Annotated in this window: 63 protein-coding genes (1 of these 63 cut by a window edge); 21 read left to right on the top strand and 42 right to left on the bottom strand. The window is 71.4% G+C overall.

Annotated features, from left to right (window positions below; translation table 11 throughout):
- The 6 genes from B0I31_RS15050 to B0I31_RS15075 all read right to left on the bottom strand — a co-directional run.
- On the bottom strand, positions 1-488 hold the 5' portion of the coding sequence (locus B0I31_RS15050) for a hypothetical protein (protein WP_106616028.1). 298 nt of this gene lie to the left of the window's left edge; only the first 488 of its 786 coding nucleotides appear in the window; the start codon lies at positions 486-488; its stop codon lies beyond the left edge, outside the window.
- The gene (locus B0I31_RS15055; protein WP_106616029.1) at positions 485-1,015 is read right to left on the bottom strand and encodes an RNA polymerase sigma factor; all 531 of its coding nucleotides are present in this window, start codon (positions 1,013-1,015) and stop codon (positions 485-487) included. The genes B0I31_RS15050 and B0I31_RS15055 overlap by 4 nt, the downstream gene beginning before the upstream one ends.
- Before the next feature lie 48 nt (positions 1,016-1,063).
- On the bottom strand, positions 1,064-1,648 hold the full coding sequence (locus B0I31_RS15060) for a TetR/AcrR family transcriptional regulator (protein ID WP_106616030.1): 585 nt from the start codon (positions 1,646-1,648) through the stop codon (positions 1,064-1,066).
- Positions 1,649-1,661: 13 nt separating this feature from the next.
- Positions 1,662-1,985 (bottom strand): DMT family transporter, encoded by a 324-nt coding sequence (locus B0I31_RS15065; protein WP_106616031.1) that lies wholly within the window; start codon positions 1,983-1,985, stop codon positions 1,662-1,664.
- Positions 1,986-2,071: 86 nt separating this feature from the next.
- Complete coding sequence (locus B0I31_RS15070) at positions 2,072-2,827, bottom strand: SH3 domain-containing protein (protein ID WP_106616032.1); 756 nt, start codon at positions 2,825-2,827, stop codon at positions 2,072-2,074.
- Between the two features lie 17 nt (positions 2,828-2,844).
- On the bottom strand, positions 2,845-3,363 hold the full coding sequence (locus tag B0I31_RS15075) for a SigE family RNA polymerase sigma factor (protein ID WP_073886176.1): 519 nt from the start codon (positions 3,361-3,363) through the stop codon (positions 2,845-2,847).
- Positions 3,364-3,515: 152 nt separating this feature from the next.
- Between B0I31_RS15075 and B0I31_RS15080 the strand changes: the two genes are divergently transcribed.
- Both B0I31_RS15080 and B0I31_RS15085 read left to right on the top strand, forming a co-directional pair.
- Positions 3,516-4,535, top strand: coding sequence for a threonine aldolase family protein (locus B0I31_RS15080; protein WP_106616033.1), 1,020 nt, complete (start codon positions 3,516-3,518; stop codon positions 4,533-4,535).
- Between the two features lies 1 nt (position 4,536).
- Complete coding sequence (locus tag B0I31_RS15085) at positions 4,537-5,118, top strand: HAD family hydrolase (RefSeq protein WP_106616034.1); 582 nt, start codon at positions 4,537-4,539, stop codon at positions 5,116-5,118.
- On the opposite strand, the gene B0I31_RS15090 is transcribed toward B0I31_RS15085, so the two are convergent.
- From B0I31_RS15090 to B0I31_RS15140, 12 genes are all read right to left on the bottom strand, one after another.
- Complete coding sequence (locus B0I31_RS15090; RefSeq protein WP_106616035.1) at positions 5,115-5,867, bottom strand: potassium channel family protein; 753 nt, start codon at positions 5,865-5,867, stop codon at positions 5,115-5,117. The genes B0I31_RS15085 and B0I31_RS15090 overlap by 4 nt on opposite strands.
- A gap of 60 nt (positions 5,868-5,927) precedes the next feature.
- Complete coding sequence (locus tag B0I31_RS40620; RefSeq protein ID WP_181320179.1) at positions 5,928-6,101, bottom strand: hypothetical protein; 174 nt, start codon at positions 6,099-6,101, stop codon at positions 5,928-5,930.
- A gap of 67 nt (positions 6,102-6,168) precedes the next feature.
- Positions 6,169-7,326, bottom strand: a complete 1,158-nt coding sequence (locus tag B0I31_RS15095; RefSeq protein ID WP_106616036.1) for a pyridoxal phosphate-dependent aminotransferase — start codon at positions 7,324-7,326, stop codon at positions 6,169-6,171.
- Between the two features lie 200 nt (positions 7,327-7,526).
- Positions 7,527-8,066, bottom strand: coding sequence for an ESX secretion-associated protein EspG (locus tag B0I31_RS15100; protein ID WP_106616037.1), 540 nt, complete (start codon positions 8,064-8,066; stop codon positions 7,527-7,529).
- 105 nt (positions 8,067-8,171) lie between these two features.
- Positions 8,172-8,939, bottom strand: coding sequence for an ESX secretion-associated protein EspG (locus B0I31_RS15105; protein WP_106616038.1), 768 nt, complete (start codon positions 8,937-8,939; stop codon positions 8,172-8,174).
- 1 nt (position 8,940) lies between these two features.
- On the bottom strand, positions 8,941-10,230 hold the full coding sequence (locus B0I31_RS15110) for a PPE domain-containing protein (protein WP_106616039.1): 1,290 nt from the start codon (positions 10,228-10,230) through the stop codon (positions 8,941-8,943).
- Positions 10,231-10,239: 9 nt separating this feature from the next.
- Positions 10,240-10,851, bottom strand: a complete 612-nt coding sequence (locus tag B0I31_RS15115) for a DUF3558 domain-containing protein (protein WP_181320180.1) — start codon at positions 10,849-10,851, stop codon at positions 10,240-10,242.
- Positions 10,835-11,290, bottom strand: a complete 456-nt coding sequence (locus B0I31_RS15120) for a hypothetical protein (protein WP_106616041.1) — start codon at positions 11,288-11,290, stop codon at positions 10,835-10,837. Before B0I31_RS15120 ends, B0I31_RS15115 begins: the two co-directional genes overlap by 17 nt.
- 151 nt (positions 11,291-11,441) lie before the next feature.
- The gene (purD, locus tag B0I31_RS15125; RefSeq protein WP_106616042.1) at positions 11,442-12,698 is read right to left on the bottom strand and encodes a phosphoribosylamine--glycine ligase; all 1,257 of its coding nucleotides are present in this window, start codon (positions 12,696-12,698) and stop codon (positions 11,442-11,444) included.
- 28 nt (positions 12,699-12,726) lie between these two features.
- Positions 12,727-13,719: a TAXI family TRAP transporter solute-binding subunit gene (locus tag B0I31_RS15130; RefSeq protein WP_106616043.1), complete on the bottom strand. Its 993-nt coding sequence runs from the start codon at positions 13,717-13,719 to the stop codon at positions 12,727-12,729.
- Positions 13,700-15,682 carry a TRAP transporter permease gene (locus tag B0I31_RS15135; protein ID WP_106616537.1) on the bottom strand — a complete coding sequence of 661 codons (1,983 nt, stop codon included), beginning with the start codon at positions 15,680-15,682 and terminating at the stop codon, positions 13,700-13,702. Before B0I31_RS15135 ends, B0I31_RS15130 begins: the two co-directional genes overlap by 20 nt.
- 120 nt (positions 15,683-15,802) lie before the next feature.
- Complete coding sequence (locus B0I31_RS15140; RefSeq protein WP_181320181.1) at positions 15,803-16,063, bottom strand: UBP-type zinc finger domain-containing protein; 261 nt, start codon at positions 16,061-16,063, stop codon at positions 15,803-15,805.
- Between the two features lie 28 nt (positions 16,064-16,091).
- Here B0I31_RS15140 and B0I31_RS15145 point away from each other — a divergent pair, with 28 nt between their 5' ends.
- Positions 16,092-17,645: a Na+/H+ antiporter gene (locus B0I31_RS15145; RefSeq protein WP_106616045.1), complete on the top strand. Its 1,554-nt coding sequence runs from the start codon at positions 16,092-16,094 to the stop codon at positions 17,643-17,645.
- Between the two features lie 125 nt (positions 17,646-17,770).
- Positions 17,771-18,874: a glycerophosphodiester phosphodiesterase gene (locus B0I31_RS15150; RefSeq protein ID WP_106616046.1), complete on the top strand. Its 1,104-nt coding sequence runs from the start codon at positions 17,771-17,773 to the stop codon at positions 18,872-18,874.
- Between the two features lie 52 nt (positions 18,875-18,926).
- Here B0I31_RS15150 and B0I31_RS15155 read toward each other — a convergent pair whose 3' ends face one another.
- The 5 genes from B0I31_RS15155 to B0I31_RS15175 all read right to left on the bottom strand — a co-directional run bounded on the left by B0I31_RS15155 (position 18,927) and on the right by B0I31_RS15175 (position 24,025).
- Entirely contained in the window at positions 18,927-20,129 is a 1,203-nt protein-coding gene (locus B0I31_RS15155) for an LLM class flavin-dependent oxidoreductase (protein WP_106616047.1), read from the bottom strand.
- Positions 20,126-21,076, bottom strand: a complete 951-nt coding sequence (locus tag B0I31_RS15160; RefSeq protein WP_106616048.1) for an ABC transporter substrate-binding protein — start codon at positions 21,074-21,076, stop codon at positions 20,126-20,128. Before B0I31_RS15160 ends, B0I31_RS15155 begins: the two co-directional genes overlap by 4 nt.
- A complete protein-coding gene (locus tag B0I31_RS15165) occupies positions 21,060-21,776 on the bottom strand; it encodes an ABC transporter ATP-binding protein (protein ID WP_106616049.1) in 717 nt (238 codons plus the stop codon). Before B0I31_RS15165 ends, B0I31_RS15160 begins: the two co-directional genes overlap by 17 nt.
- Positions 21,761-22,585 carry an ABC transporter permease gene (locus tag B0I31_RS15170; RefSeq protein ID WP_106616050.1) on the bottom strand — a complete coding sequence of 275 codons (825 nt, stop codon included), beginning with the start codon at positions 22,583-22,585 and terminating at the stop codon, positions 21,761-21,763. Before B0I31_RS15170 ends, B0I31_RS15165 begins: the two co-directional genes overlap by 16 nt.
- Positions 22,586-22,738: 153 nt before the next feature.
- Positions 22,739-24,025, bottom strand: coding sequence for an adenylosuccinate synthase (locus B0I31_RS15175; RefSeq protein WP_106616051.1), 1,287 nt, complete (start codon positions 24,023-24,025; stop codon positions 22,739-22,741).
- A gap of 88 nt (positions 24,026-24,113) precedes the next feature.
- Here B0I31_RS15175 and B0I31_RS15180 point away from each other — a divergent pair, with 88 nt between their 5' ends.
- The 3 genes from B0I31_RS15180 (at position 24,114) to B0I31_RS15190 (ending at position 25,817) form a co-directional block, all read left to right on the top strand.
- Positions 24,114-24,788: a diacylglycerol kinase family protein gene (locus B0I31_RS15180; protein WP_425444364.1), complete on the top strand. Its 675-nt coding sequence runs from the start codon at positions 24,114-24,116 to the stop codon at positions 24,786-24,788.
- A gap of 111 nt (positions 24,789-24,899) precedes the next feature.
- A complete protein-coding gene (locus tag B0I31_RS15185) occupies positions 24,900-25,559 on the top strand; it encodes an HNH endonuclease family protein (protein ID WP_106616052.1) in 660 nt (219 codons plus the stop codon).
- Between the two features lie 6 nt (positions 25,560-25,565).
- The gene (locus tag B0I31_RS15190; protein ID WP_106616053.1) at positions 25,566-25,817 is read left to right on the top strand and encodes a hypothetical protein; all 252 of its coding nucleotides are present in this window, start codon (positions 25,566-25,568) and stop codon (positions 25,815-25,817) included.
- 41 nt (positions 25,818-25,858) lie between these two features.
- On the opposite strand, the gene B0I31_RS15195 is transcribed toward B0I31_RS15190, so the two are convergent.
- Complete coding sequence (locus B0I31_RS15195; RefSeq protein WP_106616054.1) at positions 25,859-26,935, bottom strand: FUSC family protein; 1,077 nt, start codon at positions 26,933-26,935, stop codon at positions 25,859-25,861.
- A gap of 4 nt (positions 26,936-26,939) precedes the next feature.
- Positions 26,940-27,347, bottom strand: coding sequence for a DUF3151 domain-containing protein (locus tag B0I31_RS15200; protein WP_106616055.1), 408 nt, complete (start codon positions 27,345-27,347; stop codon positions 26,940-26,942).
- 292 nt (positions 27,348-27,639) lie between these two features.
- Between B0I31_RS15200 and B0I31_RS15205 the strand changes: the two genes are divergently transcribed.
- Positions 27,640-28,755: a hypothetical protein gene (locus tag B0I31_RS15205; RefSeq protein ID WP_245950023.1), complete on the top strand. Its 1,116-nt coding sequence runs from the start codon at positions 27,640-27,642 to the stop codon at positions 28,753-28,755.
- 64 nt (positions 28,756-28,819) lie between these two features.
- Positions 28,820-29,986 carry a serine hydrolase domain-containing protein gene (locus B0I31_RS15210; RefSeq protein WP_106616057.1) on the top strand — a complete coding sequence of 389 codons (1,167 nt, stop codon included), beginning with the start codon at positions 28,820-28,822 and terminating at the stop codon, positions 29,984-29,986.
- A gap of 81 nt (positions 29,987-30,067) precedes the next feature.
- On the opposite strand, the gene fbaA is transcribed toward B0I31_RS15210, so the two are convergent.
- Positions 30,068-31,102 (bottom strand): class II fructose-bisphosphate aldolase, encoded by a 1,035-nt coding sequence (gene fbaA / locus B0I31_RS15215; protein ID WP_106616058.1) that lies wholly within the window; start codon positions 31,100-31,102, stop codon positions 30,068-30,070.
- A gap of 94 nt (positions 31,103-31,196) precedes the next feature.
- On the opposite strand from fbaA, the gene B0I31_RS15220 reads away from it, so the two are divergent.
- Positions 31,197-31,484, top strand: coding sequence for a DUF427 domain-containing protein (locus B0I31_RS15220; RefSeq protein WP_106616059.1), 288 nt, complete (start codon positions 31,197-31,199; stop codon positions 31,482-31,484).
- On the opposite strand, the gene B0I31_RS15225 is transcribed toward B0I31_RS15220, so the two are convergent.
- The gene (locus tag B0I31_RS15225; protein ID WP_106616060.1) at positions 31,471-32,328 is read right to left on the bottom strand and encodes a TIGR03620 family F420-dependent LLM class oxidoreductase; all 858 of its coding nucleotides are present in this window, start codon (positions 32,326-32,328) and stop codon (positions 31,471-31,473) included. The genes B0I31_RS15220 and B0I31_RS15225 overlap by 14 nt on opposite strands.
- Before the next feature lie 109 nt (positions 32,329-32,437).
- Between B0I31_RS15225 and B0I31_RS15230 the strand changes: the two genes are divergently transcribed.
- Positions 32,438-33,370, top strand: a complete 933-nt coding sequence (locus B0I31_RS15230; RefSeq protein WP_106616061.1) for an aldo/keto reductase — start codon at positions 32,438-32,440, stop codon at positions 33,368-33,370.
- Positions 33,371-33,442: 72 nt separating this feature from the next.
- The gene (locus B0I31_RS15235; protein WP_245949940.1) at positions 33,443-34,297 is read left to right on the top strand and encodes an SDR family oxidoreductase; all 855 of its coding nucleotides are present in this window, start codon (positions 33,443-33,445) and stop codon (positions 34,295-34,297) included.
- Positions 34,298-34,301: 4 nt separating this feature from the next.
- Here the strand turns inward: B0I31_RS15235 and B0I31_RS15240 are convergent, their stop codons facing one another.
- The gene (locus B0I31_RS15240) at positions 34,302-34,580 is read right to left on the bottom strand and encodes a YciI family protein (RefSeq protein WP_106616063.1); all 279 of its coding nucleotides are present in this window, start codon (positions 34,578-34,580) and stop codon (positions 34,302-34,304) included.
- A 66-nt stretch (positions 34,581-34,646) separates the two neighbouring features.
- Between B0I31_RS15240 and B0I31_RS15245 the strand changes: the two genes are divergently transcribed.
- The 5 genes from B0I31_RS15245 (at position 34,647) to B0I31_RS15265 (ending at position 38,561) form a co-directional block, all read left to right on the top strand.
- Positions 34,647-35,225, top strand: a complete 579-nt coding sequence (locus B0I31_RS15245) for a SigE family RNA polymerase sigma factor (RefSeq protein WP_073886200.1) — start codon at positions 34,647-34,649, stop codon at positions 35,223-35,225.
- A 323-nt stretch (positions 35,226-35,548) separates the two neighbouring features.
- Entirely contained in the window at positions 35,549-36,454 is a 906-nt protein-coding gene (locus tag B0I31_RS15250) for an ROK family protein (RefSeq protein WP_281262297.1), read from the top strand.
- Entirely contained in the window at positions 36,451-37,608 is a 1,158-nt protein-coding gene (nagA, locus tag B0I31_RS15255; RefSeq protein ID WP_106616065.1) for an N-acetylglucosamine-6-phosphate deacetylase, read from the top strand. Before B0I31_RS15250 ends, nagA begins: the two co-directional genes overlap by 4 nt.
- A gap of 4 nt (positions 37,609-37,612) precedes the next feature.
- A complete protein-coding gene (locus B0I31_RS15260) occupies positions 37,613-37,798 on the top strand; it encodes a hypothetical protein (RefSeq protein ID WP_106616066.1) in 186 nt (61 codons plus the stop codon).
- Between the two features lie 10 nt (positions 37,799-37,808).
- Positions 37,809-38,561, top strand: coding sequence for a DedA family protein (locus tag B0I31_RS15265; RefSeq protein ID WP_106616067.1), 753 nt, complete (start codon positions 37,809-37,811; stop codon positions 38,559-38,561).
- A gap of 113 nt (positions 38,562-38,674) precedes the next feature.
- Here the strand turns inward: B0I31_RS15265 and B0I31_RS15270 are convergent, their stop codons facing one another.
- Entirely contained in the window at positions 38,675-40,048 is a 1,374-nt protein-coding gene (locus B0I31_RS15270) for an FAD-binding oxidoreductase (protein ID WP_106616068.1), read from the bottom strand.
- A gap of 139 nt (positions 40,049-40,187) precedes the next feature.
- Between B0I31_RS15270 and B0I31_RS15275 the strand changes: the two genes are divergently transcribed.
- Positions 40,188-40,856: a DedA family protein gene (locus B0I31_RS15275; protein WP_106616069.1), complete on the top strand. Its 669-nt coding sequence runs from the start codon at positions 40,188-40,190 to the stop codon at positions 40,854-40,856.
- Positions 40,857-40,860: 4 nt separating this feature from the next.
- Here B0I31_RS15275 and B0I31_RS15280 read toward each other — a convergent pair whose 3' ends face one another.
- Together B0I31_RS15280 and B0I31_RS15285 are read right to left on the bottom strand one after the other, a co-directional pair.
- A complete protein-coding gene (locus B0I31_RS15280; protein WP_245949942.1) occupies positions 40,861-41,496 on the bottom strand; it encodes a nucleoside/nucleotide kinase family protein in 636 nt (211 codons plus the stop codon).
- Positions 41,478-42,302 carry a PfkB family carbohydrate kinase gene (locus B0I31_RS15285; RefSeq protein WP_181320224.1) on the bottom strand — a complete coding sequence of 275 codons (825 nt, stop codon included), beginning with the start codon at positions 42,300-42,302 and terminating at the stop codon, positions 41,478-41,480. Before B0I31_RS15285 ends, B0I31_RS15280 begins: the two co-directional genes overlap by 19 nt.
- A gap of 78 nt (positions 42,303-42,380) precedes the next feature.
- Here B0I31_RS15285 and B0I31_RS15290 point away from each other — a divergent pair, with 78 nt between their 5' ends.
- Positions 42,381-43,337 carry a LacI family DNA-binding transcriptional regulator gene (locus tag B0I31_RS15290; RefSeq protein ID WP_106616071.1) on the top strand — a complete coding sequence of 319 codons (957 nt, stop codon included), beginning with the start codon at positions 42,381-42,383 and terminating at the stop codon, positions 43,335-43,337.
- Position 43,338: 1 nt separating this feature from the next.
- Here B0I31_RS15290 and B0I31_RS15295 read toward each other — a convergent pair whose 3' ends face one another.
- The 5 genes from B0I31_RS15295 to pyrE form a co-directional block, all read right to left on the bottom strand.
- A complete protein-coding gene (locus tag B0I31_RS15295) occupies positions 43,339-44,409 on the bottom strand; it encodes a glycoside hydrolase family 76 protein (RefSeq protein WP_106616072.1) in 1,071 nt (356 codons plus the stop codon).
- Between the two features lie 25 nt (positions 44,410-44,434).
- On the bottom strand, positions 44,435-45,121 hold the full coding sequence (locus tag B0I31_RS42580) for a TrmH family RNA methyltransferase (RefSeq protein WP_106616073.1): 687 nt from the start codon (positions 45,119-45,121) through the stop codon (positions 44,435-44,437).
- Between the two features lie 150 nt (positions 45,122-45,271).
- Entirely contained in the window at positions 45,272-45,658 is a 387-nt protein-coding gene (locus B0I31_RS15305; protein ID WP_106616074.1) for a DUF2784 domain-containing protein, read from the bottom strand.
- 65 nt (positions 45,659-45,723) lie between these two features.
- Positions 45,724-46,416 carry a hypothetical protein gene (locus B0I31_RS15310; protein WP_106616075.1) on the bottom strand — a complete coding sequence of 231 codons (693 nt, stop codon included), beginning with the start codon at positions 46,414-46,416 and terminating at the stop codon, positions 45,724-45,726.
- Position 46,417: 1 nt separating this feature from the next.
- Positions 46,418-46,972: an orotate phosphoribosyltransferase gene (pyrE, locus tag B0I31_RS15315; protein ID WP_106616076.1), complete on the bottom strand. Its 555-nt coding sequence runs from the start codon at positions 46,970-46,972 to the stop codon at positions 46,418-46,420.
- Positions 46,973-47,025: 53 nt separating this feature from the next.
- Here pyrE and B0I31_RS15320 point away from each other — a divergent pair, with 53 nt between their 5' ends.
- Positions 47,026-47,595 (top strand): hypothetical protein, encoded by a 570-nt coding sequence (locus B0I31_RS15320; RefSeq protein WP_106616077.1) that lies wholly within the window; start codon positions 47,026-47,028, stop codon positions 47,593-47,595.
- A 329-nt stretch (positions 47,596-47,924) separates the two neighbouring features.
- Here B0I31_RS15320 and B0I31_RS15325 read toward each other — a convergent pair whose 3' ends face one another.
- From B0I31_RS15325 to clpB, 6 genes are all read right to left on the bottom strand, one after another.
- Positions 47,925-48,359, bottom strand: a complete 435-nt coding sequence (locus B0I31_RS15325) for a hypothetical protein (protein ID WP_106616078.1) — start codon at positions 48,357-48,359, stop codon at positions 47,925-47,927.
- Positions 48,356-49,273, bottom strand: coding sequence for a WXG100 family type VII secretion target (locus tag B0I31_RS15330; RefSeq protein WP_106616079.1), 918 nt, complete (start codon positions 49,271-49,273; stop codon positions 48,356-48,358). The genes B0I31_RS15325 and B0I31_RS15330 overlap by 4 nt, the downstream gene beginning before the upstream one ends.
- Complete coding sequence (locus B0I31_RS15335; protein WP_106616080.1) at positions 49,270-49,623, bottom strand: hypothetical protein; 354 nt, start codon at positions 49,621-49,623, stop codon at positions 49,270-49,272. The genes B0I31_RS15330 and B0I31_RS15335 overlap by 4 nt, the downstream gene beginning before the upstream one ends.
- A 78-nt stretch (positions 49,624-49,701) precedes the next feature.
- The gene (locus B0I31_RS15340) at positions 49,702-50,481 is read right to left on the bottom strand and encodes an SDR family NAD(P)-dependent oxidoreductase (RefSeq protein ID WP_106616081.1); all 780 of its coding nucleotides are present in this window, start codon (positions 50,479-50,481) and stop codon (positions 49,702-49,704) included.
- The gene (locus B0I31_RS15345; RefSeq protein WP_106616082.1) at positions 50,478-51,173 is read right to left on the bottom strand and encodes a type III secretion system chaperone family protein; all 696 of its coding nucleotides are present in this window, start codon (positions 51,171-51,173) and stop codon (positions 50,478-50,480) included. Before B0I31_RS15345 ends, B0I31_RS15340 begins: the two co-directional genes overlap by 4 nt.
- 645 nt (positions 51,174-51,818) lie before the next feature.
- The gene (gene clpB / locus B0I31_RS15350; RefSeq protein WP_106616083.1) at positions 51,819-54,401 is read right to left on the bottom strand and encodes an ATP-dependent chaperone ClpB; all 2,583 of its coding nucleotides are present in this window, start codon (positions 54,399-54,401) and stop codon (positions 51,819-51,821) included.
- 209 nt (positions 54,402-54,610) lie between these two features.
- Here clpB and B0I31_RS40625 point away from each other — a divergent pair, with 209 nt between their 5' ends.
- The gene (locus B0I31_RS40625) at positions 54,611-54,991 is read left to right on the top strand and encodes a VOC family protein (RefSeq protein WP_181320183.1); all 381 of its coding nucleotides are present in this window, start codon (positions 54,611-54,613) and stop codon (positions 54,989-54,991) included.
- Positions 54,992-55,350 lie beyond the last annotated feature (359 nt).

Genomic DNA, 55,350 nt, shown 5'->3' on the forward strand with positions numbered 1-55,350 from the left:
ACCGCCCCGCTCGGACCGGTGCCGTCGATGAACCGCACGACCGCGCTGAAGTGCCGCGGATCGGCGTCACGCACCTCGTTGACCTGGACCTCGGTCACCTTCGCCCCCGGCACCACCTCGGGGAACCGCCCGGTCAGGTAACCCGAGAGGAACGACCTGACGCCGGTCGTGGGTTCCGCCGTGGTGGGCGGCGGCGGCACGGTCGTCGCCGACAGCGGTTCGGGCCGGGAGGACAGCACCGCCGGGGACGGCGCGGTGGTCAGCACCGACCCGCTCGCCGCGTCGACCGCCATCCTCCGGTCCAGCACGCCGGGCAGGGCCAGCACCGTGCCGGTGAGCGCGAGCGTCACCACCGCCACGGCCACCAGCGCGCGCCGCCGCCTGCGCGCGTCCTGCGCCCGCCGGATCAGCTCGTCGGGGTCGAAGTTCAACGGCGGCTCGTCACCGACCGCGGCCTGAAGGCCTTCCCGCAGGTCTGCCTCGCTCACGACGCCACCACCGCCCCTCGCTCCAGTTCCTCGACCGCCACCCGCAACGCCACGAGCCCGCGCGCGGTCTGGCTCTTCACCGTGCCCTCGGTGCACCCCATCGCCACCGCGACCTCGCTCACCGAGAGGTCCTCGAAGTACCGCAGCACCAGCACGGCCCGCTGGCGCGGCGGCACCCGCAGCAGCGCCGCGTGCACCAGGTCGCGCGCCCACAGCCGCTCGCCGGTCAGGTCCGGGTCGGCGGCCGTGTCGGCGACGTCCGGCACCTCGCCGTCCCGCTGCTCGGCCCGCCGCCACGGTCTGCGCTTCTCGTCCAGCCACGTGCGCAGCAGCACCTTGCGGGCGTACCCGGACGGGGTGTCGCGCCACTCGATCCGGTGCCACGCCTGGTACAGCTTGAGCAGGCTGGCCTGCATCAGGTCCTCGGCCGTGTGCCAGTCGCCGCAGAACAGGTAAGCGGTGCGCCGCAACGACGCGGCGTGGCTCACCGCGAACTCGCGGAAGCCCTGCTCCTCGGCCTTGCGCATGCGTTCCGATCCCCTTCCGCGCCCCCACCCCTCTTCACGCGGCGGGCGTCAGCGGGGTTGCATCGCCTTGCGCAGCATCCGGCGGGCCGCCGCCCTGGGGTCCGGGCTGATCTCGATGAGCGCGTTCACCACGGCGCCGTCGACCAGCGCGATCAGCTCTTCCACGCGTTCCCGGCTGACCGGTTGACCGGCCCGGGTGAAGATGTCGAACAGCAGGGCGTGCAGCTCGCCGGACATCCTGCGCATCAACGGCCGCAGGTAGGGCCGCCTGCCCGTGGCTACCAGGCGTTCGTAGCGCAGCAGCACGGCTTCGGCGTCGCGGTCGCCGGACGGCCCGAGCAGCAGGTCGAGCACGAGTTCGACGAACGCGTCGCCGCCGCACTCGCGCGGGTCCAGCTCGTCCAGCCTGGCCTTGCCGTAGGCCAGCTCGGCGTTGCCCTGGAACTCCAGGGCCGCGGTCACCAGCTCTTCCAGCGAGTCGAAGTAGTACGTGGTGGAGGCCAGCGGCAGGCCCGCGCGCTCGGCGACGGCGCGGTGCCGGATCGCGTCGAAGCCGCCGTCGACCAGGAGGTCGGCGGCGGCTTCGACCAGCGCCTGGCGCCGGCGTTCGCCCTTCGGCGTTGCGGCTGTCATTGCAGGAAAGGTACTAGTGCCCGCCACCGGCCAGGTTGAGGCCGATGACACCGCTGACGATGAGGCCGATGGAGACCAGCTTGATCGTGCTCACGCCGTCGCCGAGCCAGATCATGCCGATGACGGCGGTGAGCGCCGCGCCGATCCCGGTCCACACCGCGTAGGCCGGTCCGGCGGGCAGCTGCTTCATCGCCCACGCCAGGCCGGCGAAGCTGATCAGCGCGAACACCGCGAACACCACGGACCACCACAGCCTGCTGAAGCCGTCCGAGAGCTTCAGCGCGACGGCCCAGCCCGCCTCGAAGAAGCCGGACACGATGAGCACGGCCCACGCCATGACGACCACCTCCCCAATCTGGCACTAGCGTACCAAATTAGTGGTACGCGAGTACCAGAGCGACGGGTGATCCGGCTCTCCGCGACTCAGGACCTGGCCGCGAGCCGTTCGGCCAGCTCAGCCAGCCTGTCGGCCAGCGGCGGCTCGACTGAACCCTCCTCCGGCCGGCTGAGCACGTACAGCTCCCGGCCATCCGGCGTCTTCGCGCTCGCGTACGCGTCCGTGCGGTCCGGCACCAGCCCGGTCGCGCCGGCCGGCACGACCACCACCGACACGGTGCCGTAGACGTCACCGGCGCGCACGAGGAAGCTCGCACCCCGCGCGTCGGGCGGGCAGTCGGCCGCGGCGGGCGCGGCCTGGCCAGCGTTGGCGACCGAGAGCTCGTCGGCGAGGGCGACGGCGAGCTCCCGGTCCACCTCAACGCACCCGCGTTGGGCGCTGCCGGCCGCCGTGCGGCCGGCACTCCCCGGTGGCTCGTCCCCCTGCGTAGACGGGTCATCGGGGATGCTCTTGGGCGGCATTCCACCGCTGCGCTCCGGTACCGCGTCCTTCGACAGGACCTCCGGCTCGCCCGCGCTGAAAGGTGTGACGTTAGGGGACGAAGCGTCCTGAGCGGAACCCGCCACGCTGTGATCACCGCTCGTGCCCGACCCGAGGACGCCGGCGACCACCACGCCACCGAACACGAGGACGAGCGCCAGGGCGGAACCCACGGCGACGGACGACCTGCGCCGCGCGGTCGCGCGGGCCGAAGCCGACCGCACCGCGTCCACGTCGAAGGACGGGGGCGGCGCGTCACTGGCCGCGTCGCGGAACAGCTCGGAGAGCTTCTGCTCGTCCACCTACCTCCTCCTCCCGCTCACGACGCCGGCCGCAAGTCGTCGATCGTGTCGCCCAACGCCTCGCGGAGGGCTTCCAGCCCCCTGGAGGTCTGGCTCTTCACGGTGCCCTCGGAACACCCCAACGCCTCGGCCGCCGCCGCCACGTCCAGGCCCTCCAGGAACCTGAGCACGAGCACCGCCCGCTGCCTGGGTGGCACCCGCCGCAAGCCCGCGACCAGCGCCTCGCGCGTCGCCACCGCGTCCGCGACCTCGCCGTCACCCGAGGGCGTCTCCGGGACCTCGTCCACGAAGCGCTCCCGCCGCCACGGCCGCCGGGACTCGTCGATCACCGCGCGCACCAGGGTCCGGCGGACGTAGGCGTCCAGGGCCTGCTTGTCCCGGACCTTGCGCCACCTGCGGTGCAACGCGACGAACGCGGTCTGCGCGAAGTCGTCCGCCCGGTGCCAGTCACCACAGAGCAGGAACGCCGTTCGGCGCACGGCCTCCCGGCGAGCCACGAAGTACTCCGCGAACTCCTGCTCGTCGCGCTGATCCACGCGGACTCTCTCCGCTCGTCGTGCTTGCACTTACCGGACGGAACCGGTGCCGCACACGGTTGCACGCCGGTTCACCGAGACTTGCGTCACCCCCATCGTGGTACCGCCGACGCGGCTGGGTCAGGGCTTGCCCGGTGTGATGTGATCCATTCGTGACCCAGCTCTCGCCACTCGACTTCCGCTCCGACACCGTCACCCAGCCGGACGAGGCCATGAGACTGGCCATGTCCGGTGCCGAGGTCGCCGACGACGTGCTCGACCACGACCCCACCATGCGGCAGCTCGAGGAGCGCGTCGCGGAGCTGCTGGGCGTGGAAGCGGCGCTGTGGGTGCCGTCCGGGTCGATGGGCAACCTGATCGCGCTGACCGTGCACCTGCGGCCCGGCGACCGGTTCCTCGCACCGCGCGGCGCCCACGTGCTCGACAACGAGCTGGGCACGGCGGCGTGGATCGCGGGCGGGATGCCGCACCCGCTGGAGCACGACGCGGGGCCCGGTCGGGCGTCACCCGACGCGGTGCGTGCGGCGGCGGGGACGTCCGGGCCGTACTACACGCTGCGCACCACGCTCTTGTGCCTGGAGAACACGCACAACGCCGCCGGTGGGGCCGTGACGCAGCCCGACGAGCACGCGCTGCTGGTGTCGGCGGCCCGGGAGACCGGCCTGCGGGTGCACCTGGACGGCGCCCGGTTGTGGAACGCGGCCGTGGCGCTGGGCCTGCCGCCCGCCGCGTTGACGGTCGGGGTGGACACGGTGCAGGTGTGCCTGTCGAAGGGTCTCGGCGCGCCGGTCGGGTCGGTGGTGGCCGGGTCGTCGTCGTTCGTCACCGAGGCGCGGCGGGTGCGCAAGATGCTCGGCGGCGGTGTCCGGCAGGGTGGGGTGCTGGCCGCCGCGGGGCTGGTGGGGCTGGGCCGCATCGACGACCTGGCGCAGGACCACGCGAACGCCCGCAGGTTGGCGCGCGGGCTGGCCGAGCTGGGCTGGCAGGTGGACGAGCCGGAGACCAACATCGTGCTGGCGGGCGTGCCGGACCTGGAGGTGACGTTGACCGGGCTGCGGCACCTGGGCGTGTTCGCCGGGCCGATGGCGGGCAAGGTGCGGTTCGTGCTGCACCGCGACGTGGGCGCGGACGACGTGGCCGAGGCGTTGCGCCGGATCGGGTCGGCGAGCTGACGTGCGCTGGGTGGTGTTCGACTACGGCGAGGTGATCAGCGAGCCCAGCGGCGAGCTGCCGGCGCTGGCCGCGCTGCTCGGGGTGCCGGTCGAGGACTTCTCGGCCGGGTACTGGGCCGCGCGGCACGACTACGACGCCGGTCAGCCCGACCTGGAGTACTGGCGTGCGGTCGGTGCGGCGGTGGGCGTGCCGGTGGACGAGGCGCTGGCCCGGCGGCTGACCGAGCTGGACGTGCGCGGGTGGCTGCGGCCCGTGCCCGCGGTGGTGGAGCTGGTGGCGGAGCTGGCGTCGGCCGGTGTGCCGCTGGCGCTGCTGTCGAACGCGCCCGTGTCGATGGCGCGGACGGCCGAGCGGCAGCCGTGGACCGCGCACTTCCGGCACCTGGTGTTCTCCGGTGATCTGGGCGTGGCCAAGCCGGACCCGCGGATCTTCGCCGCGTTGGCGGAGCGGATCGGGGCGCGGCCCGCGGACTGCGTGTTCTTCGACGACCGGCAGGTCAACGTGGACGCCGCGGTCACGGCCGGGCTGCGAGGCGTGCGGTGGCGGGGTGCCGCGCACGCGCGGGAGGTGCTCGGGGTCTAGCCCCCGGTGTCGGCCCTGGCCGCGCGCAGTTCCGCGCGCAGCTCGGCCAGCTCCGCGCGGACCAGGCGCAGCTCGGCCGCCGTCGCCTGCTCGGCCTCGGCGACCGAGTCCTCGACCCCGCTGAGCCGTTGGACCAGCCAGGACGCGATCGTGCCGGTGATGACACCCAGCAGGGCGATGCCGCCGATCATCAGCAGCGCGGCGACCAGGCGGCCCTCCCACGTGACGGGGTAGCGGTCGCCGTAGCCGACGGTGGAGATCGTGGTGAGCGTCCACCACGCGGCGTCGCCGAAGGTGGTGATGGAGGCGTCCGGGTGGTGGCGTTCGGCGTCCAGCACGGCCAGGGAGGCGCACAGGCTGACCAGGACCGTGACGCCCGCGGCGTAGACGCCCACCTTCTGCCGGAACTTGCCCGCGAACCGCTTGTTGAGCACCTTGAGGACGGTGATCAGCCGCAGCACGCGCAGCTGGCGGACCATCGGCAGCAGGACCGCGAGCAGGTCGAACAGGTGGTTGACGAAGAACTTCCGCTTGTCGACGGCGAGCTTGAAGCGCGCGGCGTAGTCCAGCGCGAAGACGAGCCAGACCAGCCAGAGGACGACCTCCAGCACGGTGTGCAGGCCGGCCGTCGAGCGGTTGTCGAGGACCTGCCAGGCGTAGGCCACCACGAAGAGGGTGGCCAGGCCCGTCAGCGGCCACTCGGCGCGGCGCTCCCACTGGGCGAGTCGGCGTTCATCGGTCTCGAACACCGACCCATGGTGCGGGTCGGCTCGGCGTTTTTCCAGCTCGTCGGGACAACTGCCAGGTCGTCAGGGCCCCTTGATGCCCTTCGGGCGCTTGTTGCTCTTGATCGCGCCGTACGCGGCCGTGCCCAGGAAGAGCACGCCACCGATCACCGCGAGCCAGAAGACGCCCTCGATCACGGCGCCGAGCACGGTGATCACGAGCCAGGCCGCGAGCAGCCACAGGATTATCCGGACCATGTCACCCGAACGACTGGACCACCCGATCAGTTCCCCACGACCGCCGTGATCGGGAGTACAACTGTCATCATGATGACGACACCAACCAGCCGCCCAGCCGCCGCAACGCCTCCTCGATGTCGTGGCCGGCCCCGGCGAAGGAGAACCGGATGAACTCGTGCCCGCGCACGGGGTCGAAGTCGATGCCCGGCACGATCGCGACCCCCGTGTCGTCGAGCAGGCGGCGGCAGAAGTCCATCGAGTCGTCGGTGAGGTGGGAGATGTCGGCGTAGGCGTAGAAGGCGCCGTCGGCGGGTGCCACCTTGTCGATGCCCAGGTCGGCCAGGCCCTTGAGCAGCACGTCCCGGTTGAGTCGGTACCCCTCGACCAGGCGCTCGGTCTGCGCGTACGACTCGGGCTCGAACGCGGCGACGGCCGCGTACTGGGCCAGGGCGGGCGGGCAGAGCGTGAAGTTGCCGGTCAGCCGGTCCACCGCGCGGCGCAGGTCGGGCGGCAGCAGCATCCACCCCAAGCGCCAGCCGGTCATGGCGAACGCCTTGGAGAAGGAGTTGACCACGATGGACTCACGGGAGGTCTGCCAGGCGCAGGCGAGCGGCGTGCCGTAGCTGATGCCGTGGTAGATCTCGTCGCTGACCAGCCGCACGTCGTGCTCGGCGCACCAGGCCGACAGCTCGGCCAGTTCCGCCGGTGCCAGCACGGTGCCGGTCGGGTTCGCCGGGCTGGCCACCACGAGCCCGTCGAGCGGGCCGGCGTCGTCCAACATCGCCACCGTGGGCTGGAACCGCGTCTCCGGCCCGCAGGCCAGCTCCACCACCTCGCAGCCCAACGCGGTGAGGATGTTGCGGTAGGCGGGGTAGCCGGGCCGGGCCAGGGCGACCCGGTCGCCCGCCTCGAAGGAAGCGAGGAACGCCAACAGGAAGCCGCCGGACGACCCGGTGGTCACCACGACGTCGTCCGCCGAGACAGCCAGCCCGTACTGCCGGTGGTAGTGCCCCGCCAGGGCTTCCCGCAGCTCCACGATGCCGAGCTGCTCGGTGTAGCCGAGGGTCTGCTCGCGCAGGGCGCGGTGCGCGGCCTCCAACACGGGCGCCGGCGCCGGGCTGGACGGCTGCCCGGCCGCCAACGACACGACATCCCCCACCACCCGCTGCCGCCGTGCAGCGGCGGACAGCACTTCCATGACGTGGAAAGGAGGCACATCGGCACGACCGGCAACACCCACCATGCACGCCAGGCTAATCGACCACCACCAAAGACCCGCAGGTCACCACCACCGAACCCCGGTGACGGCTCCACTCTCCGCGACCTTGGCGGCCTGCCCCCAACGGTTCGCACTGTTCACTGCACCGAGCCGCACCGCCCCGAGCCGGACCTAGCCGGGCCGAACCGGACCGCACTCAGCCGGGCCGGGCCGGAGTGCACAGGTCACCGCGCCGAATCGCCGAATTCCCCCAACAGACCGGTGATCCGCTCCCGCAGCACGTCGGCCTCGACCGGTCCGTGGAAGTCGACCACGTCCGCCGCGCGCCGCCGTCGTCCACTGTGGTCGATCACGGCCGCGCCGAACTGGCCGCGCAGGTCAGATCCGCCGACCCGGCCGTCCGGCAGGGTCGGCAGCAGCCCGACCAGCGCGGTGGCGAGGTCGGCGTCCACCTCCCGCACGGTCAACAGGTCCCGGGTCAGCACGGTCAGCAGCGAACCTGAACCGGTGGACGCGGCCAGCGCGCGCACCGCCGCCGTGCCGATGCCCAGTCGCAGGTCCGCCGACCGCGGCGGGTAGGCGATGAGCTTGAACGCCGCACCGAGCCACGGGTCGAGTTCGCTGCCACGGGCCAGGCCTTGGGCGGTGAGGTGGCTCCACGGCGCGGGTTCGTCCTGCACGTGCAGCACGATCGGCATGGCGCCGAGGTCGAGGTGCTCCCAGGCGGTGCGGAACGCGGTGGCGCTGAGGGTCGCGTTGGTCACCAGACGTCACTCCCGAATGCCGGCGGGCGTTGCTCCGGCCCCCCAGGCCCGCTGCGGAACTGACGTCGCGGAGGACGCCCGGGTTCCGCTTCGCCGGACCGGAACTCAGACCTCCCGCACCAGCTCCCACACGCACCCGGCGAGCCGGGCGTTGTCGATCGGGGTGATCGTGCTCCAGTTGCGACCGTCCGAACTGGGCCGCACCTGGTGCAGGTAACGGCCGGACGGCGTGTCGTGCCAGGCGACCACACGGCCGGCTCGGACAGGCGGCCCACCGTGCTGGGCGCGTTCGGCGCCGAACTGGCCGCGCGTGCTCATGCCGTCGCACATGCCGGCCAGTTCCTGCGCCTCGTGCAGCGGCAACCCGTGCCGCTCCAACGCCAGCACCAGCTTCTCCGCGTCCCGCCCGGCTTCGTCGGACGCCGCGCGCAGCACGTCGTTCGGCAGGCTGATCGACCGGCCGTACCCGGCGGGCATCTCACCGGCGACGGACACCGCCGCCTCGGCCAGCGCGCTGGCCCGTGCCTCGATGAGCCACACCTCGTCGCCGTCGACCACGGCGAGGATGCCCTCCTCACCGGCCGCCGCCGCCAGACCCCTGATCTTGCGGCGGTCGACCCAGATCCAGAGGTCGATCGACACCTGCGGGTTGGCCAGCAGCGCGAACGCGTCGGCCAGCTCGGGCGTCAACCGCCGTTTGGTGGCCAGCCCGCGCTCAGCCAGCGACCCCCAGGCCTGCTCCACGAACACGGCACGCTCGGTGTGCGTGATGCCCGGGCTCGGCACGTCCAGCGCGACGTTGCGGCGGGCCAGGCGCTCACCCTCCCACGCGACGTCGAACTCGAGCGTGGACAGGACAACCGTGCCGCTCACTTCACTTCTTCTCGGGCTCGTCGCCGATGACCGACTGCACGACCATCCGCTCGTCACCGAACACGTCGTCGGAGTCGACGCCGTACTTGCGGACGTGCTCCGCGTCCTCCTCGCCGGGGCCGCCCTTGGCACTGGCCGCCGGCTGCAGCATCGAGGCACCGGCGCCCGCCTTGCCCGCCGCACCACCGGCCGCGCCACGACCGGCCACGCGCTCGTCGGGGTCGATGGCGCCGATCGTCGCGGAGACACCGGGCTTCCCGGTCAACGTGCCGGGCATCCCGGGCACACCACCCTTGCCGGGTCCGCCGGCGGCGCCGCCACCCGTGCCCTTGCCACCCGCGGGTCCCTCGGGCACCTTGCCGGCGCCGGGCGTCGCCGGAGAGGGGTTGCGCACGACCCGCCCGCCACGCGCCTGCGTCGCCGCGAGCCCCAACCCGAGCCCGGCGGTCAAGCCGAGGCCCAACCCCAACGGGAAGTTCGACCCACCGGGCTTGCCACCCAACGCGGCCGGCGGCACGACCGTCGACCCACCGGGCGTGTTCGGCGGCAGCAGCCCCGTCGACCCACCGGGCAACTGCCCCGGCAACTGCGGCGGCACACCGACCGTGCCACCGGGGACGCCGCCCGGCACACCACCGGGCACACCACCCGGCACGCCACCGGGAATCCCCGGCACCGACCCGGCGGACTGCACCACCGGGGCGACCGGCGTGCTGACACTGGACGCCGTCGTCACCTCGAACTGCGGCGGCTTGTTCATGCCCTGGTACTGGTTCAACGCGTCCCGACTGGCCTCGGTGTACTGATCGAGCCCCCGAATGGCCTGCTCCCGCGCCGCCTGCGTCTGCTTGACCTCTTTGGCGTGATCCGTCTCGTACCCGAAGAACCCACCGACGTCATCGACGAAACTGGTCTCCGTGTCACCGCGCAACTGCTGCGAGTCGGGCATCCCGTTCCTGGCCTGGCTGTAGTTCGCGCCCTGCACGGCCGTGGCCTTGGAGTTCTGCTGTGCGGCTTCGGTACCCGAGGTAGCCACATCAGCGGACACGGTCACCGCCTGGCCCGCGTTGTTGCCCGCCGCGCCCTGCCACTCGATGCCGAGCTTCTTCAGCTCGGTCCGCAGCGTCTCGTCGGTCTCGTCCAACGTGCTCGCGAGCTGCCGCAAGGCGTGGGATGCGTCGCTGAACCGCTGGGCGGCGTCACCCTTCTGGAATTGCGCGACCAGCTCCGCCAACCCGGTGTTGGTGTACCCCTCGAAGCGGTGGTCGGTGATCTGCCTGAAGCCGCCCATACCTCCCCCTTACTTCAAAGTCTGCAACGTCGTCAGTGCCATTTCCGCGCCTTTGGCCGCGTTCTGGCACATCTGGTCCTGGGTGAAGCCGTCACCGATCGGCAGGAAGGAGACGAACAGCTGCTGTCCGTCCGCCACGTCCACCGCGAGAGCGCAGTCACCCTTGGTCGTTCCGGCCAGCGTCACCTGAAGCGCGCCGTACCCGGCGACGGTCTTCTGGATGACGTCGAGGTTGCCGCCGCTCTGCCAGTAGCCCGCGCCCTCGTCGGATATCAAGGTGACCTCGTAGCTGAACAGCGGGCGCGAGTTCGCCCGGAAGCTGCACCCCGGCATCTCCCGGTCCTCGATGACGTCCATCGGCTCGCTGAGCGCCTGGTCGATGCCCAACTCGCGCTGCTGGTCCTTGGTCAGGGTCACGCAGGCATCGGCGATGCCGTCGAGCTTGATCTCCGACGGTCGACGCGGGAACTCGACAGTCGGCTCGGACGTGCCCGAGGCCGCGGTCGTCTCGTTGGCGGTCGTCGTCGAGTTGGCGTCACCGGGCGTCTTCTGCGTGCAGCCGGCCAGTACCGCACCGGCGACGAGAAGGAGCGCGATGAACGCCTTACCGCTGTGACGCACCCGCTGCCCCCATAGCCGCCACGACGTCTTCATCGGTGTGCCCGTACTGCTTGGCCGCGGCACGCAACTGCTCGACGAGACCCACGAGGCTGTCGATGTACTGCTCGACCCGTTTGGAGTACGAGTCGTCGTGGTCGATCAGCCGTTCGTTCCACGCCTCGGCGATGTCCTTGTTCACGGTGTCGAGACCGTTGAGGTTGACCCTGAGATCGCGTACGGCCGCGCTGTAGCTGGTCCACAGCGCTTCGACCTGGTTCTGGATGATCTTGCCGGCGTCGAGGACGGTCTCCTTGGAGACCTGGAACTGCTCACCTCCGGCCGGGCCGGCGGCCATGGTGTCGGTCAGACGCTTCTCGGCCTTGAACATCTCGCCGACCGCCTTGCCGACGGCTCCCCCCGCGGCGGCGACGGCTCCCAGTAGGCCGGTCTCCTGCTCCACGACGTCCTACCCCCGTACGGTCGGTAACGACTTGAACCCGGTTCGAGGCTACCAACGACCAGGTGAACCAGGTCTGAGGTTGGACGAAGAAACGTCCGACCCGGTTCCCTCGGGTTGACAGCGGTCGACCGGGTGGGCCGCTTCCAGGGGATCAGGGAACGGTGATCTCGCCGTTCGCCGCACGCAGCGCGATGTCCGTGCGGTGGTGGGAGCCGGTCAGGTGGACGGCTTCCAGGCGGTGGTAGGCGTCGGTTCGGGCGGCGGACAGGGTGGGGCCCGTGCCGACCACGGACAGGACCCGGCCGCCGGTCGAGACGACGGCGCCGTCCTCGCGCCGGCGGGTGCCCGCGTGCAGCACGCCGTCGACGTCGGCGCCGCTGATCACGTCACCCGTGCGCGGCCGGCCGGGGTAGCCCTCGGCGGCGATCACGACGGTCACGGCGTAGCCGTCGGACCAGTCCAGGGCCGGTGCGGACGCCAGGGTGCCGGTGGCGGCGGCGTGGAAGAGGGCGGCCAGCGGGGTGCGGAGCAGGGCCAGGACCGCCTGGGTCTCCGGGTCGCCGAACCGGCAGTTGAACTCGATGACCTGCGGGCCGGTGGAGGTCAGGGCCAGGCCCGCGTACAGCAGGCCGGTGAACGGGGTGTCGCGGCGGGCCAGTTCGTCGACGACCGGCTGGACGCAGGTTGACACGATCGTGTCCACGAGGTCGGGCGGGGCCCACGGCAGTGGCGAGTACGCGCCCATGCCGCCGGTGTTGGGGCCGGAGTCGCCGTCGCCGACGCGCTTGAAGTCCTGCGCGGGCAGCAGCGGCACCACGGTGGCGCCGTCGACCAGGCAGAACAGCGACACCTCCGGTCCGTCGAGGAACGACTCCAGCAGCACCGGGTGGCCGTGGTCAAGCAACGTCATGGCGTGCGCGCGGGCCACGGCGCGGTCGGTGGTGACGACCACGCCCTTGCCGGCGGCCAAGCCGTCGTCCTTCACGACCCACGTCGGGCCGAAGCGGGTCAGCGCGGAGTCGAGCCGGGCCGGGTTGTCCACGATCTCCGACACCGCGGTCGGCACGCCGGCGGCGGCCATGACGTCCTTCGCGAACGCCTTGGAGCCCTCGATCCGGGCCGCCGCGGCGGACGGGCCGAAGCAGGGGATCCCGATCGCGCGCACGGCGTCCGCCGCACCCGCCACCAGGGGCTGCTCCGGCCCGACCACGACCAGGTCGGCGTTCCACTCCTTGGCCAGCGCCGCGACGGCACCGCCATCGGTGACGTCGACCCCGTAGGTCTCCGCCACACCGGCGATGCCGGCGTTGCCCGGCGCGCAGGCCAACGCGATCACCGAGGGATCCCGCGACAAGGCGAGGACTAGGGCATGTTCACGGGCGCCAGACCCGATGACCAGGACACGCACGGTTGGGCAGCCTAGATGACTGCGCCGATCAGCCGCCCAGTGCGTCCAACGAGCCGGGGTGCAGCGGCACCGGGTCGGTCATGCCGGCCTTCTCCTTCACGATGTCCTTGGCCGCCGGGTGCACGGCCTCCAGGTCCGACTTCTTGTCGAAGATGAGCTTGGTCAGGGCACACGCGTCGCCCTCCGGGAAGTCGTTGCGCACGAGCAGCACGTTCGGCACCGCCACGGTCGGCACGTCGGCCGGCTGCCCGTAGGTCGCGGCCGGGATCACGCCCCGGTCGTACACCTCGTTGATCTTCTTCAACGCGTCCAGCTGCGGCGTGATGTCGATGAATTTGACCTGGTCCTTCAACGACGTGGTGATGTCGGTGATCTGCGCGGTGGGCAGGCCGCCGGACCAGACGAGGCCGTCGATGCTGCCGTCCTTCATCCCGTCCGCGGTCTTGGCCAGGTCGAGCCGCTGCGCCTGCACGTCGGTCTCCGGGTTGAGCCCGGCCGCCGTCAGCAGCCGCTGGGCGATCACCTCCGTGCCCGACTTGGGCGAGCCGGTGGAGATCCGCTTGCCGCGCATGTCGGCGATCGAGTCGATCCCGGAGTCGGCCCGGACCAGCACCTGCGTGTAGTTCGGGTACAGCCTGGTCAGGGCCTGGACCTGCTGGGGCTTGCCGTCGAACGCGCCCTTGCCCGCGACCGCGTCCGCCGCCGTGTCGGCCAGCGAGAACGCCACGTCGTAGTCGCCCGCGACGAGCTGCTGGATGTTCTGCACCGACGCGCCGGTCTCCGCCGCGGTGGCCTTGAGCTTGGTGTTGTCGCTGATCAGCTTCGCCAGCCCACCGCCGACGACGTAGTACACGCCGCCGGAGTTGCCGGTCGCGATGGTGATCCGCCCGTCCGCCGCCTCGCAGGCGGCTCCACCCGCCTCGCCGTTCGATGCGGCGGGTGTCTGCTTCCCGCCGCACCCGGCGGCGACCAGGCCGACCGAGAGCACACCGATGGCGACCCTAAGCGTCCAGCTGCGCATGCTGTTCCTTCCTCCGTAGGACGACGTGCACCGCCACCGCGGCCAGCAGGAAGCCCACGCCGACGGCGATGGTGACGGGTTGCAGGTAGAGCAGGGCCACGGCGGCGGGCGCGCACAGCACGCGCTCGGGCCACCGGGCAGGACCGAACAGCCAGCCGCCGGTGAGCACGGCCAGTGCCGCCACGCCCAGCGCGGACACCGCGAACACCCACACGCCGTCGAGGAACGACGAGCGCAGCAGCAGACCGGCGCCGTTGTCGGTCAGCACGAACGCCAGCGGCACGAGGAACGCGGGCAGCGTGTACTTCCACGTCCGCCACATCGTCTTCATCACGTCACCGCCGGTGATCGCGGCGGCGGCCACGGCGGCGAGCGCGGTCGGCGGCGTCACCTCGGACAGCACCGCGTAGTAGAAGATGAACATGGCCGCTTCCTCGCGCGCCACGCCCAGCTCCACCAGCGCGGGCCCGATGACGACCCACGAGATGATGAACGACGCCGTCACCGGCACGGCCAGGCCGAGCAGGCTCACCGCGAACGCCGCGAGCACCACGGTCACGAACAGCACCACGGTCGGGTTGGACGAGATCGCGGCGGCCAGGTCCACCAGCGCCGACGCCAGCACCTGGCCGAGACCGGTCTTGGTGATGGTGGACGTGATCACGCCCGCCGCCGCGCACACCGCGATCACCGGCAACGCCGACCGCACGCCCAGCGACAGCGAGTCCGCCATCGCCCGCAGCCACGCCCGCACGTCACCGCGCTTGGCGATCAGCGCGAACAGCGCCGCGACACCGGTCGCGTAGACGACGGCGGAGAACACCGGGATGTCCAGCGCCAGGAACACCACGATCACCGCGAGCGAAAGGAAGTGGTACCCGCCGCGCTTGAGCAGCGCCCACGGGCTCGGCGAGTCGATCTCCACCGGTTTCGCGCCGAACTTGCGCGCGTCGATCTCCACGGCCAGCGCGATGCCCAGGTAGTACAGCAGGGTGGGCAGGATCGCCCAGATCAGCACCTGCAGGTAGGACGTCTCCAGGTACTCGGCGATGATGAACGCCGCCGCGCCGAGCGTCGGCGGCGACAGGATCGCGCCGATACCGGACGCGGCGAGCAGCCCGCCCGCGTTCTCCTTGGGGTAGCCCGCTTTCTTCAGCATCGGCCACGTCACCGCGCCCAGCGACACGGTGGTCGCCGTGCCCGACCCGGACACCGTGCCGAGCAGGAAACCGGCGGTGGCGGCGGTGCGGCCCGGCGCGGTGCGCGACTTGCGGAACGCGGAGAAGCTGATGTCCACGAAGAACGTCCCGGCGCCGGACGCGTTCAGCACCGAACCGTAGATCGTGAACAGCACGATGTAGGTCGCGGCGACGTCCAGCGGTGTCCCGTAGAAACCGGTGGCGTCGTTGTAGAAGCCGTTGATGATCTGCGAGAAGTCGACGCCCGCGTGCGAGATCGTCCAGGACGGCGGCAGGAAACCGCCGTAGTAGGCGTACGCGATGAACCCGACGCAGACGATCGGCAGCACCCAGCCGGTGGTCCGCCGGCACGCCTCCAGGATCAGCACGAGCAGCAGGGACCCGGCGATGACGTCGAGCGTGGTCAGCTGGCCCTGGCGGTCGAGGAACGCGTCGAACCCGCCGAACAGCGGGTACGCGCCCACCACGAACGCGCACGCCGCCGCGAGCCAGTCCACGACACCGGGGTCGTCGGCCCCGCCGCGCCTGCCGCGCGGCCGGTAGCAGAGGAAGACCAGCGGCAGCGTGACCGCCAGGAAGATCACCAGGTAGTACTGGCCGCCCTTGCTGAACGGCCAGAACACCTGTTTGAGCACGAGCAGCGCGATGGCGAGACCCGCCACCCACACGCCCAGCTCCCAGCGCCGGGACAAGGCGCGCGACGGGCGCTCCTCGTCGTACTCGGCGAGCAGTTCATCGACTTCGACCTGCGGCTTGGTCGGCACGCGCACCCCTTCGTGTCGCGCTGGATCGAGCGCTCACGAAGCTACTTGTGCCGTGGGTCACAGCCATAGACCGACCGTCTAAAGGGACTGTAAAGACGGTCGCGCGAAGATCGACCGGGTTCACACGATCCGGGAGTCCAGGTAGCACCAGCGCCAGTCCTCGCCCGGCTCGAACGACCGCATCACAGGGTGTTCCGAGGCGTGGAAGTGGGCGGTCGCGTGCCGGCGCGGGCTGGAGTCACAGCACGCCACGTGCCCGCAGGACAGGCAGATCCGCAGGTGGGCCCAGTTGTGCTCGCCCGCGGCGAGGCAGTCGGCGCAGCCGGCGGGGTTGTCCGGTGCGACCGACTCCGGCAGGTCTGAGACGTGAGGACAGGTCATACGGGTCATCATCACGCAAGATTGCGGCATGCACGGACCCGAACTGCTCCTGGTGCTCGTCGGCGCGTTGCTCGTCACGGCCGCGGCCAAACGCCTCAACTGGTCGGCGCCGCTGGTGCTCGTCGGCGTCGGGCTCGCGGTGTCGTTCATCCCCGGCTTGCCGGAGTTCGCCCTGGACCCGGAGCTGATCCTGGTCCTGGTGCTGGCGCCGCTGCTGTACTCGGCCGCGCTGGACAGCTCGTACCACAACATCCGGGCGAACCTGAGGCCGATCGGCCTGCTCGCGGTCGGCCTGGTGCTGGTGACCACGATCAGCGTCGGCTGGGTCGCGCACCTCGTGCTGCCGGAGCTGTCGCTGCCCGCCGCGCTGGTGCTGGGCGCGGTGGTGGCGCCGCCGGACGCGGTCGCCGCGGTCGCGATCGGACGGCGGCTCAACCTGCCGCGGCGGACGATGACGCTGCTCACCGGTGAGAGCCTGATCAACGACGCGACCGCGCTGACGGCCTACAAGGTGGCCGTCGCGGCGGCCGCCGGTGTCGCCGCCACCTGGGTCGACGGCACCCGGACGTTCCTGGTCAGCGCGGTCGGCGGGGTGATCGTCGGGCTGGTGATCGGCTGGGCCGTGCGCTGGATCCGCGACCGGCTCGACGACGGCGTGCTGGAGAGCGCGCTCGGCATGCTGGTGCCGTTCGGTGCGTACATCTTCGCCGAGGAGCTGCACGCCTCCGGTGTGCTCGCGGTCGTCATCGCCGGCCTCTACATCGGGCACCACGCGCCGCGCAGCTCGTACTACACGCGCCTGCAGGACACCGCGGTGTGGCGGTCGGTGGACACGATGCTGGAGTCGTTCGTGTTCGCGTTGATCGGCTTGCAGCTCAACAGCGTGGTGCGCGAGGTGGACATCACCTCGGGGCTGGTGTGGGGTGCGGCGGCCGTCCTGGTGGCGACGATCCTGGTGCGGTTCGCGTGGATGTACCCGGCGGCGTACCTGCCCCGGCTGCTGTCGAAGCGGATCCGGGAGCGCGAGGGCGCGCCGGGGTGGCGTGGCGTGACCGTGCTGTCGTGGGCCGGGATGCGGGGTGTGGTGTCGCTGGCCGCGGCGAGCGCGTTGCCGCTGGACCTGCCCGGGCGCGAGGTGATCGTGTTCTGCGCGTTCGTGGTCACCGTCGGGACGCTGCTGATCCAGGGCCTGTCGCTGCCGTACGTGATCCGCAAGCTGGCGTTCCGCGGTGACGAGGAGCGGACCGACGCGCTGGCCGAGGCGCAGGTGCAGCACGCCGCCGCGGAGGCCGCGGTGCGCAAGCTGGACGAGCTTATCGGCGACGACCACGACACGCCGGAGCACGTCGTGGACCGGCTGCGGGTCATGGCCGAGCACCGGGGCAACGCGGCGTGGGAGCGGCTGGGCAGGCAGGAGGACGAGAGCCCGGCCGCGTCGTACCGGCGGTTGCGGCGCACGATGCTGGAGGCCGAGCGCCAGGTGTTCATCAAGGCGCGTGACGACGGGCAGATCGACGACGAGGTGTTGTTCCGGGTGCTGCGCGAACTCGACCTGGAGGAAGCGGCCATATCCAGGGAGTGACGAACACCGGTCCACCCACTACGCGTTCACCGTGACGTGGCCTGCACTTCGCCTTAGCGTGTCCGGGACGTCGCGGTGCGCGACGAGGCTGCCGCGCGTCAGGAGTCCTGCTGAGGAGGTCGGCGATGGTGCGGACGAAGATCGTGGGGGCGGCGCTCGCGGCGCTCGCGGTGGCGGGGGCGGTGGTGCTGCCCTCGGCGTCGGCGAGCAACGACGCGGAGGTGGCGTCGTCGGGCAAGGGTCCGCTGGTGATCGGCCACCGCGGCGCGTCGGGCTACCGGCCCGAGCACACGCTGGCCGCGTACGAGCTGGCCGCGCGGATGGGTGCCGACTACATCGAGCCGGACCTGGTGGTGACCAAGGACGGCAAGCTGGTCGCCCGGCACGAGAACGAGATCGGCGGCACGACGGACGTCGCGACGAAGCCGGAGTTCGCCGGGCGCAAGACCACCAAGGTCATCGACGGCGCGTCGATCACCGGCTGGTTCACCGAGGACTTCACGCTGGCCGAGCTGAAGACGCTGCGGGCCAAGGAGCGCATCCCCGAGGTCCGGCCGCGCAACACCCTCTACGACGGCCGGTTCGAGGTGCCGACGCTGGAGGAGGTCATCGACCTGTCCCGCCGGCTCAGCCGTGAGCTGCGTCGCGACATCGGGATCTACCCGGAGACCAAGCACCCGACCTACTTCCAGGACATCGGCCTGCCGCTGGAGCCGCGCCTGGTCGACGTGCTGACCAGGGCGGGCCTGAACCGGCCCGGCGCCAAGGTGTTCGTGCAGTCGTTCGAGGTGGCCAACCTCAAGCAGCTCAAGTCGAAGCTGCGGGTGCCGCTGGTGCAGCTGGTCAACTCGTCCGGTGCGCCGTACGACTTCGTCAAGGCCGGGGACAAGCGCACCTACAGCGACCTGGTGACGCCGGAAGGGCTGCGCGAGATCCGCACCTACGCCGCCGGTGTGGGCGCGGCGAAGGACCGGATCATCCCGCGGGACGCGGCGGGTTTCCTGCGCCAGCCGACCACCCTGGTGCGTGACGCGCACGCGCGCGGCCTGATCGTGCACGCCTGGACGTTCCGCAACGAGAACACGTTCCTGCCGGCGGACTTCCGCAAGTCCACCGACCCGGCCGCGTACGGCGACGCGTTCGGCGAGTACGCCAAGTTCTACGCCACGGGCCTGGACGGCGTGTTCGCCGACAACCCCGACACCGCCGTGGAAGCCCGCAAGGGCTGACCCGACACCGGGGGACGCCCGTGCTCGCGCGAGTGCGGGCGTCCCCCGAGCTTCACGGCCGCCCGTGAACGGCTTCGCGAGGGTCCCCGCCAAGGGGAACCCTTGCTGTGATTCTACCGGCGGGGTCTGACAATTCCGGCCCGTTGACGTGCGTCGACGAGGCGAGCAGGCCGCGTCGGGCCAGGAGTGGGCGGACGCCTTCGCCGAACCAGTAGGCCTCCTCCAGGTGCGGGTAGCCCGACAGCACGAACTCCTCCACGCCGAGGTCGTGGTACTCCTCGATCAGGTCGGCCACCTCCGAGTGGCTGCCGACCAGCGCCGTGCCCGCGCCGCCGCGCACCAAGCCGATGCCCGCCCACAGCCCGGGGTGGACCTCCAGGCCGCGCACGCCCCGGCTCAGGTCGCCGCCGTGCAGCGCCACCATCCGCTGCTGCCCCACGGACTGCGACGCCCGCAGCTGCTCCTGCGCCCTGGCCACCTGCGCGGGGTCCAGCGCCTCCAGCAGCTTCTCCGCCTCCCGCCACGCCTCGGCCGACGTGTCACGGCTGATCGTGTGCAGCCGCACGCCGAACCGGATCGGCCGGTCACCGGCCAACTCGCGCACCCGCCCGATCTTCTCCGCCACCTGCGCCGGCGGCTCGCCCCACGTCAGGTACACGTCCGCCCGCCGGGCCGCGACGGGCAGTGCGGCGTCGGACGAACCGCCGAAGTAGATCGGCGGCACGGGGTCCGGCGCGGCCAGCACCGTCGCGCCCGACACCCGGTAGTGCGAGCCGGCGAAGTCCACCGGCCGCCCCGACCACACCGCGCGGACCACGTGCAGGAACTCGTCGGTCCGCGCGTACCGCTGGTCGTGGTCGAGCCAGTCGCCGAACCGGCGCTGCTCCACCTCGTCCCCTCCGGTCACCACGTTCAGCAGCAGCCGCCCGCGCGAGATCCGCTGGTAGGTCGCGGCCATCTGGGCGGCCAGCGTCGGCGAGATCACCCCCGGCCGGAACGCCACCAGGAACTTCAACGTCGACGTCCGCGCGAGCAACGCCGCCGTGGTCAGCCACGCGTCCTCGCACCACGTGCCGGTCGGCGTCAGCACGCCGGTGAACCCGTTGTGCTCGGCCGCCTGCGCGATCTGCGCCAGGTAGTCGACGTCCGGCTCGCGCAACGCCGCCGCGCCCAACGACCGGTTGGCGTGGAAGCGCTCCACGACGGTCCGGCCGTCACCGGACGTGGGCAGGAACCAGTGCAGCACCACGCTCATGACAGCTCCCCCTGGAAGCGGGTGTCCACGAACTTCCGGAAGTCCACCTTGCCCGGCAACGCGCCGTCCGCGGTGAACGCGTCGGCCAGCTCCTGCTCGGACGCGATGACCACGTCGTCCAGCTTCACCGGCAGGTCACCGCCGCGCTCCACGGCCGCCCGTGCCACCTCGATCTTCAGCCCGGTCTCCGCGGCCCACGCCTTGGCCCACTCCTCGCGGTGCGTGTCGGCCCACCGCTGGGCGCGCGCGATCCGCTGCACGAACTCCTTGACCGCCGCGCTCTTGCCCGGCGAGTCCAACGCCGCCCGACCGGCCACCTGGAACGTGTAGCCGTTCGACTTGCCGCGCCCGTCGGTCAGCACCCGCGCACCGGCCTCCAGCTGCGCCTGCGCGGTGTAGGGGTCCCACACCGCCCACGCGTCCACCCGCTTCTGCGTGAACGCCGAGTACGCGTCGGACGGCTGCAGGAAGTTCAGCGTGACGTCCTTGGTCGTCAACCCGGCCGCGGCGAGCGTCAGCAGCACCTGCCCGTGCGCCGAACTGCCCTTGGCCACGGCGATGGAGCGCCCCTTGAGGTCCGGCACCGACCGCAGCTGCGAGTCGGCGGGCACCAGCAGCGCGTCGCCTTCCACGCTGCCCTTCGCCGAGTACACCGCGGCGATCTTCGCGTTCGCCGCCGCCGCGAAGATCGGCGGCGTGTTCCCGACACCGCCGACGTCGATCGCGCCCGCCGACGCGGCCTCCAGCAGCGGCGGTCCGGACGTGAACGTCGACCACTCGATCTCGTACGGGAAGTCGTCCAGCAGCCCGGCGGCCGTCAGCAGCGCCTTGGAACCGCCCTTCTGGTCGCCCACCTTGAGCACCACCGGCCCATCGGACGACTCCGCCGTGCCGCAGCCCGACAGCGCCAGCACCGCGACCACCATCGCGCTAAGCAGCTTCGACATCGTCCACTCCCAGGTCGGAGAGCACTTCCACGCGCAGGTCCGCGAAGGACGCGCGGCGCCGCGGTCGCGGCAGGTCGACGTGGTGCTCGGCCACGATCCGACCTTCGTCCAGCACCACGACGCGGTCGGCGAGCAGCAGGGCCTCGTCCACGTCGTGGGTCACGAACAGCACGGCGGGCCGGTGCTCCCGCCAGAGCTGCTCCACCAGGTGGTGCATGGCGAGCCGGGTCAACGCGTCCAGCGCGCCGAACGGCTCGTCCAGCAGCAGCAACTCCGGCTCGCGCACCAGCGCCCGCGCCAACGACACGCGTTGCGCCTCGCCACCGGACAACGTCAACGGCCACGCGTCGGCGTGATCGGCCAACCGCACCTCGGCCAACGCCCGTTCAGCCACCGCACGGTGCTTGTCCCTCTGGCGGCCCACCCCGCGCAGCCCCAGCGAGATGTTGCGCCACACCCGCCGCCACGGCAGCAGCCGAGGTTGCTGGAACGCGACGGACACCCGTTCGGGCACCGTGAACGTCCCCTCGACGTCGGGGTCGAGCCCGGCCAGGATCCGCAGCAACGTCGACTTGCCGCACCCGCTGCGCCCCAGCAGCGCGACGAACTCGCCCTCCGCGACGTCCAGGTCCAGCCCGGCCAGCACCCGGCGCGGCCCGAAGTCCTTGACCAGCCCCCGGATCCTCACCGCGCCCGCCACCGCAGCACCCTCCTCTCCAGCGCGCGCACCAGGGCGTCCGTGCTGAGCCCGAGCAGCGCGTAGACCAGCAGGCCCACCACGACGACGTCGGTGCGCAGGAACTCGCGCGCGTTGTTGATCAGGTAGCCGATGCCCGCGTCCGCGTTGATCTGCTCACCGACGATCAGCGACAGCCACGCCGTGCCGAGCGCGATCCGCAGGCCCACCAACGTCTGCGGCACCGCGGACGGCAGCACCACGTGCACGACCCGGTCGAGCCGGGTGTAGCCGAGCACCCGTGCGGCTTCCAGCAGCGCCGGGTCGGTCTGCCGGATGCCCGCGTGCAGGTTCAGGTACAGCGGGAACGCCACCCCGGCCGCGACCAGCGCCAGCTTCGGCTCCTCGCCGATGCCGAACCACAGGATGAACAGCGGGATCAGGCCCAGGTGCGGCAACGTGCGCAGCATCTGCACCGGCGGGTCGAGCAGCCGTTCGCCCCAGCGCGACAGCCCGGACACCAGGCCGAGCGCGCCGCCGACGACCGCGCCGATCACGAACCCCACCGCGACCCGGCTCAGCGACACCAGGAACGCGTCCACCAGCTGCCCGTCCACGACCAGCTCGTAGGCGGACCGGAACACGGTCGCCGGCGACGCGAGCTTGTCCGGCGGCAGCACGCCGGTGCTGCTCGCGGCCTGCCACAGCAGCACCAGCCCGATGGGGCTCAACCACCGCCGCAGATCGGGCAGCTTGCGTTGTTTTACTGCGGGCGCACGCGCGGGCACAACGGATTCCGGACGCGCGACAACACCCGCGGTGGAAATCGACACGGATTTCTCCCCAGCGGACATCGGGACCTCGGACGCGCTGATCAGCGAGTCAGAGTTTTGATATCCGGACGGGAGAAGTCAACGCGTCCCGAACAATGAAAATGCCTCCGGGCCCGATTGCTTCGGACCCGGAGGCATTCGTTCGGTGCGGGCTCAGATGATCTCGTGCCGCACGATGGTCTGGTCGCGGCCCGGGCCGACGCCGATCGCGGACATGCGGGCACCGGAGATGTCCTCCAGGTGCTCGACGTACGCGCGGGCGTTCGCGGGCAGCTCCTCGTACGAGCGGCAGTGGCTGATGTCCTCGAACCAGCCCGGCAGCTCCTCGTACACCGGCACGGCGTGGTGCACGTCGGTCTGCGTCATCGGCATCTCGTCGACCCGCTCGCCGTCGATCGTGTAGCCGACGCAGACCGGCACCTTCTCCAGGCCGGACAGCACGTCCAGCTTGGTCAGGAAGTAGTCGGTGATGCCGTTGACCCGCGCCGCGTACCGGGCGATCACCGCGTCGAACCAGCCGGTGCGCCGGGACCGCCCGGTCGTGACGCCGAACTCGCCGCCGGTCTTGCGCAGGTGCTCGCCCATCTCGTCGTTCAGCTCGGTCGGGAACGGCCCCGAGCCCACCCGCGTCGTGTACGCCTTGAGGATGCCGATGACCGTGGTGATCTTCGTCGGCCCGATGCCCGAACCGGCGCTGGCGCCGCCCGAGGTCGGGTTGGACGAGGTCACGAACGGGTAGGTGCCGTGGTCGACGTCGAGCAGGGTGCCCTGCGAGCCCTCCAGCAGCACGGTCTCGCCGCGCTCCAGCGCCTGGTTGAGCAGCAGGCGGGTGTCGGCGATCCGGGAGGTGAACTTCGTGCCGTGCGCCAGCACGCTGTCCACCACCTGCTCGGGGTCGAGCGCCTTGCGGTTGTAGACCTTGACCAGCACCTGGTTCTTGAAGTCCAGGGCGGCTTCCACCTTCTGCCGCAGGATCTTCTCGTCGAGCAGGTCCTGGGCGCGCACGCCGACGCGGGCGATCTTGTCCTGGTAGCACGGGCCGATGCCGCGGCCGGTGGTGCCGATCTTGGCCTTGCCCAGGTACCGCTCGGTGACCTTATCGATCGCCACGTGGTAGGGCATGATCAAGTGCGCGTCCGCGGAGATGAGCAGCTTGCTGGTGTCGACGCCCTGCTCGTCCAGGCCTGCCAGCTCCTCGAGCAGCACGCCGGGGTCGACCACGACGCCGTTGCCGATGACGCTGGTCACGCCAGGGGTGAGGATGCCGGAGGGGATCAGGTGCAGGGCGAACTTCTGGCCGTCGGGCAGCACCACGGTGTGCCCGGCGTTGTTGCCGCCCTGGTACCGGACCACCCACTGCACGCGGTCACCGAGCAGGTCGGTTGCCTTGCCCTTGCCCTCATCGCCCCACTGGGCACCGATCAGCACGACGGCCGGCATGTGAAACTCCAAGCGGTTGGACGGGTAAGAGCCGAATGCCTGCGACGGCCGAGCCGTCAGTGGACGGCTGTTGAGGGTAGACCAGGAGATGAAGGTGCGCGGAATCGTGCTGGCCTGCGGAAACTCGCAGTCGCCAATGATCACGGACGGTGACCGTTTCGAGGTACGCCGAGTGGCGGAACGGCCCGGAAAGGCCGAGGTGGACGCGGTTCTCGCCGATTCGGGTGACAAACGTCTCGTCGTGCACGGCACGGACGCCGACCTCAACGCGGTCGTGCTGCGACTGCTGCGCACCGAACGGCTGGCCGACGTGCCGATCGGGTACGTGCCCGCCGACCCGCGCTCCGAGGTGGCCAGGCTGTGGGACCTGCCGACCGATCCCGGTCGGGCGCTCGACCTGGCCCTGTCGGGTGATCCCGACCGGGTGCCGCTCGTGCGCGACGACGTCGGCGGCGTGCTCGTCGGCCTCGGCTCGCTCGGCCCGGTGCGCGGAGTCGGCTACGGGGACGACACGGTGGTGCTGCGGGGTCAGGCCTCCCGGCTGGAAGTCACCCCGGACCCGGAGCGCGGTCTCGGCCTGGTCGTGCACGTCATCCACAAGCGCCTGTTCGGGCGGAAGGTGATCAGCACGCCGGCGCGCGCGTTCCAACTCGGCTGCCTGCCCGTGCAGGTCAACTTCGACGGCATCGCGCACCCCCGACCGATGGGCAAGTGGACCTGGTACCGCCACACGGAGGACTTGCGCCTGGTCCGCGGGTTGTAGTGACTGAGGAATTTTCTCGCCCGCCATTCAGGTGTCACTCGAAAGCGTTGTAACGGAAGGAGAATTGACCCAAGGTAATTCCGACAGCTTCCAACTAGGAAGGTCGGAATTATGTCAACGGTCAACAAAGCCGCGCGATTCACCGCATCCCTGCGACTTCCGGCTTTTTCCCTGCTCCTGGCTGGTGTGCTGGCAGTCGGCCTGGTCACCCCCGCCCAGGCGGCTCCGCCGAACATCCCGAGCACCAGCACCGCCCTCGCGGAGCTGGGCGCGCTGAGGGTGGCCACCGAAGGCTCGACCAGCGGCTACTCGCGGGACCTGTTCCCGCACTGGACCACCGTCTCGGGCGCCTGCAACACCCGCGAGACCGTGCTCAAGCGCGACGGCACGAGCGTCGTCACCGACTCCAGCTGCGCGGCCACCTCCGGCCGCTGGTACAGCCCGTACGACGGGGCGACCTGGAGCGCGGCGTCCGACGTGGACATCGACCACATCGTGCCGCTGGCCGAGGCGTGGCGCTCCGGCGCGTCGTCGTGGACCACTTCGCGGCGGCAGTCGTTCGCCAACGATTTGAGCGGCCCGCAGCTCATCGCCGTCACCGACAACGTCAACCAGGCCAAGGGCGACCAGGACCCGGCGCTGTGGAAGCCGCCGCTGAGCTCCTACTGGTGCACCTACGCCAAGATGTGGACGCGCACGAAGTACAAGTGGGGTTTGAGCGTGAACTCGGCGGAGAAGTCTGCACTGCAGAGCATGCTCGGGAGGTGCTGACGACCGATGGCTGACCTGTCTTCCGCTTTCGTGGCCGGACCCGGTGGCGGCGTCATGACCGACGAAGTCGGCGTGGTGACCGGTGCCCTGGAGCTGCGCACCACGCTGGACAACGGCGAGTTGCGCGCCCTGGTGCGCTACGAGGGCGCCGAGGAGTGGTACGCCATCACCGGCGCGTCGTGCCACCTGGCCGACGAGAAGGACCACGAGGCGGTGCACGCCGTCCTGCTCGGCGTGCTGAACCGCCCCGAAGGCTAGCTCTTGGAGTCGTTGCCGCCGTCTGCGGAGCAGCGGCCATGTCACCGCAGGGGCGGCAACGATCCGGCTGCGTCGGACCGCGAGAGGCCCGTGGCCTGCAACAGGTCCACCGCCACCGAACGCACCTGCGCCAGCACCACCTTCGTGGAGAACCCCTCGCCGCCCAGGTGCTGGGCCGTGGCGCACGCCGCCGCGTCACGGATCGCCGCACGCGCCTTCTTCGGCTCGTCGCCGCGCTCCAGCTCGACCCGCAGCACGTCCACCGCGTCGGCGTACTGCCGCAGCACGTCCGGCAGCACGTCGGGCATCCGCTCGCCGTCCCGCAACGCCGCCAGCGCCCGCCGCGCCAGCACCCTGGTGTTGCGCAGCGCGTAGTCCACCGGCGTGGCGGCCGTCTCGTACCGGCCCAGCTCGTGCCGCCTGCGCCAGCGGATCGGCGCGATGGTCGCGATCTCACCGCCGGTCTTCAACGCCGACGCGAACTCGTCCAGCGCCTCCTGGCTGCCGCGCAACCGCGCCAACACCCCGGCGGCCTGCACGGCGTCCCGCTCGGACACCGCCGTCGCCACCCCGCGCAACGCCTCGGTCAGCTCGTCGAGCACGACCTTCGCCTGCCGGTGCGCCACGGTCAGCGGGTTCGCCGGCAGCAACGCCGTCACGGCCAGCCCCACCAGGCCGCCGACCAGCGCGTCCACCATCCGGTCCAGCCCGCCACCGGCGCTGGGCGGCAGCAGCGTGGCCACCAGCACCGCCGACGAGCCGGACTGCAGCGCGATCACCGCGCCACCGTCCAGCAGCACGGCCGTGGACATGGCCAACGCCACCACCAGCGCGATCTGCCACGGCCCGGAGCCGATCAGCGAGATCAGCACGTCACCGACGCCCACGCCCACGGACACGCCGACGACCAGCTCCACCACGCGCCGCAGCCGCTGCCCCAGCGACACCCCGAGGCAGACGACGGCGGCGATCGGTGCGAAGAACGGGTGCGCGTGGCCGACCACCTCGGTGGCGACCAGCCAGGACAGGCCGGCGGCGAGCGCGGCCTGGCCGATCGGCAAGGCCGTGCTCTGCCACCGCTTCAGCCTGCGCGCCACCTCGTCGCGCACGGCTCCCACGCGCTCAGCTCAAGCCGAGTGCGGCGGGCGCCGCCGGGTCGCTGTCGGCGAGGAACTTCTTGCAGCGCTCGTACTCCTCGGTCTCCCCGATCTCGTCGGCGGCCCGCGCCAGGGCCGCCAACGCGCGCAGGAAGCCCTGGTTGCCGCGGTGCGACCAGGGCACCGGGCCGTGGCCCTTCCACCCCGAGCGGCGCAGCTGGTCGAGGCCCCGGTGGTAGCCGGTGCGGGCGTACGCGTAGCCGGCGACGGGGTCGCCGGTCTGCAACGCCCGCTCGGCGAGCAGCGCCCACGCCTCGCTGAAGTCGGGGTACGCGCGGACGATCTTGGCCGGGTCGGTGCCGGCCTCGGCGGCGGCCTGCGCCTCCGGGCGGTCCGGCAGCAACGTGGGTTCGGGACCGAGCAGGTTCTCCATGGCGTCAGCTTAGGAAGACCCGGGCCACCGCAGCGACCAGAGCCAGCACCAGCGCGGTCACGATGACGCCGGCCACGACCTTCTTGCCCATGAAAGCGCTCCTCGTTCTCAGTGAACTCTCAGGGGCGCACCTTTCCCGTCAGGGCCATTCAGAGCAACGCCGATCACCTGTTAGCATGAGTCGAGCCCGGAAAACGCTGGTCAGGCGACCCCCTAGGGGAAAGTCCGGGAAATACCAGGGCGGGGCGCCCTTCCAGCCACCCCCACCGGGACGCATCATGGGCGGGTGAACATGGGGGTAACCAACCGCGTCGCGCGCTTCCGCGACCAGTACTGGGAGCGCGGCGAGCCGGGGCGTGAGACGCCTCCGGCGCTCGTCGTCGGGCTCTACAAGCTCTGGCTGGTCGGTCTGCTGCTCAAGCTGATCGGCTCCTCGTGGGACGTGGCCTGGCACTTCAAGTGGCTGCGCGACGAACTGGCGCCACCGCACCTGATCAACACCCTGGGCACGGTGATCGTGGTCGGCTTGACGCTGTTCCACACCTACACCGGCTACGGCGCGGACAAGACCGCGCTGCGGCTGATGCAGTGGGGCACCGGCGTCTTCCTGGTCGCGCTGCCCATCGACCTGATCAACCACCGGATCAACGGCCTGGACATCACGTCGTGGAGCGGGTCGCACGCCCTGCTCTACCTGGGCACCGCGATCATGCTGGCGGGCGCGGTCCGGGGCTGGCTCAAGCTCTACCCCGCCGGTGGCCGGTGGCGGCGGTTCGGACTGGCCGGGCTGTGGTTCTTCTTCCTGGAGAACATGTGGTTCCCCAACCAGCACCAGGAGTACGGGGTGCTGGAGATCGCCTCCTGGGACCGCGGCGACCCGTACGCCGAGCCGAGCCTGCTGCAGTTCGCCGCCGACCAGATCGGCCGACCGGTCGACCGCGAGTCGATCGTGCAGTTCTCGCTGCCCATCGCCGACTGGGTCTACCCGGTGTGGGGCCTGGTCGCGGCGGCCGTCGTGCTGGTCATCGCCCGGCGCACGATCGGCACCGCGTGGGCCGCGACCGCGGTGGCGGGCGCCTACGTCGCCTACCGGCTGCTGATCTGGCCGCTGCTCGGCGTCGCCGACTTCCCGCTGTCCACCGTGCCGGTGTTCCTGCTGCTCATCGGCCTGGCCGTGGACGCCGCGCACCTCGGCAGGCTGCCCGCGCCGCTGACCGCCGTCCTCGGCTCGGCCGCCGTCACGGGCCTGGGCTACGGCGGGATCTGGGCGCAGCAGGCGCTGGACGCCGCACCGCCGATCCTGTACCCGTCGGCCGCCGCGACGTTCGTCGTGCTGACCGCCCTGTGGCTGGCCGCGGACCGGCTCAAGGTGGGGCAGGCCCCCCGAGGATCACTGGTGACCGCCTGATTCAGCCCGACCCCGCTCCCCCCGAGGATTGATCGGGCAAGCCCGATACCGAGGGGGGAGTCCCATGCGGACACTTCTGCGCACCACGACGGCGGCCGTCCTGGCCGCCGCGCTGGTGACCACCGGAGCCGTCACGGCGTCCGCCACCGACCGGCTCACCGGCTTGGCCGAGGACCTCGTGGCGGCCGGCGCGCCGGGCGTCATCGTCCGGGTCGACGACGGCCGCCGGGTCACCGAACTGGCCCGCCAGGCGCGCTGGACGGTCCGCGACCACCGGCTGCGGCCCACCGACCAGTTCCGGGTCGCCTCGAACACCAAGACGGTCACCGCGACGATCGCCCTCCAGCTCGTTGCCGAGGGCGTCCTCGCGCTGGAGGACCCGGTGGAGGAGTGGCTGCCCGGTGTCGTCCCGAACGGCCGGGCCATCACGGTGGAGATGCTGCTCAAGCAGACCAGCGGCCTGTACGACTACCTCGACGACCCGCGGCTGCTCGGCCTGATCACCGGGCAGCAGCCGCGCGCCTGGCGGCCCGCCGAGCTGGTCGCCGTCGCCGCCGAGCACCCGCCGCTGTTCGCGCCGGGCGAGCGCTGGGACTACAGCAACACCAACTACACGCTCGCCGGCATGGTCCTGGAGAGCGCGACCGGCCTGACCTACGGCGAGCTGGTCGAGCGGCGCATCACCGGGCCGCTGCGGCTCACCGACACCCGCCTGCCCACCGACGCGACGTTCCCCGGCCGGCACGCCCACGGGTACGAGCCGGACGCCGAGCACCTGGCGCCGCACCTGCCGCCGGGCACGCCGCCCGGCCTCGGCTTCGCGGGCCCCGAGCACCACGACCACGTGGACGTCACCGGGATCGACGTCAGCCCGGCGTGGGCGGCCGGCGGCATGACGTCCACGGCCCGCGACTGGCAGCGCTTCCAGTCCGCCCTGTTCTCCGGCCGGCTGCTGCCGCGCGAGCAGCTGCGGACCATGCTCGAAACCGTCCCGCAGGACGTGGGCACCGACCGCTACGGGCTCGGCGTGATGGAGGTCGACACCCCGTGCGGCACGGTCTGGGGCCACACCGGCGGCCTGCCGGGCTACTCCACGCACCACTTCGCCGACCGCACCGGCACCCGGACCGTCGCCGTCCTCACCACCAGGATGGAGCGCTTCGCCCCGCAGAACACCCCGATCGAACAGGCCCTGTTCCACGCCGCCGTCTGCCGGATGTACGGCAAGTAGGCACCGGCAGGTAGGCCCCCGAACGCGGAACGGCCCTCTCCGTGAACCCGGAGAGGGCCGTTCGACGTGCGGTGACGCCGGTCAGCCGGCGATCATGCGGCCGGACGACTTCAGGTGCTCGCACGCCTGGGCGATGCGGGCGGCCATGCCCTGCTCGGCGGCCTTGAGGTAGGACCGCGGGTCGTAGGCCTTCTTGTTGCCGACCTCGCCGTCCACCTTCAGCACGCCGTCGTAGTTCTGGAAGAAGTGGCCCACGATCGGCCGGGTGAACGCGTACTGCGTGTCCGTGTCGATGTTCATCTTGATCACGCCGTACGTCAGGGCCTCGTGGATCTCCTCCAGCAGCGAGCCGGAGCCGCCGTGGAAGACCAGGTCGAACGGCTTGGAGCCGGCCGGCAGGCCCAGCTTCTCGGCCACCACGTCCTGACCCTGCTTGAGGATCTCCGGGCGCAGCTTCACGTTGCCCGGCTTGTAGACGCCGTGCACGTTGCCGAACGTCGCCGCGACCAGGTAGCGGCCCTTCTCACCGGCGCCGAGGGCGTCCACCGTCTTCAGGTAGTCCTCGGGTGAGGTGTAGAGCTTCTCGTTGATCTCGTGCGCGACGCCGTCCTCCTCGCCGCCGACGACGCCCACCTCGATCTCGAGGATGATCTTCGCCTTGGCGGTGAGGTCGAGCAGCTCCGACGCGATCTTCAGGTTCTCGTCCAGCGGCACGGCCGAGCCGTCCCACATGTGCGACTGGAACAGCGGGTTGAGCCCGCGGTCCACCCGCTCCTGGCTGATCGCGACGAGCGGCCGGACGTAGCCGTCCAGCTTGTCCTTCGGGCAGTGGTCGGTGTGCAGCGCGATGTTCACCGGGTACTTCTCGGCGACCACGTGCGCGAACTCCGCCAGCGCAACCGCGCCGGTCACCATGTCCTTGACCTTGGTGCCCGAGGCGAACTCGGCACCACCGGTCGAGACCTGGATGATCCCGTCGCTCTCGGCTTCCGCGAATCCACGCAGGGCCGCGTTGAGGGTCTCGGACGAGGTGACGTTGATCGCGGGGTAGGCGAACTCGTTCGCCTTCGCGCGGTCGAGCATCTCGGCGTAGACCTCGGGGGTTGCGATGGGCATCGGTGGGTCCTCCTCGGGTGCCCGGAACGCGGTGTCGGCAGCATCCTACGGCCACCTCCCGGCGAGGAAAGACGATCAACGGCATAGTGGTGTCATGGCGATCGCACGGTGGAACGGCGAGATCATCGCCGAGAGTGAGAAGACCGAGATGGTGGAGGGGAACCACTACTTCCCCGCGGAGTCGGTGCACGCCCAGTACCTCAGGCCGTCCGACACCACGTCGGTCTGCCCCTGGAAGGGCACGGCCAGCTACTACACGCTGCACGTGAACGGCGAGGACAACCCCGACGCCGCCTGGTACTACCCCGAACCGAAGGACGCCGCGGCCAACATCAAGGGCCACGTCGCCTTCTGGAACGGCGTCGAGGTCAGCGAGAACTAGTACCGAGGGACTGGTCCGACCAGTCGTCGAGCGCGGCCGCGAGGTCGCGCAGCGCCTGTTGGGCGTCGGGGGCGCCGACCACCTGCACCGCCACGTGGTCGGCGCCCGCCTCGTGGTGCTCGCGCAGGCGCCGGGCGACCCGTTCGACCGGTCCCCACGCCACCAGGGCATCCACCAGCCGGTCGCTGCCGCCGTCCGCCAGGTCGTCCTCGGTGAACCCGTTGCGCAGCCAGTTGCGGGTGTGGTCGGTGCGCGCCAGGTACCCGGCCAACGCCTCCCGGCCCAGGTCACGGGCCTGTGCGGGGTCGTCTTCCAGCACCACGTGCTGTTCCGGCGCGAGCAGGACGCCCGCGCCCACGGTCTCGCGCGCGCGTGCCGTGTACTCGGGCGTCACCAGGTAGGGGTGGGCGACGCTCGTCCGGGCGGCGGCGAGCCGGAGCAGCCTCGGGCCGAGCGCGGCCAGCGCCAGGCGGTCGCGCGGCACGTCCAGCTCGTCCAGGTAGTGGATCAGCTTCTGGTAAGGGCTGTGATGCACCTCACCCGCGAGTTCACCGTTCCCGGTGCCGATGCCGACCAGGAACCGGTCGGTCCAGGCCAGCGCCCGGTAGCCGTCGTTGACCTCGCCCGCCGGTGTCGTCCAGACGTTCATCACGGCGGTGGCCACGGTGATCTTCTCGGTGGCGTCCAGGAGGTCGGAGACCGTGGTCATGACGCTGCCGTCGGGGGATCCGCCCAGCCAGAGCGCGCCGAAGCCGAGCTCTTCCAGCTCCGCGGCGTCCTCGCCCCGACCCACCCAGCGCGCGGCCCGGTCCCACACGCCGTACCTGCCCAACTCGACCGTCATTTCGTCTCCCCACGAACTAGGTACTGACAACTGCCAACCGCGTCGGCCCACCATTTAGTCCTGACTTCTCGATTCGGCACGAATGGACCACCCCGCCTAGCTTCGCGACATGACGAAACTGGGAACCAGCGACCTCGACGTGTCGCGCCTGTGCCTGGGTGGCAACGTGTTCGGCTGGACCGCCGACGAGGAGACCTCGTTCGCCGTGCTGGACGCCTACGCGGCGGCCGGCGGCAACTTCGTGGACACCGCCGACGCGTACTCGGCGTGGGCCGAGGGGCACGTCGGCGGCGAGTCGGAGACGATCATCGGCAGGTGGCTGCGCCGCCGCGGCGACCGGGACGCGGTCGTGGTCGCGACCAAGGTCGGCATGCTGAGCGGCCTGGACAACCTCAAGGCCGACACGATCGAGCGCGCCGCCGAGGACTCCCTGCGCCGCCTGGGCGTGGACCACATCGACCTGTACTACGCGCACAAGGACGACCTGGGCACGCCGCAGGAGGAGACGCTGGCCGCGTTCGACCGCCTGGTCCGCGCCGGCAAGGTCCGGTACGTCGCCGCGTCGAACTACACCGCCGAGCGGCTCACGTCCGCGCTCGCCGTGTCCCAGCGCGAGGGTTTCGCCGGGTTCGTCGCCCTCCAGCAGGCGTACAACCTGGTGGACCGCTCCTACGAGGGCGAGCTGTCCCGCGCGGTGGCCGACCACGGGCTGGCGTCCGCGCCGTACTGGGGTCTGGCGAAGGGGTTCCTGACCGGCAAGTACCGGCCAGGCGTGGCGGTGGAGAGCGCGCGGGCCGCCGCCGCGTCGAAGTACCTCGACGAGCGCGGCCTGCGCGTGCTGGCGGCGTTGGACGAGGTGGCCCTCGGCCACGACACCACCCAGGCGGCGGTCGCCCTGGCGTGGCTGGCCGAGCAGCCCACGGTGGCCGCGCCGATCGCGTCGGCCCGCACCACCGACCAGCTCGCCGACCTGCTGCCCGCCCTGCACCTGGAGCTGAAGGCGGACGAGGTGGCGGCGCTGACCACGGCCAGCTCGGTTTAACTCACCAGTAGCTTACTGGCGGTAAGTTGCGTTACGGTGACCTCCCCGGTTGGAGCGGCTGAGGAGGTCACCGTGGACGTTGCGGGCAAGGTTGTCCTGATCACTGGCGCGGCCAGGGGTATCGGCGCCGAGGTGGCGCGGCGGTTGGCCGCGAAGGGCGCGAAGCTCGCCCTGGTCGGCCTGGAGGGCGACCAGCTGCGGCAGGTGGCCGAGCAGTGCGGCGGCAAGGCGTGGGAGGCCGACGTCACCGACTGGCAGGCGTTGGAGACCGCGGTGAACGGCGTGGTCGACCACTACGGGGGCATCGACGTGGTGGTGGCCAACGCCGGGATCGCCGCCACCGGGTTCGTCCGGTCGATGGACCCCGCCGCCTTCGAACGGGTCATCGAGGTCAACCTGCTCGGGGTGTGGCGCACGGTCCGCACGTGCCTGCCGCACCTCGTCGCGAGCCGGGGTTACTGCCTGGTGGTGTCGTCGCTGGCGGCGATCGTGCACATCCCGGGCAACGCGGCCTACTCCGCCGCGAAGGCGGGCTGCGAGGCGTTCGCGGACAGCCTGCGCGCCGAGGTGCGGCACCTGGGCGTCGACGTCGGCGTGGCGTACTTCTCGTGGATCTCCACGGACATGGTCAACAGCGCCGACGAGCACCCGGTGTTCGGTCCGATGCGCAGCGGCATGCCGGGCCTGGCGGGCAAGAAGTACCCGGTGTCGGACGTGGGCAAGGCGGTGGTCCGGGCGATCACCCGGCGGTCGAAGGCCGTGCACGTGCCCGGCTGGGTCGGCGGCCTGAAGTTCTTCCGCGCGTTCACGCCGAAGGTGGTCGACCGGCAGGCGCCGAAGTCGGTGCCCGCCGCCGACCGCGAGATGGCCGCCAACGACCTGTCCGGCCTGGTCGGTCCGGGCGGGACGGCCGCCGCCAAGGGCTGAGGCCCTACAGCCAGGTGCCCATCAACGCCTGCCACTCGTGCACGCGCGTCTCCTTCACGACACCGGCGGGCGTGTACGGGTCGGCGGCGAGGACCTCGCGCAGCTCGGCCTCGTCGGCGACCTCGTAGACCAGCAGGGCGCCGGACTGGTCGGTGTAGGGGCCGGACACGAGCAGCACACCCCGTTCCACCAGCGTCGCCAGGTACTCGCGGTGCGCGGGCCGGACCGCCAGCCGCTCGTCCTGGTTCTCCCCGAACACCAACTCGACCGCGAACCGTGCCATGGAAAGCCCACCTCCGTTGTGCAGCGCCGCGCCGAAGCTACCCGGTGAGGAGGTAACGTCTTTTCCGTGGTCGGTCCCGATCGGAACAGCGGCGGCATCGCGCGTGTGCAGGACACGCTGACGAACCTGCGGATCCAGGACGGCGCGGCACCGGCCCCCACCGGCCCGCTGACCCTGGAGGACCTGTACCGCCAGCACCGGATGCGGCTGGTCCGGCTGGCGCTGCTGCTGGTCGACGAGCCCGCCACGGCCGAGGACGTGGTCCAGGAGGCGTTCACCGGCCTGCACCGCAACTGGTCCAACCTGCGTGACGCGCAGGCGGCCGTCGGCTACCTGCGGACGGCCGTCGTCAACGGTTCGCGCAGCGTGCTGCGCCGCCGCAAGACCGCCCGCGACTACACCCCGCCGCATGTGGCGAACGCCCGTTCGGCGGAGAGCCTCGCCATGCTCACCGCCGAGCACCAGGCGGTCGTCCGGGCCCTGTCCCAGCTGCCGCCCCGGCAGCGCGAGGTGCTCGTGCTGCGGTACTACGGCGACCTGTCGGAAGCCGAGATCGCCGAGGCCACCGGCATCAGCAAGGGCACGGTGAAGAGCACCGCGAGCCGTGCGCTGGACGCCCTGCAGAAGATCATGGCCGGCAACTAGGCCTCCTGTCCTGTCAGCCGGGAGTGGTCGTCCACGGCGTAGTGCGGATAGGAGTGGCCGAGGTTGAGCCGGCCGTGGACCTTGCGCGGCCGGGTCGGGTCGCGGTGGGCGGAGTCCTACCACACGACGAAGCTCCGCAGGGGTCCCCGCCCAGGGGATCCCTGTTCTTGATCCTGCCACCACGCACCGACAGAACCGGCCCGTCGAGCGCGACCTGTGGACAACTCGCGACGGCCCACGAAGGGCTCCCGGCCGCACCGGACTGAGCCAATCGGACACTTGGTATAGACCAATGGCGGTCGGATGCCGCAGTATCGACCCTCGTGGCGCGCACAAGACACGTGATAGCCGTCGACGTCGGCGGGACCGGGATGAAGGCCGCGCTGGTCGCGGGCAGCCCCGGAGGGGTGCGAGCGGTGGCCCAGCGGCGCCGGACGACCCGGCCCGGCGGTGACGCGGTGGTCGAGGACGTGGCCTCGCTGGTCGACGAACTGCGCGCCGCCTCCGAGCACCCGGTCGAGGCGGTCGGGCTGGTCGTGCCGGGCATCGTGGACGAGGCGACCGGCACCGGCGTCTACTCGGCCAACCTCGGCTGGGACGACTACCCGTTCCGCACCGAGATCGCGGCGGCCACCGGACTGCCCGCCGCGTTCGGCCACGACGTGCGCGCCGGTGGCCTGGCCGAACTCCGCCAGGGCAACGCCCGCGACCTCACCAGCGCGGTGATCATGCCGATCGGCACCGGCATCGCCGCCGCCCTCGTCCTGGACGGCCGGGTGTCGTCCGCCCCGGGCGAGATCGGGCACGTGGACGTCGGCCACGGCGACCCGTGCGGTTGCGGCCAGACGGGTTGCGTCGAGGCGCGGGCGAGCAGTGCCGCGATCGCCCGCCGCTACGTGCAGCGGACGAACCGCCAGGTCAACGGCGCGGCCGACGTGGCGAGACTGCTCACGGAGGGTGACGCCGACGCGGCGGCGGTGTGGCGGGAGGCCGTCGACGCGCTCGCCAAGGGCATCCTGCTGATAGCCGCACTGCTGGGACCGCAGGCCGTGGTGCTGGGGGGTGGCCTGGCGCTGGCGGGTCCGAAGCTGACGGATCCGCTGGGCGGACGGCTGGACGAGCTGATCGCGTTCCACCGACGCCCGGAACTGCGGCTGGCGGCGTTGGGCGACGAGGCCGGGTGCCTCGGGGCCGCGCTGCTGGCCATCGACATGCTGGAGGACAGATGAGCACGTGGGGTGGACCCGTGGACGTGACCCTGACCGGTGGTCGGGTCGTCACGCCGGACGGGGTGCTCGAACAGGGGTGGGTGGCGGTGCGGGACGGCCTCATCGCGGCTGTCGGCCGGGGGGCGCCACCAGACGGGCCGACGACGGACGTGGCCGGCGGCTGGCTGGTGCCGGGCTTCGTCGACATCCACTGCCACGGCGGCGGTGGCGAGGCGTTCACCAGCGCCGACCCGGCCCGGGTGCTCAAGGCGGCGAACGCGCACCGCAGGCACGGCACCACCACGCTGCTGGCCAGCCTGGTGTCGCGGCCGATCCCGGAGCTGGCCGACCAGGTCAAGGCGCTGACCGAGCTGGTGCGGGACGACGTGCTCGCGGGCATCCACCTGGAGGGCCCGTTCCTGTCCGCCGCGCGGTGCGGCGCGCACGACCCGGCCATCCTCTGCCCGCCCGACCGCGCGTCGATCGACAAGCTGCTGGACGCGGGCGGCGGCGCGGTGCGCATGATCACCGTGGCGCCCGAGCTGGAGCACGGCGTGGACGCGGTGCGCCACCTCGTCGACAACGATGTCCTGGCCGCGATCGGCCACACCGACGCGACCGAGGCGCAGATCCGCCCGGCGGTCGAGGCGGGCGCGACGGTCGCCACGCACCTGTTCAACGGGATGCGGCCCCTGCACCACCGCGAGCCGGGCCCGATCGGCGCGCTGCTGGACGACGAGCGCGTCACCGTCGAGCTGATCTGCGACCTGGTGCACCTGCACCCGACCGCCGTCCGCCTCGCCGCGCGGCACGCGGGCACGGGCCGGACCGTGCTGGTCACCGACGCGATCGCGGCGGCGGGCGTCGGCGACGGCGTCTACGACGTGGGCGGCCTCGAGGTGCGGGTGGTGGACGGTGTGCCGACCCTCGCCGGCGGCGCGTCCCTGGCGGGCAGCACGCTGACGATGGACGCCGCGTTCCGCAACGCGGTGCAGTCGTGCGGCCTGACCGTCGAGGAGGCCGTGCACGCCACCTCGACCCGTCCCGCCCGGCTGCTCGGGCTCCAGGACCGCACGGGTGAGCTGCGCGCCGGTCTGGCGGCCGACGTCGTGGTGCTGGACTCGGAGCTGCGACCGCGCAGGGTGATGAGCCGGGGGGCCTGGGTGAAAGACTGAGCCCGTGCCCGAAGACCACGAGAAGCTGGTGGCCGACGCGTTGCGCGCTCAGGCCACCAGCTCCGGTGCGCACCCGGCCGTCCGGGTGCGTCCGCCCCGCCCCTCGTTGGGGGCCGGGTGGGTGCTGCTGCTCGCCGTGCTGCTCGGGTTGGCCGCGGGCACGGTCGTGGCGGTCATGACGCTCAGGTAGTGCCTGTACCGTGGTCGCCGTGACGGTCGCGCTCACCTCTTCCACGGTTGCCCTTGGTCCCGATTGGCTCGACCCGCAAATCCTGCTCCAAGGACTCGGGCCGTACATGCTGGTCGGGCTGTGCTTCATCGTCTTCGCGGAGTGCGGCCTGCTGGTGGGGTTCTTCCTGCCCGGCGACTCGTTGCTGTTCACCGCGGGCCTGTTCGTGGCCTCGGGGCTGCTGGACTACCCGCTGTGGCTGGTGTGCCTGCTGCTGACGGCGTGCGCGCTCGCGGGCAACGTGGTCGGTTACTGGATCGGCCACCGGGCCGGACCGGCGCTGTTCAACAAGCCCGAGTCGAAGATCTTCAAGAAGGAGTACGTCGACAAGACGCACGAGTTCTTCGACAAGTACGGCGCGCGCGCGATCGTGATGGCCCGGTTCGTGCCGATCGTGCGGACGTTCATCACCGCCATGGCGGGCGTGGGCCGGATGGACCCGCGCAAGTACTTCACGTACTCGCTGATCGGCGGCATCGCGTGGGCCGCGGGCCTGACGGTGCTGGGCTACTTCCTCGGCCAGATCCAGTTCGTGCGCGACAACCTCGAGATGATCCTGATCCTGATCGTGCTGATCTCGGTCGTCCCGATCATCATCGAGGTCATCAAGGCGCGGCGGGAGAAGAAGTCGCTGCTCGCGCAGGAGGCGGCCGACATCACCGAGGTCATCGACCTGGTGGACGACCGGCTGGACGAGACCCAGCAGATCCGCCGCGTCGACTGAGCCACCTCCGACGTCGCTCGCCGGACCGGACACCGAGCTCTCCGGCCGAGCCACCCGCGAGGTCGCGTCGGTCGTCCGGGCGACCGAGCCCGCCGTCTGCGGAGCAGCGGCGATCAGACACTGAACATCGAGCCCGGGTTGAACAGGTTCTCCGGGTCCAGCGCGCGCTTGATCCCGCGGTGGACGCGCAGGCCGATCGGCCCGATCTCGCGGGCCAGCCACTCGCGCTTGATCTTGCCGACGCCGTGCTCGCCGGTGATCGTGCCGCCGAGGTCCAGCCCCAGGGCCAGGATCTCGTCGAACGCCCGCCGCGCCCGCGCGAACTCGTCCGCCGACGCCGGGTCGTAGACGATCGTGGGGTGCATGTTGCCGTCGCCGGCGTGCCCGACCACGGCGATCCGCAGCCCCACCGACCCGCTGATCCGCTCGCACCCGGCGATCAGGTCGGCGATCCTCGTCCGCGGCACGCACACGTCGTCGGTCAGCCACGCGCCGTAGACCTCCAGCGCGGTCAGCACGGCCCGCCGCGCGGTCAGCAGGTCACGTCCCTCGCCGAGGTCCTCGGTCGCGTAGACGAGCTCCGCGCCCGCCGCCACGCACGCCTGCTCGATCGCGGCGAGCTCGTGCCGCCCCGCCTCGCCGCCCGAGTCGGACTGGCACAGCAGCAGCGCCGCGTCGGCGTTCAGGTCGGTCTTCAGGTACTGCTCGACGGCCCGGATGGACGTGCGGTCCATGATCTCCATCAGCGACGGCACGATGCCCTCGGTCACCACCCGGCTCACCGCCGCGCCCGCGTCCGCCGTGCTGTTGAACGCGGCCACCAGCGTCGCCGGCGCCTGCGGCAGCGGGCGCAGCGCCAGGGTCGCCCTGGTGATCACGCCGAGCGTGCCCTCGCTGCCGATGAACAGCTTGGTCAGGTCGTACCCGGCCACGCCCTTGACGGTCCGCCGCCCGGTGCGCAGCAGTTCGCCGTCTGCCAGCACCACGTCCAGCCCGAGCACGGAGTCGGTGGTCACGCCGTACTTCACGCAGCACAGCCCGCCCGCGTTGGTGGACAGGTTGCCGCCGATCGTGCACCAGTCGTAGCTGGAGGGGTCGGGTGGGTAGAACAGCCCGTGCTTCTCCACCGCGCCGCGCAGGTCGAGGTTCACCACGCCGGGTTCGACCACGGCCAGCCGGTTGTCCGGGTCGATCTCCACGATGGCGTTCATCTTCGTGGTGACCAACACCACACACCCGTCGACGGCGTTCGCCGCACCGGACAGCCCGCTGCCCGCACCGCGCGGCACGATCGGCGTCCGCGCCGCCGCACAAGCCCTCACCACCGCCTGCACCTGTTCCGCGGACGTCGGCAGCACGACCGCCAGCGGCTGCCCGTAGGGCGCCAGCGGCATCATGTCGCGCTGATAGCTCGCGGTGACGTCGACGTCGGTCAGCACCGCGTCGGCGCCGACAGCGGAGCGGAGTTCGGCTAGCAGCGACTGCATCCCTCCACGCTAGCCCGCGTGACGCCGATCACTCCAGCCCGTGTTCGGGCCCGCACTCACCGCAGTGACGCCGAGGCTTCGGCAAGGCGTTATCCCCATGTCGCCCAGCCGACCCCCTGCTCCCACGTAGGCTGCGTTCGTGGTGTTGTCCGCATCGTCCGAGGCTGTCGCATTCGTTCAGCTCGATTCCGCAGGCCCGTTGGCCGTGTGGCTGATCACGCTGAGCTTCATCTTTTTCGAGTGCGCCTTCATCTTCGGCCTGTTCCTGCCCGGCGACTCGCTGCTGTTCGCCGCCGGTGTGGTGCTCGCGTCCCACGACGCCGAGCTGTCCGCCTGGCTGCTCTCGGGGGTCGCGCTCGCCGTGGCCGTCGTGGGCAACCAGATCGGCTACTACATCGGCAGGCACACCGGCACGCGTCTGCTCGCCCGCCGCGGCGGCAAGGTCCTCAACAAGGAGAACCTCGCCAAGGCCCGCGACTTCCTCGACCGCCGGGGCTTCTGGGCGATCGTGCTGGCCCGCTGGATCCCGTGGGTCCGCACGCTGGCGCCGATGATCGCGGGCGCGGCGCGGATGGACCCGAAGCGGTTCATGCTCGCCACGACGATCGGCGCGATCGCGTGGGTGCCGACGCTGGTGCTGGCCGGCTACTACGGCGCGGGGCTGCTGACCGCGGTGCCGTGGCTGGAGACGGTCGCGGTGATCGTCAGCATCGCGTTCTTCGTCGGCGGCACGGCCTACGGCCTCTACCGGTACCGGCAGGAGATGAAGAAGCCGGTGGACGAAGAGGTGACCACGACGGCGTCCTGACGCGTCACAGCACTTCGGTGATCACCAGGTCGGCGGCCGACTTGGACGCGTTCACCATGAGCGCGTTCACGTGGTCGGTGCCGTGCAGCACGCGTTCGCGCGCCTCCTCGACCGACCGGCCGTACCGGACGTGCCGGTCGATCAGCCGCGCCACCCGCAGGTCCTCGTCGATCATCAGGAACCAGGCCTCGTCCAGCACCACCCGCACGCGCTTCCACTTGTCGTACTGCAGCAGCAGGTAGTTGCCCTCGGTGACGACCAGCGGCACGGCCGGGTCGACGGGTACCGCGCACGCGATCGGCTCCTCGATCTCGCGGCGGAACTCCGGCGCGTACACGACGTCCGGCCCGCACGCCTTCAACCGGCCGAGCAGGTCGACGTAGCCGGGAATGTCGAACGTGTCCGGCGCGCCCTTGCGGTCGGCCACGCCGAGTCGGTCCAGCTCGCGCTGGGCCAGGTGGAAGCCGTCCATGCCGACCAGGGCGGCGTCGTCGCCCAGCGCGTCGACCAGCCGGCGCGCCAGCGTCGACTTGCCCGAGCCGGGCGCGCCGCCGATGCCCAGCAGCTTGCGCTCGCCGGTGTCCACCAGCAGCCGCGCCCGGTCGACCAGCTCGTCGAACTTCACCCGCTGTCCCGCCACCGTCCCAACTCCTCCACCCAGTCCCACGCGGTGTGGCGCACCCGCACCGCGGCGACCTCGTTCGCCCACCGGACGGCGTCGTCCACCGCCAGGCCCCGGGCGATCGCGACCGCCAGCGCACCGTGCCACACGTCGCCCGCTCCGTTGGTGTCGCGCGTCTCGACAACAGGTACCGGTTGCGAGCCGGTGGCACCACCACGCGACCAGGTGACGGGACGCGGGCCGTGCGTGCGGATCACCAGCGGCACGCCGCGCGCGTGCACCTCGGCCTCCGACAGCTCGAACGCGGCCGAGCACGCGGCGACGTCCACCAGCGGCAGCAGGTCGTCCAGCACGGGCTTCCAGCTGCCCGCGTCCAGCACCACGGGCACACCCGCGCGTCTCGCGAGCCGGGCGGCCCGCAGCGCGAGCGGACCGAGGTGGCCGTCCACCAGCACCACGTCCGCCGCCTCGACCAGGGCCGGGTCGACGGTGGCGGCCACGTCGAAGCCCGCCGCGTTGCGCGAGATCACCGTCCGCTCGCCGTCGCGCTCGCGCACCGCGACCATGCTCAACGCCGGGCCGCCCGCGCCGACCGAGTGCACCTCCACCGGGTGCAGCCGGGACCGGGCGAAGTCGCCGAGCTCGCCGCCCAACGCGGTCAGCAGCACCGCCCGGTGCCCCAGCGCGGCCACCGCGCGTGCCGCGTTCGCCGCCGGACCGCCGGGTGCCAGGTGCACGCCGAGGGACTGCACCTTCTGGCCGGGGACCGGGAACTCGGCGACTCGCTGGCTCACGTCCACGGTCGTCAGCCCGACACACAGCACAGAAGCCACGGCACGTCCCTCCTAGCAGGTAAAGTTCCCACGCAATCGCTTGCGCAAGCCCGAAACGGGGACGAGTCCATGGTCACCATGCGGGAGGTCGCCAGTCTCGCCGGCGTCTCCATCACCACGGTCTCACACGTGATCAACGAGACCAGGTCGGTCGCCCCGGCGACCAGGGAGCGGGTGCTCAAGGCCATCGAGGAGACCGGTTACACCGGTGACGCCATCGCGCGCTCGCTCGTCACGGGCGGCACGAAGTCGCTCGGCCTCGCCGTGTCGCTGGTGTCGCACCCGTACTTCGCCGAGCTGATCGCGGCGATCGAGAGCGAGGCCACCAGGGCGGGCTACACGCTGGTCCTGATCGACACCCGGGACACCGCCGAGTCCGAGCAGGCCGCAGTGCGGATGCTGCGCTCACGGCGGGTGGACGGAGTGCTGCTCACGCCGACGTCCGGCTCGGCCGCGTTGCCCGAACTGCGCCGGCTCGGCGTGCCGACGGTGCTGGTGGACCGGCTCACCGTGGCCAAGGACGTCGACCAGGTCGGCCCGGAGAACGTGCAGGCGACGTCCACCCTGGTCCGGCACCTGGCGGAGCTGGGTCACCGGCGGATCGGGCTGGTGTCGGGGCAGCCGGGGCTCGCGACCACCGACGAGCGGGTGCTCGGCTACCGGCTCGGGCTGGGCCGGGCGGGGCTGGCGTGGGACGAGGAGCTGGTGCGGCCGTCGTTGGACCCGCTGCTCGGACGGGTGTCGGGGGTCGTGGTGAGCGACCACCAGGTGCTGATGGACGTGCTGCACACGGCTCGCGCGCGGGGCGTGCGGATCGGCTCGGAGCTGGCGCTGGTGACCTACGACGAGGTCGAGTGGGCCGAGCTGGTCGACCCGCCGCTGACCGCGATGGCGCAGCCGGTGGAGGAGATCGGCCGCACGGCGGTGCGGCTGCTGCTGGCCCGCATCGAGGACCCGGACCGGGAACCGGAGACGATCCGGCTGCCACCCGTGCTGCGGCACCGCCGGTCGTGCGGCTGCCACTGAGTCAGGCCCGTGACGGGGTGATGTCGTTGCGCTCCAACAAGGCGGCGGCCTCCACCGCCATCCACCCTCCCAGCTGGACGGACAGGTCGCGCTCCGGGCCGTTGCCCTTCACCGCGGGCTCCGACCACTCCGCGCCGAACAGCGGGCCGCTCACCACCGCGGTCCGGTTCGCCCACACCGCGTTCGCCGAGCTGAACACGAGGTCTGCCGCCCGTGCCGCCTGGGGCCGGTCCAGCCGCAGCGCGGCCTGCGCGAGGTAGCGGGTGAGGATGCCGCCGAACAGCCCGCCGTCGCCGCCGCCGTGCCCGCGCAGGACGCCGTCGGTGGCCAGGTGCTTGTCGACGCCGTCGATGATCCGCGCCGCCTTGTCCTGGTAGCGCCCGCCCAGCTCCACGCACGCGCCGAGCAGCACGCCCTGGCAGTAGGTGTAGAGGTTCTTCTCGATCTCGCGGACCGTGCCGTCCGGGTGGACGTGCAGCCCGTCCCACGCCAGTCCGGTCTCAGGGTCGACCAGCTTGTCCTCGACCCAGTCCACGATGGACCGGGCGCGGCCGAGGTCGGCCCGCGCGCCGAGGCGGGCGAAGAAGATCGCGGCCGGGCCGTTGGCGGGCACGTTCTTGAAGTCGTCGTCGCGCCGCCACCAGATCCCGCCGCCGCCGTGGTCGGTCCAGCCCTCGCGGAGCCGGTCGGCGATCGTGGCGACGGCCTTCGGCCTGGCGATGCCGACCTCCCGTTCGGCGCGGAGCAGCGCCAGCCCGAGCCAGGCCACGTCGTCGTAGTAGTCGTTGGTCCAGCCGACCAGGTTGCGCAGCCTGATGCCGCGCACGAGCCGCCGCACGAGCGCCACCCGCGCTTGCCTCGGTGCGCGGAGCTGGGCGTCGAGGACGCAGTCGAGCAGGTGCGCCTGCCACCAGTAGCTGAACCGGACGTGCGCCCGGCTCGACCAGTCCGGCGGCCAGGCGACCGCGCCGAGGACCGTGCCCGGCACTCCCCAGACCCGACGCAGGTGCCGGGACTCGACCGCGCGTTCGGCCACACCGGCGCGCGCGGCCAGGAGCTTCGGAGTGGTCACCTCACCAGCGTGCCGACTGAACCGTTCAAGAAGCTCGTCGGAACAGTTCCCAGTGGTAGAGCCCCATGGCGACGCTGGTGGTCAGGTTGTAGCTGGACACCTTCGGCCGCATGGGCAGCGAAACGACGAGATCGGCCCGTTCCCGCACGTCAGCGGACAGCCCGTGCCGTTCCGAGCCGAAGGCCAGCACGGCGTCGTCCGGGATCCGCACGTCCCGCAACTCCTGCCCGCCGGCGTCGAACGCGATCACCGTGCCGCGGACCTCCTCGAGCCCGCCCAACCGCGCCACGGGCAACGCGAAGTGCAACCCCGCACTCCCGCGCAGCACGTTCGGGTGCCACGGGTCCACGTCACCCAACGACAGAACCCCACCCGCCCCGAGCCCGGCCGCCACCCTGATCACCGCACCGAAGTTCCCCAGGTTGCGCGGGTTGTCCAACAGCACCAGCGGCCCACCACGCCCCAGCTCGACCACAGGCCGTTCGGCCACCCCCCCGACCCCGGTCGGGTGCGACCGCCCCACCACCCGCTCGAACTCACCGGCCGACACCACCCGAGCAGCCTCGAAGACCTCCACCAAGTCGGACGCGTGCGACCTCGCCAACCCGACCGCCTTCTCCCGATCGAGCACCACCACGTCCACCACCACCGCCCCGAACCGAACCGCGTGCTTGACCGCGTGAAACCCTTCGAGCACCACTCGCTGGACCACGTCACCCCCGACTCCGGAAAGACCGTGGCGATCGTAGTCAGGCCGGCAGCGACGGCATGTCGAGCTTCAAGCCGACCTCCCGGCAACCGGGCAGGTTCCGCGCGGTCAGCGAGATGTACCTCGACTAGCCGATCGGGCCGCTACACCGATTCAGCGCCAAGCCTCGGGACGAGTCGGGGAGGTCTGTTCAACGCGTCGCTTCAGGCGGTAGCCGGTCCAGGAGGCGATCACGACGAGTGCCACGAGCACCTGCACCAGGCGTGCCGCGGAGTCCGGGTAGAGGACGCCGTCGATGTAGGTGTCGATGAAGCCGTTCACCAGTCGCGGCTGGCCGGCGGCGGCGCGGAGTTCGTTCTCCAGCCAGGTCAGGGGGCAGGCGAACGGGAACAGCACGATCAGCAGGCCCCAGGTGGCCATCGCCAGGTGGAAGTACAGGACCCTCGGCCAGCGCCAGGCCAGGAAGCCCCCGACCACGAGGAAGGCCAGGACGGCGAAGTGCACCACCATGACCAGTTCGGCCAGAGCACGCGCGACCATAGCGACCTCCCTGCTGCCAGAGTAGGCCGCCGGCGATCACGTGTCCGCCGATTTGTCCGGTGTGCTCAGCCCCGGGGCAGTGCCTGCCACGGCACGCGACCCGCCACGTCCAGCAACAGGTCGGCCAGGTGGGCCAGCGGCGCCTGCAGCAGGGGGCCGGGCACGGCGGCGGCGAGGTTGTGCTCGTCGAACGCGATCGCCACCCCGTTCGCCCGCGGGTCCTGCAGCAACGCCTGGGTGAGGCCCGAGCCGAGCAGGGCCGAGGCGAACGCCGGGTTGCGCCGGCGCACCTCGTAGCGGCCGTCGAACACCGGGTCGCCGGTCTCCACGAACTGCTCGAACAGGCCCCACACGCTGTCGTTGCGCGGGCTGATCAGCACCCACGGCCCCGGCATCGGGCGCGGCACGACCACCACCGCGTAGGTGCGGTACTCCGACGTGACCACGTTGTCCGTGCGGAACACCACCTCGACGGCCAGCACGGGCACACCGCGCCAGTGGCCGACGAGCTGGAACTTCACCCGGCTCCGGTCGGCCTCCAGCATCCGCCCGATCTGCGGCACGCGTTCCTGGAAGCCCTGGTCCTCGGCGACGAACCGCCACCCGAGGGACGCCTCCAGCGCCCGCATCTGCTGCTCCCACTGGTTCACGAACTGCTGGTTCGTGAACGGGTTGCGCTTGCGCCGCGACAACCCCACGGCGACCCCCGCACCGAGGATCGCCACGATCACCAGCAGCAGGACCAGCCCGCTGACCATGTCAGGCCAGGCCCAGGTCGGCCAGGTCCAGCAGGTACCGGTACGGCAGCCCGGCCTCCTCGATCACCTCGCGCGCGCCCGTGCCGCGGTCCACGACCGTCGCGACGCCGACCACCGTGGCGCCGTGCGCGCGCAGTGCCTCGACGGCGGTCAGCACGCTGCCACCGGTGGTGGAGGTGTCCTCGACCGCGAGGACCCGCTGCCCGGCGACCTCGATGCCCTCGATCTGGCGCTGCATGCCGTGCTGCTTGGCGGACTTGCGCACGACGAACGCGTCCAGCACCTCACCCGCGCCCGCCGCGGCGTGCATCATCGCGCACGCCACCGGGTCGGCACCCAGCGTCAACCCGCCCGCCGCGACGTAGTCCCAGTCGGCGGTGAGCTGCCGGAGCAGCCTGCCGATCAGCGGGGACGCGGCGTGGTGCAGCGTCGCCCGGCGCAGGTCGATGTAGTAGTCGGCCTCGGCACCCGAGGACAACGTCACCTTGCCGTGCACCACGGCCAACTCGCTCACCAACCGCGCCAACTCGGCCTTCGCCGCGGCGTCCAGGACCACTTCAGCTCGCACGGGTCCCAAGAGTGTCATACCGCGCCGTACGCTGGCACACCGTGACCCTTCCCGGCACCGACACCTTGATCATCGAGCAGCCCTGGGGCGTGCTGCGCCACCTGCTGGGCACCCGGTACCGAAACGACGTCTACGACGGGCGGGGCGCGTTGGTCGCGTCGGTGTCCGAACGCGGTTTCGTCGGGCCGCTGCGGAAGCTGTTGCGCGCCACCGCGTTCTCCGGCCGGACCACTTTCGACCTGGCCCTCGCCGACCGCGGACGACAACTCCTGCTGATCCGCAAGGGCGCCGGCAAGCCGCCGGCACGGGTGACGTGGCCGAACGGCGCCGTGGCCGGTTCCGTGCGGCACGAGGGTCACGGCGCTTACGGCCTGCTCGACGCGGCCGGGCAGCGCTTGTGCCTGCTGCACGAGGTGGCGTCCTTCAGCCCGGGCGCGATCGTGAAGCGGGACGGGCGGCGCGTGCGGCGTGACGTGCTGACCCTCCGTCCGGGCACCCCTGACCCGATCCGCTCACTGGCCATCGCCGCGGCCGTGGCCTACGACGTGGTGCGCGGGGTGGGAACCAACCACACCAGCCCCGGCGGCTTCGACTTCCCCACGTTGACCTGAGCCGGCGCTATCCGCGTACGAGCTCGAAACCGACCGCCAGTCAGGCGGCGCGGGACTCGCCAACGGCGGGGTCATCCTGCTGATCTGCCCGTCCGGCGAGGACGCTTCTAGTTCTTTTTCAAGCTCTCAATCCACAACGAACGCCAAAGCAGAGGTCCCCTCCAGGGGACCCCTGCTTTTATTCTGCCCCCAAGGTCTGACAATTCGGGATGGTCAGGTCGGCACCTGTGGACAACTCGGTGAACCCCACAACGCCGAACCCGACCCCGCCTCGTCTGCCAGACGCCCCAACCTCAGGTCGTCCAGCAGACGCCGCTCCGGGACACCTCCTACCAGGCGTCCTCGGTAAACTTGTTCGGCTCGTCGTCGTCATCGTCGCGCCGCCCACCCGGCTTCGGAGTGCCGGCGGAGATGACGTCCTCCGGGTCGTTGCCCTCCTGGATCGCCGTGTACGCACGCTGGAGGTCGGGGACACCCGTCTGCAGAGCGCGCTGGACGCCCTCGTCGTCCACGGCCCGCCCGGACGCGATGTCCTGCCAGGACATCTCACCCGCGTCGACCCGCCGTGCCAGTTCCTTCAGCTCACGGGGCGCGTTCGGACTGTGGGCGACCCGCGAGATCTCCGCGAAGTCGGCCTGCGTCAGCCCACGCGACCGCAGCTGCACCTGGCTCGCCGCCCGCGCGGTCTCCTCGACGTTCGCCATCCGGCGCTCGACATCGGCGACCAGCGAGTCCAGCCGAGCCTTGTCATACGGGAACGTCACTGCCCCCCACCTCCACCCGAACCCGAACCGGAACCCGAACTCGCCCCGGCCGGAGCAGGCGCCGGGGATGTGGGCGGCGGCTGGTTGTAGCGCCCGCCGGCCGCGTTGCCCGCCTTGCCGAGGCTGTAGGCGCCCAACCCGACACCGATCGCGCCGGACTTCGCCGCGGCCACGCCGTTGTCGTACTTCTCCTTGCCGTCCTGGTACCCGTCGACCACGTCGAGCAGGTCGCCGACGTCCCGCACGTCCTTCAGCTTCGACAGCGCGGTGCCCATGGCCACGATGCCGTCGATCATCCCCTGCACGCCCTCGATCAGCGTCTGGATGGAGATGATGATCTTGCGGATGGCGTCCACGATCTGGATCGCGTCGTAGACCATCCACACCGCGCGGCCCCAGCCGACGACCGGGATCCACGCCGTCATCGCGGCTTCCATCAGCTTGCCGACCAGCATGTCCAGCAGCGTCAACGCCAGCCCGCACGCCGTGCGACAGGTGCTGGCCGTCGAACGGAACTGGTTGCCGATGATCCGCGCGATCTGCGAGTCCGCCTCGATGGCGATCACCCACATGGTGCCCATGCGCGTCTCGAACGCCTTCGCCGCGTCACCGTCCCAGTGCGACGACAGCTGCTCGGCGCCCGCGTCCACGTTGTGCCGCACGGAGTCCAGGGCCTTGGCCACCCGGTCCCACGCGTTGGCGTTCTCGTCGATCTTCTCGAAGTCGCCGAGCAGCGGCTTGATCAGCGCGTCGAGCAGGTTCTCACCGGTGACCTTCTCGTAGATCCAGTTGACGCCCTGGATCTTCCAGCCGGCCTTCTCGATGAGCTCCTTGGTCGACTGCCGGCCGGGCCGGTCCTCCGCCGCGGCGCTGAGCGCGGCCGACGGGTCTTCGACATCCGCGTACGTGGTCATCGGCCACCTCCGAGCGACGGAGCCTCGGCCACGGAGTGGAGCTGGGCGAGCACCCGGTCGAGCACGCTCATCACCATCTCCTCGTTCTTCTCGTACATGTCGGCGGCCTTGTTGAGGCTCTCCGCCTCCTTGACCATCATCTGGTTCGCGAAGTCGAGGGTCTCCCCGTACAGGGACGCCACGCCGGTGACGATGGGCTGCAACAGCGAGAGCAGGCCGGTGAACCCGGAGGTGTCGCCGCCCTTGGAGATCGCGTGCTCCTTGATCGTCATGAAGTGCTGCGCGTTGCGCGCCAGCAACTCGCCGTAGCCGCGGAGCTCAGGCGGCTCCACTGTGAACTGCTCGCCCATGGACGGTTCCTCCCTGTTCCAACTAGTGGAGTGGGACGGACCGGACCGGGTTCAGGTTCCCGACTCTTCCCAGTGCGATCAGGTGCGACCACGTCCGCCCGCCGCGCGGGAGGCTATCCGCCTGACCAGCGCACGCGGAACCAGGCGCGCGAACAACGTGATGGCTTTGTACTGGGCACCCGGCACGGACAGCACCTTGCCCGAGCGCAGGTCGGCGAGGCAGTCGTGCACCACCCGGTCGGCGTCGAGGTAGAGCAGGTCGGGCGTCTTCGACATGTCGATCTTCGCCCGTTGGTGGAACTCGGTGCGCACGAAACCGGGGCACAACGCCATCACGCGCACACCCGTGCCCGCCGTGGCCATCGCCATGCCCTCGGAGAACGACGTCACCCACGCCTTGTCCGCGCTGTAGGTCGTGCCGCGGCCGGGCAGGAACCCGGCGACGCTGGACACGTTGACCACAGCTCCGCGCCCGCGTGCCACCATCCCGGGCAGCGCCGCGCGGGTCAGCCTCAGCACGCTGGTCACGTTCACGTCCAGTTGGGACTGCAGTTCGACCGGGTCGGCGGCGAAGAACTCGGCCGAGAGGGCGAAGCCCGCGTTGTTGACCAGCAGGTCGACCTCGCGTTCGGCGAGGAAGTCGGCGACCTCGGCGCGGCCGGTGTCGGTGGCCAGGTCGGCGGGCAGCACCTCGGCGGTGATGCCGTGCGCGGCGCGCAGCTTGGCCGCCGTCTCCTCCAGCCGCTGCTCGTCGCGGGCGACCAGCACCAGGTCGTGGCCCTCGGCGGCGAGCCTGCGGGCGAACGCGGCGCCGATGCCCGACGACGCGCCCGTCACCAGGGCGGTCGGCGGCGTCACGGCTTGCGCCCGAACTGCGGGCGGTGGACCTCGCCACCGGCGTCGGCCTCGGGATCGGCCTCGAACGGGTCGATCACGTCGGCGAGTTCGCCGAGGTCGCGCAGCAGCCGTTCCAGGCGGGCCGGGGTGGAGTTGGGCGGTGCGGCGGCGAGCACCCAGTCATCCTCCAGCCAGACGACCGTGACGTCCCCGCCGATCTCCTCGGCGGCGTCGACCAGGTCGGGGGTGATGAGCTTGCGGGCGGCGGGCAGCTCGCTGACGAACGCGTACCGCGAGCCGACCGGTCCGAGCAGGTCGGGCATCTGGTCGCGCTGGAACGGCACGCTCGGCAGCCACAGCTCGATGACCACGGACAGCGCACGGCGGCAGCGCACGCCCACGAGGACGGAGTTGACCTTGCCGCTGGTCTCGTGGTCGAGCACGTAGACCTGGCGGCGGCCGTCCGCGGTGAAGGTGGAGCCCGCGACGACGTCCTTGGCCACGCCCGCGCCGTAGTAGGCGATCGCGCCGCTCTCCCAGCGGGTGGGCAGCACGTGGTCGGTCTCCTCGAACTGCCAGCCGCGCAGCGCCGCCCAGCGGCGGCGTTCGCGGTTACGCGCGGTTCGCTGTGCCCGGTCGGTCGCGAGCAGGGCGAACCCCGCGACGCCCGCTACCGCGGCGACGGTGAACCAGACCCACGCCGGTATGCCCACGGTGCGAGAGTAGCGGGCTGCGGTGAACAAACGAAGATCACTTGAGGCGTGGGTCGCGCGAACGGATCAAGCTGTTACCCGGATCGCAGGCCCACCACGACCCCTGCCACGACCCACCGCGCAGGCGCGCGTTCCGACTTATCCACAGGCCACAGCGTTGTCCACAGGCAGCCGCCCGCCACTCGCCCTCTGTCGGTCCGCGCCGGCAGAGTAAAAAACAGGGGTCCCCCGGTCGGGGACCCCTGCGGAGCCAACTCGGAGCGTCGGATGCCGCGACGCCGGGTGCCGGGTGCCGGGTGCCGGGTGCCGGGTGCCGGGTGCCGGGTGCCGGGTGCCGGGTGCCGGGTGCCGGGACAGTGAACCGCCGGACCCGGATGTCGGGCACAGCGAGTCGGTCAGCGCCGAGCCACCGATGGCAGGCGACACCTGACGCGGCGACGGCGGGGTAGCGAGAAGCTGGACGCCGCGCAGGCGTGACCCGCGAAAGCGGGACAGCGAGACATCAGCCGGCACGACGCGCCGCCGACCGAGCACGTGCCCGGTGGCCGGCAGCCGACCGCGTCACCCCGTCCGCCGCGCCCAGCGGCCACCCGGCGAAGCCGAGAGCAGCGGCTCCCGGCCTCGACCACGGACGAGCCAGCGCGATCAAGCCCGGCCGACGATCAGGCCCGAGTGGTCGTCCAGCACCTCCACCTTCACCGTGTCCCCGTCACGCACCTCGCCCGCCAGCAGCTCCTTCGCCAGCTGGTCACCGATCGACGACTGCACCAGCCGCCGCAACGGCCGGGCGCCGTAAACCGGGTCGAAGCCGTTCAGCGCGAGCCACTCGCGGGCGGCGGGGGTGACCTCCAGGGTCAGCCGGCGCTGCGCGAGCCGCCGACCGAGCCGGTCGACCTGGATGTCCACGATGGACGTCAGCTCCTCGGTGGCCAGCGAGTGGAACACCACGACGTCGTCCAGCCGGTTGAGGAACTCCGGCTTGAAGTGCGTCCGCACGACCGACATGACGGCGTCGGTGCGCTGCCGCTCGTCCAGGGTGGCGTCCGCGATCACGTGCGAGCCGAGGTTCGAGGTCAGCACCAGGATGGTGTTGCGGAAGTCCACCGTCCGACCCTGACCGTCGGTGAGCCTGCCGTCGTCGAGCACCTGCAGCAGCACGTCGAACACGTCCGGGTGGGCCTTCTCGACCTCGTCGAGCAGCACCACCGAGTACGGGCGTCGCCGCACGCTCTCGGTCAGCTGTCCACCCTGGTCGTAGCCGACGTAGCCGGGGGGCGCGCCGACCAACCGGGCCACCGAGTGCTTCTCGGAGTACTCGCTCATGTCGATGCGGATCATCGCCCGCTCGTCGTCGAACAGGAACTCCGCCAGCGCCTTGGCCAGCTCGGTCTTGCCGACGCCGGTCGGACCGAGGAACAGGAACGAGCCGGTCGGCCGGTCCGGGTCCGCCACGCCCGCGCGGGTGCGCCGGACCGCGTCCGACACGACCCGGACCGCCTCGGCCTGGCCGACCACGCGCTTGGCCAGCTCGTCCTCCATGCGCAGCAGCTTCGCCGTCTCGCCTTCGAGCAGCCGACCGGCCGGGATGCCCGTCCACGCGGACACGACGTCGGCCACGTCGTCCGGCCCGACCTCCTCCTTCAGCATCACGGCGGCGTCCTGGGTGGTGCGGGTGGCCGCCTCCAGCTCCTTCTCCAACGCCGGGATGCGCCCGTACCGCAGCTCGGCGGCCCGGCCCAGGTCGCCGTCGCGCTCGGCCCGCTCCGACTCGCCGCGCAGCTGTTCCAGCTGCTCCTTCAGGTCGCGGACCTTCTCGATCGAGCCCTTCTCGTTCTGCCAGCGCGCGGTCAGCCCGGCCAGGTCCTCGCGCTGCTCGGCCAGCTCGGCGCGCAGCGCGGCGAGCCGTTCCACCGAGGCCGGGTCCGACTCCTTGGCCAGCGCCATCTCCTCGATCTCCAGCCGGCGCACCGCGCGTTCGACCTCGTCGATCTCGACCGGGCGGGAGTCGATCTCCATGCGCAGCCGGGACGCGGACTCGTCCACCAGGTCGATGGCCTTGTCCGGGAGGAAGCGGGCGGTGATGTACCGGTCGGACAGGGTGGCGGCGGCGACCAGGGCCGCGTCGGTGATGCGCACGCCGTGGTGCACCTCGTAGCGGTCCTTGAGGCCGCGCAGGATGCCGATCGTGTCCTCGACCGACGGCTCACCGACGAAGACCTGCTGGAAGCGGCGTTCCAGGGCGGGGTCCTTCTCGACGTGCTCGCGGTACTCGTCCAAGGTGGTCGCGCCGACCATGCGCAGCTCACCGCGGGCCAGCATCGGCTTGATCATGTTGCCCGCGTCCATGGCGGACTCGCCGGTCGCGCCCGCGCCCACGATCGTGTGCAGTTCGTCGATGAACGTGATGACCTGGCCCGCGGAGTCGGTGATCTCCTTGAGCACGGCCTTCAGCCGCTCCTCGAACTCGCCCCGGTACTTCGCCCCCGCCACCATCGCGCCCAGGTCGAGCGCGACGACCTTCTTGCCGCGCAGGCTCTCGGGCACGTCACCGGCCACGATGCGCTGGGCCAGGCCCTCGACGATCGCCGTCTTGCCCACGCCGGGCTCGCCGATCAGCACCGGGTTGTTCTTCGTGCGGCGGGACAGCACCTGCACGACGCGGCGGATCTCGGTGTTGCGGCCGATGACCGGGTCGAGCTCGCCCTTGCGGGCGCGTTCGGTCAGGTCGACGCCGTACTTCTCCAACGCCTGGTAGGTGCCCTCCGGGTCCGGGCTGGTGACCCGCGCCGAGCCGCGGACCTTGCCGAACGCCTCCTTGAGCGCCTCCGGGGTCGCGCCGTGGCGGCGCAGCAGGTCGGCGACCTGGCCGCCGTGGTGCGCGAGGCCGACCAGCAGGTGCTCGGTCGACACGTACTCGTCACCCATCTCGGTGGCGAGTTCCTGTGCCTTGCTCAGCACGCGGACCGCGTCACGGGAGAACTGGGGCGCCGACACGGACGACCCGCTGGCCGCGGGCAGCGCCCTGGCCAGCTGTTCCAGCTCCTTGTGCACCTGCTTCGAGTCCGCGCCGACGGCGGAGAGCAGGGGCGCGGTCAGGCCGTCGCCCTGGGCCAGGAGCGCGCCGAGGAGGTGGACCGGGCCGACGTCGGGGTTGCCCGCGATGGTCGCCGCCTGCACGGCGGCGGACACGGCCTGCTGCGTCTTCGTGGTCGGGTTGAAAGCGTCCATTCCTCACCTCGGTCGGGTGTTTCCGTGCGCGGGGCCGGTGTCGCGCACCGGCCGTCATCCAGCTCAACGTCAGAAAAGTTGAGCCAGTTCCACTCAACCTAGTGGAAGTGGTGTGGTGTGGGCCACGGCACGGCCGCGCCGACACGGGGGCGCACGACCGGTCGGAAACTCGGGTGCGCCCGATCAGCCCAGCCCGCGACGATCAGCCCATGACATCACTCGTGCACCACATCACCGTCGACTGCGCGGACGCCTACGAGCTGGCCCGGTTCTGGAGCCAGGTGACCGGTCGGCCGATCTCCGACGAGGACACCCCGGGCGACCCCGAAGTGCTGGTCGAGCTCGCCGAAGGGCCGGGGCTGCTGTTCATCCAGGTGCCGGAGCCCAAGGCGGTGAAGAACCGGGTCCACCTGGACCTGCAGCCCGACACGACCCGTGACGCCGAGGTGGAGCGGCTGCTCGGGCTCGGTGCGACGCTGGTGTCCGACATGCGCCGGCCGGACGGCAAGGGCTGGGTCGTGCTCGCCGATCCGGAGGGCAACGAGTTCTGCGTTGAACGCAGCGCAGCCGAGCGCGCCGACCAGGCCTGACACCCGTCACCCACATGTCGCAGCCGGTTGTCCACACCGGCTGCCCAGTTGTCCACAATCCGCAGGTGGGAATCCACAGGCGGCTGCGGCCCACCGCACCGGCGCGGTCTGCCGGCCGCCACCAGGGTGAACGTTCGGCGGGACGCGCCCGGTGGACGTCCCGGATGACGTCCACCGTGTCGCGTGGCCCACGTGCCGAGAGGGGGCATGCGTCTGGCGGTGGGCCGCAAGCGCCGGATTCGGTATACGTGGTAGGGAATGTCCACTCGTTTGCGGGAACGGTGAGCGACCGTCCGTGACCGCACTGCACTCGAAGGTGGCATCAAGGAGTCGACCGGCCAGTTGGCGGGTTAGTGTCC

This window comes from Saccharothrix carnea (assembly GCF_003014735.1).
GTDB classification, from domain to species: Bacteria; Actinomycetota; Actinomycetes; order Mycobacteriales; family Pseudonocardiaceae; genus Actinosynnema; species Actinosynnema carneum.

Excerpts from the sequence above, each read along its gene's own strand:
- B0I31_RS15055 (WP_106616029.1), bottom strand. The coding sequence starts at position 1,015 with ATGCGCAAGGCCGAGGAGCAGGGCTTCCGCGAGTTCGCGGTGAGCCAC.
- B0I31_RS15060 (WP_106616030.1), bottom strand. The coding sequence starts at position 1,648 with ATGACAGCCGCAACGCCGAAGGGCGAACGCCGGCGCCAGGCGCTGGTC.
- B0I31_RS15065 (WP_106616031.1), bottom strand. The coding sequence starts at position 1,985 with ATGGCGTGGGCCGTGCTCATCGTGTCCGGCTTCTTCGAGGCGGGCTGG.
- B0I31_RS40620 (WP_181320179.1), bottom strand. The coding sequence starts at position 6,101 with ATGGTCCGGATAATCCTGTGGCTGCTCGCGGCCTGGCTCGTGATCACC.
- B0I31_RS15095 (WP_106616036.1), bottom strand. The coding sequence starts at position 7,326 with ATGGTGGGTGTTGCCGGTCGTGCCGATGTGCCTCCTTTCCACGTCATG.
- B0I31_RS15110 (WP_106616039.1), bottom strand. The coding sequence starts at position 10,230 with ATGGGCGGCTTCAGGCAGATCACCGACCACCGCTTCGAGGGGTACACC.
- B0I31_RS15130 (WP_106616043.1), bottom strand. The coding sequence starts at position 13,719 with ATGCGCAGCTGGACGCTTAGGGTCGCCATCGGTGTGCTCTCGGTCGGC.
- B0I31_RS15140 (WP_181320181.1), bottom strand. The coding sequence starts at position 16,063 with ATGACCTGTCCTCACGTCTCAGACCTGCCGGAGTCGGTCGCACCGGAC.
- B0I31_RS15145 (WP_106616045.1), top strand. The coding sequence starts at position 16,092 with ATGCACGGACCCGAACTGCTCCTGGTGCTCGTCGGCGCGTTGCTCGTC.
- B0I31_RS15150 (WP_106616046.1), top strand. The coding sequence starts at position 17,771 with ATGGTGCGGACGAAGATCGTGGGGGCGGCGCTCGCGGCGCTCGCGGTG.
- B0I31_RS15155 (WP_106616047.1), bottom strand. The coding sequence starts at position 20,129 with ATGAGCGTGGTGCTGCACTGGTTCCTGCCCACGTCCGGTGACGGCCGG.
- B0I31_RS15160 (WP_106616048.1), bottom strand. The coding sequence starts at position 21,076 with ATGTCGAAGCTGCTTAGCGCGATGGTGGTCGCGGTGCTGGCGCTGTCG.
- B0I31_RS15175 (WP_106616051.1), bottom strand. The coding sequence starts at position 24,025 with ATGCCGGCCGTCGTGCTGATCGGTGCCCAGTGGGGCGATGAGGGCAAG.
- B0I31_RS15180 (WP_425444364.1), top strand. The coding sequence starts at position 24,114 with ATGAAGGTGCGCGGAATCGTGCTGGCCTGCGGAAACTCGCAGTCGCCA.
- B0I31_RS15185 (WP_106616052.1), top strand. The coding sequence starts at position 24,900 with ATGTCAACGGTCAACAAAGCCGCGCGATTCACCGCATCCCTGCGACTT.
- B0I31_RS15190 (WP_106616053.1), top strand. The coding sequence starts at position 25,566 with ATGGCTGACCTGTCTTCCGCTTTCGTGGCCGGACCCGGTGGCGGCGTC.
- B0I31_RS15200 (WP_106616055.1), bottom strand. The coding sequence starts at position 27,347 with ATGGAGAACCTGCTCGGTCCCGAACCCACGTTGCTGCCGGACCGCCCG.
- B0I31_RS15205 (WP_245950023.1), top strand. The coding sequence starts at position 27,640 with ATGGGGGTAACCAACCGCGTCGCGCGCTTCCGCGACCAGTACTGGGAG.
- B0I31_RS15210 (WP_106616057.1), top strand. The coding sequence starts at position 28,820 with ATGCGGACACTTCTGCGCACCACGACGGCGGCCGTCCTGGCCGCCGCG.
- fbaA (WP_106616058.1), bottom strand. The coding sequence starts at position 31,102 with ATGCCCATCGCAACCCCCGAGGTCTACGCCGAGATGCTCGACCGCGCG.
- B0I31_RS15220 (WP_106616059.1), top strand. The coding sequence starts at position 31,197 with ATGGCGATCGCACGGTGGAACGGCGAGATCATCGCCGAGAGTGAGAAG.
- B0I31_RS15225 (WP_106616060.1), bottom strand. The coding sequence starts at position 32,328 with ATGACGGTCGAGTTGGGCAGGTACGGCGTGTGGGACCGGGCCGCGCGC.
- B0I31_RS15230 (WP_106616061.1), top strand. The coding sequence starts at position 32,438 with ATGACGAAACTGGGAACCAGCGACCTCGACGTGTCGCGCCTGTGCCTG.
- B0I31_RS15240 (WP_106616063.1), bottom strand. The coding sequence starts at position 34,580 with ATGGCACGGTTCGCGGTCGAGTTGGTGTTCGGGGAGAACCAGGACGAG.
- nagA (WP_106616065.1), top strand. The coding sequence starts at position 36,451 with ATGAGCACGTGGGGTGGACCCGTGGACGTGACCCTGACCGGTGGTCGG.
- B0I31_RS15270 (WP_106616068.1), bottom strand. The coding sequence starts at position 40,048 with ATGCAGTCGCTGCTAGCCGAACTCCGCTCCGCTGTCGGCGCCGACGCG.
- B0I31_RS15290 (WP_106616071.1), top strand. The coding sequence starts at position 42,381 with ATGGTCACCATGCGGGAGGTCGCCAGTCTCGCCGGCGTCTCCATCACC.
- B0I31_RS15305 (WP_106616074.1), bottom strand. The coding sequence starts at position 45,658 with ATGGTCGCGCGTGCTCTGGCCGAACTGGTCATGGTGGTGCACTTCGCC.
- B0I31_RS15310 (WP_106616075.1), bottom strand. The coding sequence starts at position 46,416 with ATGGTCAGCGGGCTGGTCCTGCTGCTGGTGATCGTGGCGATCCTCGGT.
- B0I31_RS15330 (WP_106616079.1), bottom strand. The coding sequence starts at position 49,273 with ATGACCACGTACGCGGATGTCGAAGACCCGTCGGCCGCGCTCAGCGCC.
- B0I31_RS15335 (WP_106616080.1), bottom strand. The coding sequence starts at position 49,623 with ATGGGCGAGCAGTTCACAGTGGAGCCGCCTGAGCTCCGCGGCTACGGC.
- clpB (WP_106616083.1), bottom strand. The coding sequence starts at position 54,401 with ATGGACGCTTTCAACCCGACCACGAAGACGCAGCAGGCCGTGTCCGCC.
- B0I31_RS40625 (WP_181320183.1), top strand. The coding sequence starts at position 54,611 with ATGACATCACTCGTGCACCACATCACCGTCGACTGCGCGGACGCCTAC.